Annotated in this window: 49 protein-coding genes and 3 pseudogenes (1 of these 52 running past the window's edge); 31 read left to right on the forward strand and 21 right to left on the reverse strand. The window is 36.6% G+C overall.

Features of this window, described 5'->3' with window-relative positions; genetic code table 11:
• Positions 1–121 precede the first annotated feature (121 nt).
• The 3 genes from FIM44_RS02685 to FIM44_RS02700 all read right to left on the reverse strand — a co-directional run bounded on the left by FIM44_RS02685 (position 122) and on the right by FIM44_RS02700 (position 2570).
• Positions 122–1258, reverse strand: a complete 1137-nt coding sequence (locus FIM44_RS02685; protein WP_000461980.1) for a potassium channel family protein — start codon at positions 1256–1258, stop codon at positions 122–124.
• A 181-nt stretch (positions 1259–1439) separates the two neighbouring features.
• A complete protein-coding gene (rpmB, locus tag FIM44_RS02695) occupies positions 1440–1628 on the reverse strand; it encodes a 50S ribosomal protein L28 (protein ID WP_001118998.1) in 189 nt (62 codons plus the stop codon).
• 99 nt (positions 1629–1727) lie between these two features.
• On the reverse strand, positions 1728–2570 hold the full coding sequence (locus FIM44_RS02700) for an HpaA family protein (protein ID WP_140578996.1): 843 nt from the start codon (positions 2568–2570) through the stop codon (positions 1728–1730).
• Between the two features lie 130 nt (positions 2571–2700).
• Between FIM44_RS02700 and mraY the strand changes: the two genes are divergently transcribed.
• The gene (mraY, locus tag FIM44_RS02705; protein ID WP_140579055.1) at positions 2701–3762 is read left to right on the forward strand and encodes a phospho-N-acetylmuramoyl-pentapeptide-transferase; all 1062 of its coding nucleotides are present in this window, start codon (positions 2701–2703) and stop codon (positions 3760–3762) included.
• Position 3763: 1 nt separating this feature from the next.
• On the forward strand, positions 3764–5032 hold the full coding sequence (murD, locus tag FIM44_RS02710) for a UDP-N-acetylmuramoyl-L-alanine--D-glutamate ligase (RefSeq protein ID WP_140578997.1): 1269 nt from the start codon (positions 3764–3766) through the stop codon (positions 5030–5032).
• On the opposite strand, the gene FIM44_RS02715 is transcribed toward murD, so the two are convergent.
• Both FIM44_RS02715 and ybgC read right to left on the reverse strand, forming a co-directional pair.
• Positions 5029–5289 (reverse strand): HP0495 family protein, encoded by a 261-nt coding sequence (locus FIM44_RS02715; protein WP_140578998.1) that lies wholly within the window; start codon positions 5287–5289, stop codon positions 5029–5031. The two genes, murD and FIM44_RS02715, sit on opposite strands and share 4 nt — an antisense overlap.
• Positions 5279–5680, reverse strand: coding sequence for an acyl-CoA thioesterase YbgC (gene ybgC, locus FIM44_RS02720; RefSeq protein WP_001203783.1), 402 nt, complete (start codon positions 5678–5680; stop codon positions 5279–5281). The genes FIM44_RS02715 and ybgC overlap by 11 nt, the downstream gene beginning before the upstream one ends.
• A 230-nt stretch (positions 5681–5910) precedes the next feature.
• Between ybgC and FIM44_RS02725 the strand changes: the two genes are divergently transcribed.
• From FIM44_RS02725 to FIM44_RS08585, 14 genes and pseudogenes are all read left to right on the forward strand, one after another.
• Positions 5911–7239: a sodium-dependent transporter gene (locus FIM44_RS02725; RefSeq protein ID WP_140578999.1), complete on the forward strand. Its 1329-nt coding sequence runs from the start codon at positions 5911–5913 to the stop codon at positions 7237–7239.
• Positions 7240–7249: 10 nt separating this feature from the next.
• Positions 7250–8578: a sodium-dependent transporter gene (locus tag FIM44_RS02730; RefSeq protein ID WP_140579000.1), complete on the forward strand. Its 1329-nt coding sequence runs from the start codon at positions 7250–7252 to the stop codon at positions 8576–8578.
• Positions 8579–8592: 14 nt separating this feature from the next.
• Positions 8593–9660: a phospholipase A gene (locus tag FIM44_RS02735; RefSeq protein ID WP_140579001.1), complete on the forward strand. Its 1068-nt coding sequence runs from the start codon at positions 8593–8595 to the stop codon at positions 9658–9660.
• 56 nt (positions 9661–9716) lie between these two features.
• A complete protein-coding gene (gene dnaN / locus FIM44_RS02740; protein WP_000704245.1) occupies positions 9717–10841 on the forward strand; it encodes a DNA polymerase III subunit beta in 1125 nt (374 codons plus the stop codon).
• Between the two features lie 12 nt (positions 10842–10853).
• Positions 10854–13175 (forward strand): DNA topoisomerase (ATP-hydrolyzing) subunit B, encoded by a 2322-nt coding sequence (gyrB, locus tag FIM44_RS02745; protein ID WP_140579002.1) that lies wholly within the window; start codon positions 10854–10856, stop codon positions 13173–13175.
• 45 nt (positions 13176–13220) lie between these two features.
• Positions 13221–14213 carry a DNA methyltransferase family protein gene (locus tag FIM44_RS02750; RefSeq protein ID WP_140579056.1) on the forward strand — a complete coding sequence of 331 codons (993 nt, stop codon included), beginning with the start codon at positions 13221–13223 and terminating at the stop codon, positions 14211–14213.
• A pseudogene (locus tag FIM44_RS08800) lies at positions 14200–14950 on the forward strand (R.Pab1 family restriction endonuclease). The gene FIM44_RS02750 and the pseudogene FIM44_RS08800 overlap by 14 nt, the downstream one beginning before the upstream one ends.
• A 209-nt stretch (positions 14951–15159) precedes the next feature.
• A complete protein-coding gene (gene csd3 / locus FIM44_RS02760) occupies positions 15160–16380 on the forward strand; it encodes a peptidoglycan DD-metalloendopeptidase Csd3 (protein ID WP_140579003.1) in 1221 nt (406 codons plus the stop codon).
• A complete protein-coding gene (locus FIM44_RS02765; protein ID WP_140579004.1) occupies positions 16380–17018 on the forward strand; it encodes an NUDIX hydrolase in 639 nt (212 codons plus the stop codon). Before csd3 ends, FIM44_RS02765 begins: the two co-directional genes overlap by 1 nt.
• A gap of 10 nt (positions 17019–17028) precedes the next feature.
• On the forward strand, positions 17029–18381 hold the full coding sequence (gene pgbA / locus FIM44_RS02770) for a plasminogen-binding protein PgbA (protein ID WP_140579005.1): 1353 nt from the start codon (positions 17029–17031) through the stop codon (positions 18379–18381).
• A 4-nt stretch (positions 18382–18385) separates the two neighbouring features.
• Positions 18386–19765, forward strand: coding sequence for a glycolate oxidase subunit GlcD (gene glcD, locus FIM44_RS02775; RefSeq protein ID WP_140579006.1), 1380 nt, complete (start codon positions 18386–18388; stop codon positions 19763–19765).
• A 22-nt stretch (positions 19766–19787) separates the two neighbouring features.
• Positions 19788–20552 (forward strand): 4-hydroxy-tetrahydrodipicolinate reductase, encoded by a 765-nt coding sequence (dapB, locus tag FIM44_RS02780; protein WP_140579007.1) that lies wholly within the window; start codon positions 19788–19790, stop codon positions 20550–20552.
• Between the two features lie 429 nt (positions 20553–20981).
• Positions 20982–21098, forward strand: coding sequence for an urease-enhancing factor (locus tag FIM44_RS02785; RefSeq protein ID WP_096425006.1), 117 nt, complete (start codon positions 20982–20984; stop codon positions 21096–21098).
• Positions 21099–21196: 98 nt separating this feature from the next.
• Positions 21197–21389: pseudogene (locus FIM44_RS08585) on the forward strand (hypothetical protein).
• Between the two features lie 13 nt (positions 21390–21402).
• Here the strand turns inward: FIM44_RS08585 and glnA are convergent.
• A complete protein-coding gene (glnA, locus tag FIM44_RS02795) occupies positions 21403–22848 on the reverse strand; it encodes a type I glutamate--ammonia ligase (protein WP_140579008.1) in 1446 nt (481 codons plus the stop codon).
• A gap of 136 nt (positions 22849–22984) precedes the next feature.
• Here glnA and FIM44_RS02800 point away from each other — a divergent pair, with 136 nt between their 5' ends.
• From FIM44_RS02800 to csd6, 6 genes are all read left to right on the forward strand, one after another.
• Entirely contained in the window at positions 22985–25075 is a 2091-nt protein-coding gene (locus FIM44_RS02800; protein ID WP_140579009.1) for a DUF262 and DUF1524 domain-containing protein, read from the forward strand.
• A gap of 62 nt (positions 25076–25137) precedes the next feature.
• Positions 25138–25587, forward strand: coding sequence for a 50S ribosomal protein L9 (gene rplI, locus FIM44_RS02805; RefSeq protein ID WP_180399048.1), 450 nt, complete (start codon positions 25138–25140; stop codon positions 25585–25587).
• Positions 25588–25590: 3 nt separating this feature from the next.
• On the forward strand, positions 25591–26133 hold the full coding sequence (gene hslV, locus FIM44_RS02810) for an ATP-dependent protease subunit HslV (protein WP_140579011.1): 543 nt from the start codon (positions 25591–25593) through the stop codon (positions 26131–26133).
• Complete coding sequence (gene hslU / locus FIM44_RS02815) at positions 26133–27464, forward strand: ATP-dependent protease ATPase subunit HslU (protein WP_140579012.1); 1332 nt, start codon at positions 26133–26135, stop codon at positions 27462–27464. The genes hslV and hslU overlap by 1 nt, the downstream gene beginning before the upstream one ends.
• A complete protein-coding gene (gene era / locus FIM44_RS02820; protein ID WP_194148683.1) occupies positions 27464–28369 on the forward strand; it encodes a GTPase Era in 906 nt (301 codons plus the stop codon). Before hslU ends, era begins: the two co-directional genes overlap by 1 nt.
• Complete coding sequence (gene csd6, locus FIM44_RS02825; RefSeq protein WP_140579014.1) at positions 28366–29358, forward strand: cell shape-determining L,D-carboxypeptidase Csd6; 993 nt, start codon at positions 28366–28368, stop codon at positions 29356–29358. Before era ends, csd6 begins: the two co-directional genes overlap by 4 nt.
• A 73-nt stretch (positions 29359–29431) precedes the next feature.
• Here the strand turns inward: csd6 and FIM44_RS02830 are convergent, their stop codons facing one another.
• The gene (locus FIM44_RS02830) at positions 29432–30286 is read right to left on the reverse strand and encodes an SEL1-like repeat protein (RefSeq protein ID WP_140579015.1); all 855 of its coding nucleotides are present in this window, start codon (positions 30284–30286) and stop codon (positions 29432–29434) included.
• 171 nt (positions 30287–30457) lie between these two features.
• Between FIM44_RS02830 and FIM44_RS02835 the strand changes: the two genes are divergently transcribed.
• Genes FIM44_RS02835 through cag4 form a run of 5 tightly spaced genes read left to right on the forward strand, consistent with a single transcriptional unit; the run spans position 30458 to position 33564 of the window.
• Positions 30458–30805 carry a cag pathogenicity island protein Cag1 gene (locus FIM44_RS02835; RefSeq protein ID WP_000785788.1) on the forward strand — a complete coding sequence of 116 codons (348 nt, stop codon included), beginning with the start codon at positions 30458–30460 and terminating at the stop codon, positions 30803–30805.
• Positions 30806–30820: 15 nt separating this feature from the next.
• On the forward strand, positions 30821–30979 hold the full coding sequence (locus tag FIM44_RS08805) for a cag pathogenicity island protein (RefSeq protein WP_120892954.1): 159 nt from the start codon (positions 30821–30823) through the stop codon (positions 30977–30979).
• Positions 30948–31607 (forward strand): topoisomerase DNA-binding C4 zinc finger domain-containing protein, encoded by a 660-nt coding sequence (locus FIM44_RS02845; protein WP_120928220.1) that lies wholly within the window; start codon positions 30948–30950, stop codon positions 31605–31607. Before FIM44_RS08805 ends, FIM44_RS02845 begins: the two co-directional genes overlap by 32 nt.
• On the forward strand, positions 31600–33045 hold the full coding sequence (gene cag3, locus FIM44_RS02850) for a type IV secretion system outer membrane cap subunit Cag3 (protein WP_140579016.1): 1446 nt from the start codon (positions 31600–31602) through the stop codon (positions 33043–33045). Before FIM44_RS02845 ends, cag3 begins: the two co-directional genes overlap by 8 nt.
• Positions 33046–33054: 9 nt before the next feature.
• Positions 33055–33564 carry a VirB1 family T4SS lytic transglycosylase Cag4 gene (gene cag4 / locus FIM44_RS02855; protein WP_140579017.1) on the forward strand — a complete coding sequence of 170 codons (510 nt, stop codon included), beginning with the start codon at positions 33055–33057 and terminating at the stop codon, positions 33562–33564.
• Between the two features lie 478 nt (positions 33565–34042).
• Here cag4 and cag5 read toward each other — a convergent pair whose 3' ends face one another.
• The 7 genes from cag5 to cagV all read right to left on the reverse strand — a co-directional run bounded on the left by cag5 (position 34043) and on the right by cagV (position 47428).
• Positions 34043–36289 (reverse strand): VirD4 family type IV secretion system ATPase Cag5, encoded by a 2247-nt coding sequence (cag5, locus tag FIM44_RS02860; protein ID WP_140579018.1) that lies wholly within the window; start codon positions 36287–36289, stop codon positions 34043–34045.
• An 8-nt stretch (positions 36290–36297) separates the two neighbouring features.
• Positions 36298–37290 carry a cag pathogenicity island type IV secretion system ATPase VirB11 gene (gene virB11, locus FIM44_RS02865; RefSeq protein WP_000133871.1) on the reverse strand — a complete coding sequence of 331 codons (993 nt, stop codon included), beginning with the start codon at positions 37288–37290 and terminating at the stop codon, positions 36298–36300.
• Between the two features lie 4 nt (positions 37291–37294).
• A complete protein-coding gene (cagZ, locus tag FIM44_RS02870) occupies positions 37295–37894 on the reverse strand; it encodes a cag pathogenicity island translocation protein CagZ (protein WP_050852234.1) in 600 nt (199 codons plus the stop codon).
• Positions 37895–38031: 137 nt separating this feature from the next.
• A complete protein-coding gene (gene cagY / locus FIM44_RS02875; RefSeq protein WP_140579019.1) occupies positions 38032–43425 on the reverse strand; it encodes a type IV secretion system apparatus protein CagY in 5394 nt (1797 codons plus the stop codon).
• 14 nt (positions 43426–43439) lie between these two features.
• Positions 43440–45005, reverse strand: coding sequence for a type IV secretion system apparatus protein CagX (gene cagX / locus FIM44_RS02880; protein ID WP_140579020.1), 1566 nt, complete (start codon positions 45003–45005; stop codon positions 43440–43442).
• A gap of 52 nt (positions 45006–45057) precedes the next feature.
• On the reverse strand, positions 45058–46665 hold the full coding sequence (gene cagW, locus FIM44_RS02885) for a cag pathogenicity island VirB6 family T4SS protein CagW (RefSeq protein WP_140579021.1): 1608 nt from the start codon (positions 46663–46665) through the stop codon (positions 45058–45060).
• A gap of 4 nt (positions 46666–46669) precedes the next feature.
• A complete protein-coding gene (gene cagV / locus FIM44_RS02890) occupies positions 46670–47428 on the reverse strand; it encodes a cag pathogenicity island type IV secretion system protein CagV (RefSeq protein ID WP_024112540.1) in 759 nt (252 codons plus the stop codon).
• A 380-nt stretch (positions 47429–47808) separates the two neighbouring features.
• On the opposite strand from cagV, the gene cagU reads away from it, so the two are divergent.
• Positions 47809–48459 (forward strand): cag pathogenicity island translocation protein CagU, encoded by a 651-nt coding sequence (gene cagU, locus FIM44_RS02895; RefSeq protein WP_120984603.1) that lies wholly within the window; start codon positions 47809–47811, stop codon positions 48457–48459.
• 12 nt (positions 48460–48471) lie between these two features.
• Entirely contained in the window at positions 48472–49314 is an 843-nt protein-coding gene (cagT, locus tag FIM44_RS02900) for a type IV secretion system apparatus protein CagT (RefSeq protein WP_000776454.1), read from the forward strand.
• Positions 49315–49522: 208 nt separating this feature from the next.
• Here the strand turns inward: cagT and cagS are convergent, their stop codons facing one another.
• From cagS to cagP, 4 genes and pseudogenes are all read right to left on the reverse strand, one after another.
• The gene (gene cagS, locus FIM44_RS02905) at positions 49523–50122 is read right to left on the reverse strand and encodes a cag pathogenicity island protein CagS (protein WP_140579022.1); all 600 of its coding nucleotides are present in this window, start codon (positions 50120–50122) and stop codon (positions 49523–49525) included.
• 946 nt (positions 50123–51068) lie between these two features.
• Positions 51069–51449, reverse strand: coding sequence for a cag pathogenicity island protein (locus tag FIM44_RS02915; RefSeq protein ID WP_140579023.1), 381 nt, complete (start codon positions 51447–51449; stop codon positions 51069–51071).
• Positions 51386–51572 (reverse strand): annotated as a pseudogene (locus tag FIM44_RS08590) (hypothetical protein). Before FIM44_RS08590 ends, FIM44_RS02915 begins: the two are co-directional and overlap by 64 nt.
• A gap of 599 nt (positions 51573–52171) precedes the next feature.
• Complete coding sequence (gene cagP / locus FIM44_RS02925; protein WP_033598392.1) at positions 52172–52516, reverse strand: cag pathogenicity island protein CagP; 345 nt, start codon at positions 52514–52516, stop codon at positions 52172–52174.
• A 426-nt stretch (positions 52517–52942) separates the two neighbouring features.
• Between cagP and cagM the strand changes: the two genes are divergently transcribed.
• Entirely contained in the window at positions 52943–54073 is a 1131-nt protein-coding gene (gene cagM / locus FIM44_RS02930) for a type IV secretion system apparatus protein CagM (protein ID WP_140579024.1), read from the forward strand.
• Positions 54074–54087: 14 nt separating this feature from the next.
• Positions 54088–55008 (forward strand): cag pathogenicity island type IV secretion system protein CagN, encoded by a 921-nt coding sequence (cagN, locus tag FIM44_RS02935; protein WP_140579025.1) that lies wholly within the window; start codon positions 54088–54090, stop codon positions 55006–55008.
• A gap of 82 nt (positions 55009–55090) precedes the next feature.
• Here the strand turns inward: cagN and cagL are convergent, their stop codons facing one another.
• The 3 genes in view from cagL to FIM44_RS02950 are tightly spaced (at most 10 nt apart) and all read right to left on the reverse strand, a layout consistent with a single transcriptional unit that may run on beyond the window.
• Positions 55091–55804 carry a cag pathogenicity island VirB5 family T4SS-associated adhesin CagL gene (gene cagL, locus FIM44_RS02940; RefSeq protein ID WP_140579026.1) on the reverse strand — a complete coding sequence of 238 codons (714 nt, stop codon included), beginning with the start codon at positions 55802–55804 and terminating at the stop codon, positions 55091–55093.
• Complete coding sequence (cagI, locus tag FIM44_RS02945) at positions 55801–56946, reverse strand: cag pathogenicity island type IV secretion system translocation protein CagI (protein ID WP_140579027.1); 1146 nt, start codon at positions 56944–56946, stop codon at positions 55801–55803. Before cagI ends, cagL begins: the two co-directional genes overlap by 4 nt.
• A gap of 10 nt (positions 56947–56956) precedes the next feature.
• A protein-coding gene (locus FIM44_RS02950; protein ID WP_238699887.1) for a sodium:calcium antiporter crosses the window boundary here: on the reverse strand, positions 56957–57671 show its 3' portion. 230 nt of this gene lie beyond the right edge of the window; the window shows 715 of its 945 coding nt (coding positions 231–945); the start codon falls outside the window, past its right edge — the gene reads right to left on this strand; the stop codon is at positions 56957–56959.

Consider the following 57671-nt stretch of genomic DNA (forward strand, 5'->3'; position numbering starts at 1 on the left):
AAGAATACGAGGGCTTTTTTAGCGATTTCAATACGAGCATGAAAAGCAACGAGCAAGAAGTAACGAACATCTTAAACGCCAATTAGCAAAAACATTTTTTATTCACAAAAGGCTGTATCAATCACAAGGAAATGTAATCCACTTCTTTGGGTCTTTGATGGTTAGCGATGAGTTGCTTACAGGTCGCAACGCCTTCTGAAGTGCCAACCATTAATAGCTTGGATTCGCTTGCAATGATTGTTTCTCCATCAGGCATGGGGATGTATTTGCCATCTTTTTGAGTGATACCAATCACAAACGCTTTAGCGATCTCTCTAAAATGGGCTTCTTTTAATTTCCTTAACACAAGCCAGCTGGTTTTAGGGACAATCACTTCCTCTAAGTCTAAAAGCGTGTCTTTTTTATTGATAAAGCGCTCTAAGATATTTTCCATATCCGGACGCACTGCCATGGCGCTCACTCTCTGCGCCATGAGCTTTGTAGGGGAAACCACCATATCAGCCCCTAATTTTTTTAATTTTTCTAAGCCTTCATCGCTATGCGCGCTCGCAATGATGTAATAAGGTTTGCGCTTTAATTCCTTTTCAAACAAGCGCACGCTCACCATTAACGCCACATTCACCGGTAAAATCTTAGACAAAGCTACAACACCCCTAGCGCTGCTTAAGTGGGTTTTTAGCATGGCTAAATTGGTGTGCGGATCGCCTATGATATAGTAGGGGTATTTGTGCTTAATGGCTTCTTCTTCAAAACTAGGGTCATTATCCACGACCACAAAAGGGATTTGAGCGGAGCGGAACTGCTTGCTCAACTCAATGGTGTATTCGTTGTGGTAACAAATCACATAATGATCCTTAAGGCGTGCGATTTTATAAATCATACCTTTCTCCTTAATCAATCTGGTAAGCGTGCCTTTATTGACCACGCTAACTAAAATAGCCACGCTAAAGGCAATAATTCCTGCCCCAAAAAACATTAAAATGGAAGTTAAAAAAATACTTATAGGCCCAAACTGGCTTTCATTTAAAGCGCCAAACCCTGTAGCTGTCATGGTGTAAGTCGTTTGAAAGAAAGCTTGCATAAGGCTATAATTTTCTAGGGCGAAGTATCCCAGAGTGCCTAAAAGCACAAGCAGTTGGATTAAAATAAGCGGGAGTCTAAAAACCTTAAATTGCTCATAGATTTCAGAATTTAAATTGACTTCTGGCTGAATTTCATCGTCTTTTTTGATTTTAAAAAATTTCAACTTTTCAAACAAAACCAATTCCTAGATCAAAATAAATTCTTTTGAAAGCGTTCACCTCTAAATTTAATCAAAACGCTAAACCTAAGCTGTGTTTTAATCTTAAAAAGAAGTTTAGTTTTAAGGGGAGTTTTAAAAAGGTTATCAAAAACATCAAAACCACCCCTACAATCAAAATGGACAGAAATTCTAAAAACTAAGCCCCTTTACGCATGGTTCTTAAAGTGGAAGCAGCCACTTTAATGCGTTTAGTCGTGCCGTCGTCTAATTGGATCTTAATAGATCGCAAGTTAGGGAGTAAGCGGCGTTTATTTTTGTTGTTCGCATGACTGACATGATTGCCTATCATAGGCCCTTTAAAAGTTAAAGCGCATCTTTTTGCCATTGTGTATCCTTAATTATTGAAATAAACTTTGTATTATACTTAAAATAGCCTTTAAAAAGACTGATTTTAAGGCTAATTTTTAAATGGTTCGTTTGAGAACTACTTTTTTTGAGGCACAGAACTTTTAAACCCTTTCATTCTGTCAATAGCGTCTCTGTATTTGGCAATATTTTCTTCTGTAAGTTCTGTTACAGCTTTTTTCATGACAACGGCATACATTCTGTTTAAGATCTTATGTATCGCGTCTTCTTTATTCTTTTCTAAATCTTCATGGATAATGCTGTTTGAAGAATTAAACCCTCCAGAATTACTCTGTTTGTAAGTATAGGTTATTGCCTGAAAAGTTCCCACTTCCACAGCAAAATCATGGACTACACGATTGCTTTCTGGCTCATAAAAACTAAACCACACAGAGCCTGAGCTTTGATCCACTAGCGTGCCTAAATTAGGATTATTGGGATCTTTTAAATTCATTTTCAAATCTTCTAAAACGCCCACCCACCCTTTCACATCTAAAACAGCAAAAAGCTTTCTTTTATCCTGTAAAGTTAAAGCGCTTTCATCTTTAAAAAAGAGCGTTTGATAGCCTCTTTTCTCAAAAATAGTTTGGATTTGATTAATTAAAGCGTCTTGAAACTTATCAATATAAGGCTTTAGATTATCGCTCACTTGAATGCGCGGCGCTAAAATACCGATTAAACGATAATTTTGTGGGGCTTGGGCGACATGCAAAGAGTAGTTAAAATTGAATGGCGTTACTTTTTGAGTGGTTTGGATTTTTTCATTAACTTGAATGGGTTTTTTTTGTTGGTTTTGGGGTTTTACTTCAGCAACTGGTTTAATCGCGCAACCAACCAACACGCTTGAAAGCCCCAAAGCGATTAGCGTTTTAAAACAAAGTCTTTGAGAAAAAAATAAACGCTTAAAAAAGAAACAATTCATGAAGCACTCCCAAAAATTAAGTTATAGCGTGATTATACTTTAACTCATGCTGATTTTAAGCGAGTCAATTTGCGCTACAATTATGCTTTTTTTAATCTATAAGCATGGCATGGCGATTTTAGGGGATTTTATGCTCTATTCTTTACTATATGGCTATTTCAATATCAATCTTTTCCAGTATTTGACTTTTAGAGCAGGGTTAGGGTTTTTCATAGCCTTTTTCCTCACGCTTTTTTTAATGCCTAAATTCATTCTATGGGCCAAGGCTAAAAAGGCTAACCAGCCCATTTCTAGCTTCGTGCCAAGCCACCAGAATAAAAAGGATACCCCTACGATGGGGGGGATTATTTTTGTTTTTGCAACCATTGTTGCGAGCGTGTTGTGCGCGTCTTTGAGTAATCTTTATGTGTTGTTAGGGCTAATAGTGTTAGTGGGCTTTAGTTTTGTGGGTTTTAGAGACGATTACACTAAAATCAACCAACAAAATAACGCTGGAATGAGCGCGAAAATGAAATTTGGCATGCTGTTTGTCCTTTCGCTTGTGGTGTCTGTTTTGTTGAGTTTTAAGGGGTTAGACACTTTTTTATACGCGCCTTTTTTGAAAAACCCTTTGTTTGAAATGCCAACGGTGTTAGCGGTTGGTTTTTGGGTGTTGGTTTTTTTATCCACAAGCAATGCGGTGAATTTAACCGACGGGTTAGACGGCTTAGCGAGCGTGCCTAGCATTTTCACCCTTTTAAGCCTTTCTATCTTTGTGTATGTGGCAGGGAATGCGGAATTTTCTAAATACTTGCTCTATCCTAAAGTCATAGATGTGGGGGAATTGTTTGTTGTCTCGCTGGCGTTAGTGGGATCGCTCTTTGGCTTTTTGTGGTATAACTGCAACCCGGCAAGCGTGTTTATGGGCGATAGCGGGAGCTTGGCTTTGGGGGGGTTTATCGCTTATAACGCTATTGTTTCGCATAATGAAATCTTACTCGTTTTAATGGGATCGATTTTTGTGGTAGAAACTTTGTCTGTGATCTTGCAAGTAGGGAGCTATAAAACCCGTAAAAAACGCCTTTTTTTAATGGCGCCTATCCATCATCATTTTGAGCAAAAGGGTTGGGCAGAAAACAAGGTGATCGTGCGTTTTTGGATCATTTCTATGCTGAGTAATTTAGTCGCTCTTTTAAGCTTGAAGGTGCGTTAAAATGAAAATCTCTTTATTGGGGCATGGTAAAACCACTTTAGCCTTAGCGCGTTTTTTTAAAAAAAACCATAACGAAGTCAAATTTTTTGATGATAAATTCCCTTCATTTTTTAAGGATAGAGAGGGTTTTCTTTGCTATCCTAGTAAGGATTTTAACCCTAATGATTCCCAATTAGAGGTAGTCAGTCCTGGCATTAGTTTCACGCACCCTTTAGTCATAAAAGCCAAGCATTTAGTGAGCGAATACGATTATATTGACAGCTTGTTTGATTTGGTTTTCACGCCTACTATAATCAGTATTAGCGGCACTAACGGGAAAACCACCACGACAGAAATGCTCACCATGCTTTTAGAAGATTTTAAGGCTGTGAGTGGGGGGAATATCGGCACACCCTTGATTGAATTGTTTGAAAAACAATCGCCCTTGTGGGTGCTAGAAACAAGCTCCTTTTCTTTGCATTACACCAATAAGGCTTACCCTTTAATCTACTTGCTCATCAATGTAGAAGCCGATCATTTGACTTGGCATTGCAATTTTGAAAATTATTTGAACGCTAAACTCAAGGTTCTAACATTGATGCCTAAAACTTCGCTCGCTATCCTCCCTTTAAAATTCAAAGAACACCCCATTATTCAAAACTCGCAAGCGCAAAAAATCTTTTTTGACAAAAGCGAAGAGGTTTTAGAGTGTTTAAAAATCCCTTCTAACGCCCTTTTTTTTAAGGGAGCGTTTTTATTAGACGCGGCTTTAGCCCTTTTGGTTTATGAACAATTTTTAAAAATAAAGAATTTAAAATGGCAAGATTATAGAGAAAACGCCCTTAAAAGATTAAACGCTTTTAAAATCGGCTCGCATAAAATGGAAGAATTTAGGGATAAAGAAGGGCGTTTGTGGGTAGATGACAGCAAAGCCACAAATATTGATGCCACCTTGCAAGCCCTAAAAACCTTTAAAAACCAAAAAATCCATTTGATTTTAGGGGGCGATATTAAAGGGGTCAATTTAACCCCCCTTTTTGAAGAATTTAAAAATTATGAAATAAGCCTTTATGCGATAGGATCAAGCGCTTTTATTATCCAAGCCTTAGCGTTAGAATTTAATGTTTCTTGTCAAGTTTGTTTGGAGTTAGAAAAAGCGGTTCAAGAAATTAAAAGCGTTTTATTACAAAATGAAGTTGCCTTGCTTTCACCCAGTGCGGCCAGTTTGGATCAATTTTCTTCGTATAAAGAAAGGGGTGAAAAATTTAAAGCGTTTGTTTTAAAGGATTAAAGCGCATGCGCCACAACATCTAATTGTGAAATTTTTTGAAAAATCTCGTTCCGTTCTGCTTCATTTAAAACTTCCATAGAAACATTAAAGCTGTAAAATTTGGCGTTTTTAGAAGTGTTTTTAAATTCCAATTTAAAGGGGCGTTGGTAGGTTTCTAAAAGCTCTTTTAACACGCTTGTATCGTTGGTGGTCATAATCACCCTATAATCCCAAAGGCAAGGGTAAATGATAGTGGGTTTTTTTAAATCAGACGGCATTGAACAGATCCTTAAACAATTTAGGAATGGCAATAGGGCTGTATGTAGAGCGATTGACAAAGCCAAACTTGATTTCTGAAGCAAAGACTTTAAAAGGCTTCATAGGCTCTAAAGAAGCGTTTTGGATGCAATAAATTTCTTGAAAAAGCACCACAAAAACCTTTCTTAATTCTTTAATTTGCGTTCTTATTTCTAAGACCTGCCCAAGGCTTGCGGGGGTGAAAAAATCCGCTTTGATAGAGCGGATAACAAACACGCCTTCTTCATTTTCTGGCAAGACCTTTTGTTTAAAAAAAAACTCGCTCCTAGCCCTTTCGCAATATTTCAAATAATTCGCATGATAGACCACGCCTTCAGAGTCGGTATCTTCGTAATATACCCTACAGCGCATTAATTCCCCTTACTTAAATAATGAAATTTTCTTAAGATTATACAATATGTAACTTAACTATAGTATAATCTAGGGGCGTTGCTTTATGTTTTTTAGGTATTTTTAAAGTGGGTTTTTTCTTAAATCTTAAGATCTTTAAAGATTTTAAAAAACTGATACAGCAATAGTTGGACGATTAAAGACATAGCTCTTTAATTTTAATCATTGACAAGGAGTTTGATAGTTAAGATATGGGTAATCATTTTTCTAAATTAGGATTTGTTTTAGCCGCATTAGGGAGCGCGATAGGTTTAGGGCATATCTGGCGTTTTCCCTATATGACTGGGGTGAGTGGTGGGGGTGCTTTTGTCTTATTGTTTTTATTTTTATCTTTAAGCGTTGGCGCGGCGATGTTTATCGCTGAAATGCTATTAGGACAAAGCACGCAAAAAAATGTAACAGAAGCTTTTAAAGAGCTTGACATTAACCCTAAAAAACGCTGGAAATACGCAGGGCTTTTGCTTATTTCTGGACCTTTAATACTGACTTTTTACGGCACGATTTTAGGTTGGGTGCTTTATTATTTAGTGAGTATTAGTTTCAATTTGCCTAACAGTATCCAAGAATCTGAACAAATCTTTAATGATACCTTACAATCCATTAGGTTACAATCCATAGGGCTTTTTAGCGTTTTATTGATAACCGGATGGATTGTTTCTAGGGGGATTAAAGAAGGCATTGAAAAACTCAATTTGGTTTTAATGCCCTTACTCTTTGCTACTTTTTTTGGTTTGCTTTTTTATGCGATGAGCATGGATTCTTTTTCTAAAGCTTTTCATTTCATGTTTGATTTCAAACCAAAAGATTTGACTTCTCAAGTGTTCACTTATTCCTTGGGGCAGGTTTTCTTTTCCTTAAGCATAGGTTTAGGGATCAATATCACTTACGCTGCGGTTACTGATAAAACGCAGAATTTGCTTAAAAGCACTATTTGGGTGGTTTTATCAGGAATTCTAATTTCTCTTGTGGCAGGGCTTATGATTTTCACTTTTGTGTTTGAATATGGGGCGAATGTCTCACAAGGCACAGGGTTAATCTTCACTTCTTTACCGGTGGTTTTTGGCCAAATGGGAGCGATAGGCATTCTTGTTTCAGTTCTTTTCTTGCTCGCGCTCGCTTTTGCTGGCATCACTTCTACGGTGGCTTTATTAGAGCCAAGCGTGATGTATCTTACCGAAAGGTATCAATATTCTCGTTTTAAGGTTACTTGGGGTCTTGTAGCGCTAATTTTTATCGTAGGCGTGGTGTTGATTTTTTCGCTTCATAACGATTATAAAGACTCACTCACTTTCTTTGAAAAAAGTCTTTTTGATTGGTTGGATTTCGCCTCAAGCACCATTATCATGCCTTTAGGCGGGATGGCAACCTTTATTTTTATGGGTTGGGTTTTGAAAAAAGAAAAATTGCGTCTTTTGAGCACACACTTTTTAGGCCCTAAATTGTTTGCAACTTGGTATTTCTTGCTCAAATATATCACCCCTTTAATTGTGTTTTCTATTTGGTTGAGCAAGATTTATTAAAACATTTAGCATGGGAAAATTTTCTAAATTAGGCTTTATTTTAGCCACTTTAGGTAGCTCTATCGGTTTAGGGCATATTTGGCGCTTCCCTTATATGGTGGGCCATAATGGGGGGAGCGCGTTTGTGCTTTTATATTTAGTGCTAACCTTGAGTTTAGGCATTGCTATGCTTTTAGTGGAAATGCTGATTGGGAATTTGGGTAAAAAAGATGTTGTTTCTAATTATCAAATCTTAGATCCTAAAAGAAAAAAATATTACCCTTTCACTTCTTTTTTTATTTTAGGAGGCCCTCTCATTTTATCCTTTTATGCGGTAGTGTTAGGCTGGGTGCTTTACTATCTTTTTGTGGTAACTTTTGATTTGCCTAAAGATTTAGAGCAGGCTAAGATGCAATTTAGCATGCTCCAAAATGGCAGTTTAATCTGGCCTGTTATTGGCTTTAGCGCATGCTTATTGCCGACAATATGGTTTGTTTCTAGGGGGATTGAAGAGGGGATTGAAAAATTAAATGTGGTACTGATGCCGTTGTTGTTTGTGATTTTCATAGGGCTTTTAATCTATGCGATGACTTTAGAAAGCATGCCTAAAGCTTTGCGCTTTTTATTTAATTTTGAGATTCAAAAGATTGATTTTAAGGTTGTTATGGACGCTTTAGGACAGATGTTCTTTTCTTTGAGTTTGGGGGTAGGCACGATCATTACTTATTCAGCTTTCACGCCCAAAAAAGAAAATCTGTTCAAAAGCTCTTTATTTATTGTCTTGCCCGGTATTTTAATCTCTTTGATTGCCGGGGTGATGATTTTTACCTTTGTGTTTGAATACCATGCAGATGTTTCTCAAGGGCCAGGGCTTGTTTTTATTTCCTTACCTTTGACTTTCGCTAAAATGGGAATAAGCGGGCAGATCGTTTCGCTTTTTTTCTTTATGGCACTTGTTTTTGCCGGGATCACTTCTACGGTTTCTTTGATAGAGCCTTTAGCGCTTTATTTAATCAATCGTTTTAATTTTTCGCGCACTCAAGCGTCGCTATGGATAGGGATTGTTGTGTATGTTTTAGGCGTTTTAGTCATCCTTTCTATGAATGAACGATACGCTAAGTTTTTGAGTTTTGCTCATAAGAGCGTGTTTGGGTGGCTGGATTTCATCACTTCTTCATTTTTAATGCCTTTGGGAGGCTTGTTTTCAGTCTTGTTTGTAGGATGGATTTTAAATAAAAAGTGCTCTTTTTTAGCCACGAAGCATTTCTTTAACGCAAACGCTTTTAAAGCGTGGCATTTTAGCGTTCGTTTTATCGCGCCTGTAGTGATTTTAGCGATTTTCATCTTGCAATTTAAGTGAAATAAGGATGCTTGATGAAAAGTATTTTGCTCTTTATGATTTTTATAGTTTGTCAGTTAGAAGGCAAAAAATTTTCACAAGATAATTTTAAGGTGGATTATAACTACTATTTGCGCAAACAGGATTTGCACATCATTAAAACGCAAAACGATTTGTCCAATGCCTGGTATTTCCCTCCACAAAAAGCCCCCAAAGAACATTCTTGGGCGGATTTTGCTAAAAAATATTTAAACATGATGGATTATCTAGGCACTTATTTTCTGCCTTTTTATCATAGTTTCACCCCCATTTTTCAATGGTACCACCCCAATATCAACCCATATCAACGCAATGAGTTTAAGTTCCAAATTAGTTTTAGAGTGCCTGTATTTAGGCATATTCTTTGGACTAAAGGCACGCTTTATCTGGCTTATACCCAAACTAACTGGTTTCAAATTTACAATAACCCCCAATCCGCTCCCATGCGAATGATCAATTTCATGCCTGAACTCATTTATGTTTATCCTATCAATTTTGAACCTTTTGGGGGTAAAATAGGGAATTTTTCTGAGATTTGGATAGGTTGGCAACACATTTCTAATGGCGTAGGGGGTGCGCAATGCTACCAGCCTTTTAATAAAGAAGGCAATCCTGAAAACCAGTTTCCCGGACAACCTGTAATCGTTAAAGATTATAACGGGCAAAAAGATGTGCGCTGGGGGGGGTGTCGTTCGGTGAGCGCGGGGCAACGCCCTGTGTTTCGTTTGGTGTGGGAAAAGGGAGGCTTGAAAATCATGGTCGCTTATTGGCCCTATGTCCCTTATGATCAATCCAACCCTAATTTGATTGATTATATGGGGTATGGTAACGCTAAAATTGATTACAGGAGAGGGCACCACCATTTTGAATTGCAGCTTTATGATATTTTCACGCAATACTGGCGTTACGATCGCTGGCATGGAGCTTTCCGCTTAGGCTATACCTACCGCATTAACCCTTTTGTAGGGATTTATGCGCAGTGGTTTAACGGCTATGGCGATGGCTTGTATGAATACGATGTTTTTTCCAATCGTATAGGGGTAGGAATACGCTTAAACCCTTAAAAAAGCGTTCTTTTATGCTATAATTAAGACCAAAAATTCAAGGGGATTATTCAGCTATGAAAATCAGTGTTAGTAAAAACGATTTAGAAAATACTTTGCGCTACTTGCAAGCTTTTTTGGATAAAAAGGACGCTTCTTCTATCGCTTCACACATCCATTTAGAAGTCATTAAAGAAAAGCTTTTTTTAAAAGCCAGCGATTCAGATATTGGGCTAAAAAGCTATATTTTTACGCAATCTAGCGATAAAGAGGGCGTTGGCACGATCAATGGGAAAAAGTTTTTGGATATTATCTCATGTTTAAAAGACTCTAACATTATTTTAGAGACTAAAGATGACAGCTTGGTGATCAAACAAAATAAAAGCTCTTTCAAACTCCCCATGTTTGACGCTGATGAGTTCCCTGAATTCCCTGTTATTGAGCCAAAAGTGAGTTTAGAAGTCAATGCCCCCTTTTTAACAGATGCGTTTAAAAAGATCGCTCCTGTGATTGAGCAAACCAGCCACAAAAGGGAATTAGCCGGTATTTTAATGCAATTCAATCAAAAACATCAAACCCTTTCAGTGGTAGGCACGGATACCAAACGGCTTTCTTACACGCAGTTAGAAAAAGTCTCTATCCATTCCACTGAAGAAGACATTTCTTGCATTTTACCTAAAAGGGCTTTATTAGAAATCCTTAAGCTTTTTTATGAAAATTTCAGTTTTAAAAGCGATGGCATGTTAGCGGTGGTTGAAAACGAAACGCACACTTTTTTCACCAAGCTCATTGATGGGAATTACCCTGATTATCAAAAAATCCTCCCTAAAGAATACATTTCTTCTTTCACTTTAGGTAAAGAAGAATTTAAAGAGAGCATTAAATTGTGCAGTTCTTTAAGCTCCACGATTAAACTCACTTTAGAAAAAAACAACGCTTTGTTTGAATCTTTAGATTCTGAGCATAGCGAAACGGCTAAAACCTCTGTTGAGATTGAAAAAGGTTTGGATATTGAAAAAGCCTTTCATTTGGGCGTGAACGCGAAATTTTTCCTTGAAGCCTTAAACGCTTTAGGGACAACGCAATTTGTTTTAAAATGCAATGAGCCTTCTTCGCCTTTTTTGATCCAAGAGCCTCTTGATGAAAAGCAAAGCCACTTGAACGCTAAAATTTCCACTTTGATGATGCCAATCACATTATAAAGGCTGATTTGAATGCAAAATTACCAGAGCCATAGTATCAAGGTTTTAAAAGGCTTAGAGGGGGTTAGGAAACGCCCTGGAATGTATATTGGCGATACCAATGTGGGTGGGTTGCACCACATGGTGTATGAAGTCGTGGATAACGCTGTAGATGAGAGCATGGCAGGTTTTTGCGATACGATTAATATCACTTTGACTGATGAGGGTTCATGCATTGTAGAAGATAACGGGCGAGGCATTCCTGTAGATATTCACCCCACGGAAAAAATCCCCGCTTGCACCGTGGTTTTAACGATTTTGCATGCGGGGGGCAAGTTTGATAATGATACTTATAAAGTTTCAGGCGGTTTGCATGGCGTGGGCGTTTCGGTTGTGAACGCTTTGAGCAAACGCTTGATTATGACCATTAAAAAAGAGGGTCAAATCTATCGCCAGGAGTTTGAAAAGGGTATCCCCATTAGCGAGCTTGAAATCATTGGCAAAACCAAAAGCGCTAAAGAAAGCGGCACGACTATTGAATTTTTCCCTGATGAAAGCGTGATGGAAGTCGTTGAATTTCAAGCGGGTATTTTGCAAAAACGCTTCAAAGAAATGGCGTATCTTAACGACGGCTTAAAAATTTCTTTCAAAGAAGAAAAAACCCAGTTGCAAGAGACTTATTTCTATGAAGACGGCTTGAAACAATTCGTTAAAGACAGCGCTAAAAAAGAACTGCTCACCCCCATTATTTCGTTTAAAAGCATGGATGAAGAAACGCGCACTTCTATAGAAGTCGCTCTAGCGTATGCTGATGATTACAATGAAAACACTTTAAGCTTTGTGAATAACATTAAAACTTCTGAGGGCGGCACGCATGAAGCGGGCTTTAAAATGGGCTTGTCTAAAGCGATTTTACAATATATTGATGAAAACATTAAGACAAGAGAATCCCGCCCCATTTCTGAGGACATTAAAGAGGGCTTGATTGCGGTTGTGAGCTTGAAAATGAGCGAGCCTTTATTTGAAGGGCAGACTAAATCCAAACTCGGTAGTTCGTATGCGCGCGCGTTGGTTTCAAAATTAGTCTATGATAAAATCCACCAATTTTTAGAAGAAAACCCTAACGAAGCCAAAATCATTGCCAATAAAGCCCTTTTAGCCGCAAAAGCCAGGGAAGCCAGCAAGAAAGCCAGAGAGCTTACAAGGAAAAAAGACAATTTGAGTGTCGGCACTTTGCCTGGAAAATTAGCCGATTGCCAGAGTAAAGACCCGCTTGAGAGTGAAATCTTTTTAGTGGAGGGCGATAGCGCGGGCGGGAGCGCTAAACAAGGGCGCGATAGGGTTTTTCAAGCGATTTTACCTCTAAAAGGTAAGATTTTAAATGTGGAAAAAAGCCATTTGTCAAAGATTCTAAAATCAGAAGAAATTAAAAACATGATCACGGCTTTTGGGTGCGGCATTCAAGAGAGTTTTGATATAGAAAGATTGCGCTATCATAAAATCATTATTATGACCGATGCTGATGTGGATGGGAGTCATATCCAAACCTTGCTGATGACTTTTTTCTATCGTTATTTACGCCCGCTGATTGAACAAGGGCATGTTTTTATCGCTCAAGCCCCTCTTTACAAATATAAGAAAGGCAAGACAGAAATTTATCTTAAAGACGGCGTCGCTTTGGATCATTTTTTAATTGAGCATGGCATCAATTCGGTGGATATTGAAGGGATTGGCAAGAACGATTTGATGAATTTGTTAAAAGTGGCACGCCATTACCGCTATACGCTTTTGGAATTAGAAAAACGCTACAACTTGCTAGAAGTTTTACGCTTTTTGATTGAGACTAAGGACGCCTTAAGCCTTGATATGAAAGTTTTAGAAAAAAGCATTTTAGAAAAATTAGAGGGCTTGAATTATCAGATCTTACGCTCTTTTGCTACTGAAGAAAGCTTGCATTTGCACGCACAAACCCCTAAGGGCTTGGTGGAATTTAACCTAGATGACAACCTCTTTGAAGAGGTGTTGTTTGAAGAAGCGAATTACACTTACCAAAAGCTTATGGAGTATAATTTAGATTTCTTAGAAAATAAGGATATTTTGGCGTTCTTAGAAGAAGTGGAAAATCACGCTAAAAAGGGAGCGAATATCCAGCGCTATAAGGGGCTAGGCGAGATGAACCCTAATGATTTATGGGAAACGACCATGCATAAAGAAAACCGCAGCTTAATCAAACTCAAAATTGAAGATTTGGAAAAAACCGATGCAGTCTTTTCGCTTTGCATGGGCGATGAAGTAGAGCCTAGAAGAGCCTTTATCCAAGCGCATGCTAAAGATGTGAAACAGCTAGATGTGTAAGGGATTTTGATTAGAACCCCTAAACATTTAACCAAGCAAGAGAGCGTGAACTTAGGGGCTTACTACACGCCCCCTTATTTAGTGGATTGCGCTTACAAGCTTTTAAAAAAGCATGTTGGTATTGAAAACTACACGCTTTTAGACACCGCATGTGGCAATAAAGAATTTTTAAAACTCCACCACCCTAAAAAAATAGGAGCGGATATTGACCCTGAGTGTGGTGCTTTAATGATAAACGCTCTAGCCAATCCTAAAAGAGAAAATTATGGCGTTAGCCAAGATGAGCCTTTAATCATCGTGGGCAATCCCCCCTATAATGATAGAACTTCCTTTATCAAACAAGATATTAAAAATAAAGATTTCACTTTTGAGATAGACAACGATTTGAAATCTAGGGATTTAGGGATAAGTTTTTTAAGATCTTTTGCAATTTTAAAGCCGGCGTTTATTTGCGTGTTACACCCTTTATCTTATCTCATCAAAGAAGCTAATTTTAAGCAATTAAAGCTACTTAAGGATAATTACAGGCTTTTAGACGCTCTTGTTGTTTCTTCCAAACATTTCACTAAAAATAACGAGTTTCCTATCGTGATAGCTTTATATGAGCGAGGGCGAATGGACTATGCAGATATTAGGCGTTTTGTTTTTCCAACTGATTGCAATACGACGCTATGCTTAAACGATTTTGACTATATAGCCAACTATGTGGATAAATACCCTAACGCTAAAAAGGTTGGTGCATGCGTGGGCTATTTTTTCCCTATGCGAGACATTAACGCTCTCAAACGCAACAAAACTTTTTTAAACGCGCCAAGCGAAAATGCAGTGCGAATCAGTCAAGATAAATTGATTTATTACCAATATATCCATTATTTTAAGGAAATCGCTCCCAAAATCCCTTATTATTTTGGTAATTTGGATATTATCATTGATCGTTTTGCTTTTTTAGAAATTAAAGACGCTTTTTTAAAAGATAAAAGAGCGCGTTTAGAATATTTTAAAAAATTGTTTCAAGGACACCCTTGTGAGTTTGATTAAAATTAACCATGATGAAAAAGTGATTGAGGTTTCTATTCCTTTAACTTCAATTTCAGGCAAAGTGCGTGTGAAAATCAGACATGCCTTTAGCGATTATGGTATTTCAACGGCGACTAGAAAAATCCCTTTTAGTTTAAAGCATTATGTAGAGTGGCAAATCGGTTATGATGTCCCCATTAAAGATAAAGAAAAATTGGAGCTCACTACCCTAAAAGATGAAAAATATCATTTTTTAGGGGCTAATAATAAAGTAAAGACTCTTTATGAATTGAGCGAAATGATTGATTACGCTAAGCAATTAAATTTAATCAGTTTAGAAAATTTAGAAAATACTTTAAAATATTTAGAAAAACAAAAACAATTTATAGAAGATAATTTTATGATTACAAGAGAAAGATTTAGATCGCATCAATTTGGGGGCATGGATTTTGAACTTTCACGCATTTCTTATCCCTTACTCATTCATTCTTTCAATGATAATCAATTGAGTGAAATCGTTATTAGAGAGCAACAATATGGCTCTAAAACCCATGCTGTATTTTTGCTTTTCTATTTTGGAATTAAAAACCGCTACCCCCTTATTAAATAGAACGGCTGCTCTCAAAGAACATGCCCTTTTGATTATCCATAAAACCAACGCTCTCATGTTTTTAGAAATGTTTAAAATTTTTGGACTTTTAAGCCAAGCGCACCATAACGATGTGTTAAAGATTTTAGAAAAAATACTTCAAAATTAACAATGACACGGATTGATTAAAAAGGGAATATCCAACGCTATAAGGTCTAGGCGGGATAAAACCATTTATGAGAAACCACCATGCATCAATAAAACGCGCTTCATAAAGCTATAAAAACAAGGCTAGGCTTTAAACTTGTATCGTTTTTCTTTAATGGCTTATGTTATACTAATAAAATACAGATTTGATTGAAGGCATTAAACAACTGCATGGTATTTTTTCATAAGAAAATTATTTTAAATTTTATCTATTTTTTAATGGTTGCTTTTTTATCCCATTTATCCCATGGGGTTCTTTTAAAAGCCGATGAAATGGCTAAAAAGCAAACTTTATTGGTGGGTGAAAGGCTTGTGTGGGATAAGCTCACGCTGTTAGGGTTTTTAGAAAAAAATCATATCCCCCAAAAACTCTACTACAACCTAAGCTCTCAAGATAAAGAATTGAGCGCTGAAATCCAAAGCAATGTTACCTATTACACCTTAAGAGATGCTAACAACACGCTCATTCAAGCCCTTATCCCTATAAGCCAGGATTTACAAATCCATATTTACAAAAAAGGGGAGGACTATTTTTTAGACTTTATCCCCATTATCTTCACTCGTAAAGAAAAAACCCTCCTTCTTTCTTTACAAACTTCGCCCTATCAAGATATTGTCAAAGCCACCAATGACCCCCTTTTAGCCAACCAATTGATGAACGCGTATAAAAAAAGCGTGCCTTTTAAACGCCTAGCAAAAAACGATAAAATCGCTATCGTTTATACAAGAGATTATCGTGTGGGGCAAGCGTTTGGCCAACCAACCATTAAAATAGCCATGATTAGCTCTCGTTCGCACCAATACTATCTTTTTTCCCATTCAAACGGGCGCTATTACGATTCAAAGGCGCAAGAAGTGGCAGGGTTTTTACTAGAAACCCCGGTGAAATACACCCGCATTTCTTCGCCTTTTTCGTATGGGAGATTCCATCCTGTCTTAAAAGTCAGACGGCCTCATTACGGCGTGGATTATGCGGCTAAACATGGCAGTTTGATTCATTCGGCTTCAGATGGTCGTGTGGGTTTTATAGGGGTTAAGGTGGGGTATGGGAATGTGGTTGAAATCCATTTGAATGAATTGCGTTTGGTGTATGCCCACATGAGCATGTTTGCCAAGGGATTAAAAAAAGGATCATTCGTTAGAAAAGGGCAAATCATAGGAAGAGTGGGAAGCACGGGTTTAAGCACCGGGCCGCATTTGCATTTTGGCGTGTATAAAAACTCCCGCCCCATTAATCCTTTAGGCTATATCCGCACCGCTAAAAGCAAGTTGCATGGCAAACAAAGAGAGGTTTTTTTAGAAAAAGCTCAGCATTCTAAGCAAAAATTAGAAGAACTTTTTAAAACCCATTCTTTTGAAAAAAATTCATTTTATCTTTTAGAGGGTTTTTAATGTCTTATTTTAAGAATGCTTTCAATCAAAAATCTTTAATAGATGATTCCAGTGTGTATTTAGAGCCTTGTTCTAGCTCTAATTTCATAGAATTAAAACGCATGCATTATAATGAAGAGAATACTAAGAAAACATGGGATATTATTAAGTCTTTAGACAGCGTGGCGGTTTTACTCTATGAAAAAGAATCCGATTGCTTTGTGATCGTGAAACAATTCCGCCCAGCCATTTATGCGCGCCATTTTCATTTTAAGCACGATCAAGATCAAACTATTGACGGATACACTTATGAATTGTGTGCGGGGCTTGTGGATAAAGCTAATAAGAGTTTAGAAGAAATCGCTTGCGAAGAAGCGCTAGAAGAATGCGGTTATCAAATTAGCCCTAAAAACTTAGAAACCATAGGCCAATTTTATAGTGCGACCGGGTTGAGCGGGAGTTTGCAAACGCTCTATTACGCTGAAGTGCGCGAGAATTTGAGGGTTTCAAAGGGTGGGGGGATTGATACCGAAAAGATTGAAGTGCTGTTTTTAGAGCGATCAAAAGCTTTTGATTTTATAATGGATTTTCAATACGCTAAAACCACCGGATTGTCTTTAGCCATTTTATGGCATTTAAAAAAGTTTAAAAATGTTTAAAAGGAATTTTATGTTAAGGCTTTTGATAGGACTTCTTCTAATGAGTTTTATAAGCTTGCAATCAGCCTCTTGGCAAGAACCCTTAAGAGTGAGTATAGAATTTGTGGATTTGCCTAAAAAAATCATTCGTTTTCCTGCTCATGATTTGCAAGTGGGGGAGTTTGGTTTTGTCGTTACTAAACTTTCAGATTATGAAATCGTTAATTCTGAAGTGGTCATTATTGCCGTTGAAAATGGTGTCGCAACGGCTAAATTCAGAGCGTTTGAGTCTATGAAACAAAGCCATTTACCCACTCCAAGAATGGTCGCTAGAAAGGGTGATTTAGTCTATTTTAGGCAATTCAACAACCAAGCGTTTTTAATCGCTCCTAATGATGAACTCTATGAGCAAATTAGAGCGACTAACACCGATATTAATTTTATTAGTTCTGATTTGTTGGTGACTTTTTTGAACGGGTTTGACCCAAAAATCGCTAATTTAAGAAAAGCGTGCAATGTTTATAGCGTGGGGGTGATTTATATTGTAACCACGAACACGCTCAATATTTTAAGCTGTGAGAGTTTTGAAATTTTAGAAAAAAGAGAGCTGGATACAAGCGGTGTTACTAAAACTTCTACGCCGTTTTTTTCTAGGGTTGAGGGCATTGATGCAGGCACGCTGGGGAAACTTTTTTCAGGCAGTCAGTCTAAAAATTACTTCGCTTACTATGACGCTTTAGTGAAAAAAGAAAAACGCAAAGAAGTGAGGATTAAAAAGAAAGAAGAAAAGGTTGATGCCAGAGAAATTAAACGAGAAATCAAGCAAGAAGCCATTAAAGAGCCTAAAAAAGCCAATCAAGGCACAGAAAACGCTCCTACTTTAGAAGAGAAAAACTACCAAAAAGCAGAGCGCAAACTTGATGATAAAGAAGAAAGGCGTTATTTAAGAGATGAAAGGAAAAAAGCCAAAGCCACCAAAAAGGCTATGGAATTTGAAGAAAGAGAAAAAGAGCATGATGAAAGAGATGATAGGGAGACTGAAGAAAGAAGAAAAGCTTTAGAAATGGATAAAGGCAATGAAAAAGTCAATGCCAAAGAAAACGAGCAAGAAATCAATCAAGAATCCGCTAATGAGCCAAGTAGTGAAAACAACGCCACTCCAAAAGACACAGAAAATACTTCTGTCTTAAAAGAGAGTGCCGCTAAAAAAGAAGCGTCAAAACCAAGCTCTAAAGAAGAAAAACGCCGCTTGAAAGAAGAAAGGAAAAAAGCCAAAGCCGAACAAAGGGCAAAAGAATTTGAACAAAGAGCGAGAGAGCATCAAGAAAGAGATGAAAAAGAGCTTGAAGAAAGAAGAAAAGCTTTAGAAATGAATAAGAAGTAGGCCCATGTTAGAGAAGCAACACATCCAATATTTTAAAAACTTGGTAGGGGGAGAGGATTTTTTCACCGATTTAGCGCATTTGAACGCTTATTGCTATGACGCTACTAAAGAAAGGCATTTGCCTAGCGGCGTGATTTTCCCTAAAAACGAGCGAGAAATCAGCCAGATTTTAAAATACTGCAACGAGCACCGCCTTATCGTTGTGCCTAGGGGGGCTGGGAGCGGTTTTACAGGGGGGGCGTTGAGCGTGAGCGGGGGGCTAGTTTTAAGCGTAGAAAAGCATTTGGATAAGATTTTAGAGATTGACACTAAAAATTTAATCGCTAGAGTAGAGCCGGGCGTGATTAACAAGCATTTCCAAAACGAAGTGGAAAAATTGGATTTATTCTACCCCCCAGATCCAGCGAGCGAGAATCAAAGCACTTTAGGTGGGAATGTCGCTGAAAATGCCGGCGGCATGCGTGCGGCTAAATACGGCATCACGAAAGATTATGTCATGGCTTTAAGGGTGGTTTTAGCGGATGGCAAAATCATAAGAGCAGGCAAAAAAACGATCAAAGATGTCGCCGGTTTTAATGTTGCAGGGCTGATGATCGCTAGTGAGGGGTGTTTGGGCGTGATTTCTGAAATCACTTTAAAGCTTTTAGCCAAACCGCCCCTAAAACAAAGCGCAATGGGGATTTTTAACCATATTGAAGACGCCATGAACGCTGTTTATAAGACAATGAGCAGCGGGGTTACGCCTGTAGCGATGGAATTTTTGGATAATTTGAGTATCAAAGCGGTTGAAGAACGATTTTCTAAAGGCTTACCCAAAGACGCTGGAGCGATACTCATCACTCAAGTGGATGGCGTGGTTAAAGAGCAGATTGCATGGCAACTCAATGAGATAGAAAAGCATTTTAAAGCCAATGGTTGCGTGGGTTTTAAGATCGCTCAAAACGAACAAGAAGAGCAGGATTTGTGGTTTTCAAGGCGTAACGCTTCTCAAAGTATTAGCGTTTATGGTAAAAAGAAATTGAATGAAGATGTGACCGTTCCTAGGGCGAGTTTGCCGAGTTTGTTGCAAGAAGTCGCCAAAATAAGCCAAAAATACGGCTTTAAAATCCCTTGTTTTGGGCATACGGGCGATGGCAATGTGCATGTGAATATCATGCTAGAAGATCCTAAAAGGGATTTAGAAAAAGGGCATCAGGCTATGGAAGAGATTTTTCAGGCCGCCATTAGTTTGGAGGGGACTTTAAGCGGGGAGCATGGCATAGGCTTGTCTAAAGCCAAATTCATGCCTTTAGCGTTCAATCAGAGTGAAATGGAGCTTTTTAGGAATATTAAAAAAGCCCTTGATCCTAATAATATTTTAAACCCTTTTAAAATGGGGTTGTAAGATTTAAAAGCAAGGAAAGCACATGAAAATCGGTGTTTATGGAGCGAGCGGTCGTATAGGGAAACTGCTTTTAGAAGAATTAAAAGGGGGGTATAAGGGATTAGCGCTATCTAGCGTGTTTGTCAGGCAAAAATGCGAAACAGATTTCAGCTCTTTTTCGCGCACCCCTTTAGTAACCAACGATTTAAAAGCGTTTGTGAGGGCTTGCGAATGCGTGATTGATTTTTCTTTACCTAAAGGCGTGGATAATTTGCTAGAAGCTCTTTTAGAATGCCCTAAAATTTTAGTTTCTGGAACGACCGGTTTAGAAAAAGAAACGCTAGAAAAAATGCAACATTTAGCCTTAAAAGCACCGCTTTTGCATGCGCACAACATGTCTTTAGGGATTATGATGCTCAACCAATTAGCCTTTTTAGCTTCTTTGAAATTAAAAGATGCGGATATTGAAATTGTAGAAACGCACCACAATCTCAAAAAAGATGCCCCGAGCGGCACTGCGTTGAGTTTGTATGAAACTTGCGCTAAGGCTAGGGGGTATGATGAAAAAAACGCTCTTACCACTCACAGAGAAGGTTTGCGCTCTAAAGAAAGCATTGGCATAGCCGCTTTAAGGGGGGGCGATGTTGCCGGGAAGCACACGATAGGGTTTTATTTAGAGGGCGAATACATAGAGCTTAGCCATACAGCGACTAACCGATCTATTTTTGCTAAAGGGGCTTTAGAAGTGGCTCTATGGCTTAAAGATAAAGCCGCTAAAAAATATGAAATCAACGAGATGTTTGGCTGAATGTTTTAATTCTTTTTGTATAGATAATTCACGCTTCTATAATGAAATACCACCACTTGTTAGCCTTACTAAAAGGCTTTTTACTATAGGGGATATTGCTGACGATTAAGCTGTATTGGAAGAGTTTATTTTGTAAGGATTAATCTTGCCTTGTGTGATTAGTTAACACAAGGCAAGTGTGGTAAACCCTACTACAATTTCAATTCAAGGAGCCTAACTAAAATAAAATGAACAATTTCAGTTAGGGCTTTATTATAGCAAAAATTATCAAGAATTACAAAGGGTAGCGTTTCTGTTTTTGGATTTAGAGCGTTATTTTGATTGTTTTGAGTTTAATTTACTTTTTGTTTAATAATAAATCTTAACTACCATAAACGCATGATTAAAGGATTTGAGTTATTAAAAAATTCTAAAATAAAAGGATATAAAATGAAAACCATTAGAAATAGCGTGTTCATTGGAGCGTCTTTGCTCGGCGGTTGTGCTAGCGTTGGGACTCGCTTTGATGCTTTGCGTGTTGCTTGCGTTAAAGACGCTTGTTTATAGAGAAAGAAGCGCACTACACGCCCAAAGACTTTGATAGCCCTTATTTTAGCAATCAAACTAATATTGGGTTTAGGTAGGTTTAGTTGGAGGTTTTAGGGGTGTTATTTCAAATGCTCTCTATCCCCTTAAAAAATGGGTTTTACATAAAATAAAGTTAAAACCCCCTTTTCAAAGATTAAAGAGCGTTAAGTAAGACTTATTTAAAAAGCAAAGAAAATCAATTTTTTCAACCACTCTTTTAAAAATAAGGTATTTTTGCCTTATTCTAAACTTTTAAAGTGGGATTATTGATTTGCTCATTGTTTTAGCATGAATAAGTGGTGATAAATTCAAAAGGATGGGGTTTGCTCTCCCATGGGAACACTTCAGCGTTGAATTTAAGAGACTGATAGGCTTGAATAAATTCTTCGCTAAAGACCTGACTTTCTTTTAAATACTGCTTATCGGCTAGCATTTCTTCTAACGATCTTCTTAAAGTGTGGGGCATTTGTTTGATACCTTTTTCCCTAATTTCATCTAAAGTCAATTTGAAAAGGTTAATATCCATCGCCTCGCCGGGATCAATCTTATTTTTAATGCCATCCATGCCTGCCATTAAAATCGCTGCAAAAGCCAAGTAGGGGTTTGATGAGCTGTCAGGAAACCTGAATTCAAACCTCGCGCTGTTTTTAGAAATCCCATAAGGGATACGCACGCTCGCGCTCCTGTTATTAGCCGAATAAGTCAAAATAGATGGGGCTTCATAGCCCGGAATCAGGCGTTTGTAAGAATTAGTGGAAGCGTTAGTGAAAGCGGCCAACCCTCTAGCGTGGCGCAACACGCCTCCTAAAAAATGCAACGCAAACTCGCTCAAGCCCTTGTAAGTTTCGCCGCTAAAAAGGTTTTCGTTGTTTTTCCAAACACTCACATGGGTGTGCATCCCGCTCCCGTTATCCCCATATAAAGGTTTTGGCATAAAAGTGGCGGTTTTGCCGTTTAAATGAGCGACCATTTTAACCACGTATTTGAGTTTTTGGACATTGTCAGCGGCTTCCACTAAATCCCCAAATTTCACGCCCACTTCGCCTTGTGCTTGCGCGACTTCATGATGGACGACAAAAGTTTCTAACCCCACTTGGTTTAAGACTTTCACAATTTCAGTGCGAATATCCATCATCGTATCCGTTGGCGGCACAGGCATATAGCCCCCTTGCCTGCCCGGTCTATGGCCAAAATTCACGCCATTTTCAAAGCTCTTATCTCTATTCCATTCGCCCTCTTCGCTATCCACTTCGTAGTATTGGGAATTGGAAGCGTCTTTAATTTTAATGGAGTCAAAGATGAAAAATTCATTCTCTGCGCCAAAATAAGCCACATCGCCCAAACCTGAATCTCTTAAATGTTGTAAGGCTTTTTTAGCGATACTTCTAGGGCATTTCTCATAAGGCTGGTTTTTATACACATCATACACATCGCAAAACACGACCACGCTCACATCCGCGCTAAAAGGGTCAATGAAATAACGCACCAAATCGGGGGTTAAAATCATATCGGAGTGTTCAATGCCTTGCCAGCCTTTGAAAGAACTCGCATCAAAAGGGATCCCCTCTTTAAACATGACATGCGTTAAAGCCCCAAAAGAATAAGCGATGTGATTCCAAGTGCCTTTAATATCGCTGAATCTAAAATCCACAAATTCCACTTCATTTTCTTTGCAAAATTCAAAAAATTCTTTGATCTTGCTTTCACTATTTTGAGTTCTTACTACCATTAACCACCTTTAATTGTTATGAATTGAGTTTGATTGATAGGGGTGATTATAGCATTTATGGGGTAAAAAAAGTAAAATCTGTATCAAGTTTTATTAAGACGCATGCGGTAAAATCCGCTAAATCAAGGAGTGTTTTATGGACGCAAAAGCAACCACACTATTAAATTTTATTAAAGACAATAAAAAGAATCAATTGGTCATTCCCATTTATCAGAGGTTGTATAGTTGGGAAAAGGAACAATGCAAGCAGTTATGGGATGATATTATAAAAATTGGTGGAAATGATAAGATGGACGGGCATTTTATCGGTTCTATTTTGTATGTGCTAGATGGTAATACGCACTCTAACAATCCATTACTCATCATTGACGGCCAACAAAGGCTCACCACTATCACGCTTTTGCTTATCGCTTTAAGGAATCACTTAAGCGATGAAGTTAAAATTTTGGGAAAATTTTCGCGTAAAGAAATAGAGAGCTATCTTATTAACAACAATAAGGACGGCGATAAGAAATTCAGACTCATCCTCTCAGAGTCTGATAAAGACACCTTGCTGTCTTTGATTGATAAAAACAAAAGAAAACCGAGCGAGCCTTCATTAAAAATAGTGGAAAATCTTAAATTATTTGAAGAATGGATTCGTAAAAACACCGACAAACTAGAAACCATTTTTAAAGGATTAGAAAAACTCATGATAGTTTGGATTGCTTTAAAGAAAGAAAAAGATGATCCTCAACTTATTTTTGAGAGCATGAACTCAAAAGGTATCGAACTCACGCAAACAGATTTGATCAGAAACTATATCGTAATGGAAACAGAGATTGAAAAGCAAGAAGGCTTTTATAATCAATATTGGAGGGCTATGGAGGAGGATTTTAAACAAAATGAAAAATTATTTGATCGGTTTGTTAAGCATTACCTCACGATTAAAATAGGAAAGATTCCCAATGAGAAAAGAGTTTATAAAGCTTTCAAGGATTATCAGCAAAAAGAGGGGATAGAAATAGAGGATTTATTAAAAGATTTGCAAAAATATTGCGGGTATTTTTGCCAAATCGTGTTCAAAAAAGAAGCTGATAAAGAAGCTGATAAAGATTTAAAAAAGGCTTTAAGTTTTTTGGTGGATTTAGAGATGGATGTGATCTATCCGCTACTACTAGAGCTTTATAGCGATTATAGAGATGGGGTTTTATCCGATCAGGATTTTACCTCTATTATCTATTTAACAGAGAGCTATCTTTACAGAAGGGCGGTGTGCGGGCTTGGCACAAATAGTCTCAATAAAGTCTTTCCCTTTGTTACAAAAAAGATCAATAAAGATCAATATCTTGAAAGTATAAAAGTGCATTTTGGCTATCTGACAGAAAAACAAAGATTTCCAAACAATGACGAGTTTAAAGAGCATTTTATTACGATAGATTTTTATCATTTTCAAAAAAGGGAATACTTTCTTGAAAGGTTAGAAAATTTTGAAAGAAAAGAGCGAGTTTATGCCCATGAATACACTACTGAACACATCATGTCTCAAACACTCGAGGAAGAATGGGAAAGGGATTTGGGTGAAAATTTTCAAGCAATACACGATAAATACCTCCACACAATAGGGAATCTCACTCTAACCGGTTATAACAAGGAGTATAACAACAAGCCTTTCAAAGAAAAAAGAGATATGGAGAAGGGCTTCAAACAAAGCCCGTTGAGACTCAATCAGGGTTTGAGGGATTTAGAAGTTTTTGGCGAAGAACAGATTAAAAAAAGAGCTAATGATTTAGCGGATTGGGCTTTAAAGATTTGGACTTACCCCAAGCTAGATGCAGAAACATTAGAGAAATATAAACAGAAAGGCAAAAGAGAAAAAAAGGCTTATGATTTAAGCTCTTATAAGTTTGGTTCTCATTCAAGGGAATTGTTTGATATTTTAAGCAAAGAGATTAAAGCTCTTGATGAAAGGATAACCGAAAAATTTAATCAAGAGTATATCTCTTATATGTTTGACAAAAATTTTGTGGATATTGTTGTGCAAAACAAGGATTTAAAATTGTATTTAAATATGCCATTTAATGAACTGCAAGACGAAAAAAATCTGGCAAGGGATATGACTAATAAAGGTCATTTGGGGAATGGGGACATAGAAATCAAACTAGAAACAAAAGAAAATATCCCTTATTGTTTGGGGTTGATCAAACAAGTTTTAGAAAAACAGATGGGTAGTAGGAACAGGCAATAAAAACCCAACTTATTAAAATAAAGAGTATAATTACAAATTACCTAAAACTTAAAGGGGATATAATGAAGGTTCTATTACTAGAAGATGTGAAAAATTTAGGCAAAGCGGGTGAAGTGTGTGAGGTTAAAGATGGCTATGGGAATAACTTTCTAATCGCTAACAAAAAAGCCAAACTCGCCACTAACGAAGTGATCAACAAATACAAAGCCGAAGTTAAAAAGAAAGCGGAAAAAGAAGCCCTAGAAAAGGCACAAAAATTGCAAATGGTAGAAACCTTACAGACCATCACGCTGACTATCCATAAAAAAGTCGGTGCGAACGGCTCTTTATTTGGAGCGATCACTAAGGAAGAAATCACAGAGCGTTTGAAAGAACAGCATGCGAATTTAGATTTAGATAAAAAAGACATTGAACTCAAACACCCGATTAAAAGCACAGGGATCTATGAGATTGAAGTCAAGCTTGGATTTGGGGTTGTGGGCGTGTTTAAAATTGATGTGGTGACTGAGTAGAAAATGTTTGAAGCGACGACGATTCTAGGCTATAGAGGGGAGATGGGGGGCAAGAAGTTTGCGCTCATTGGAGGCGATGGGCAGGTAACTTTGGGTAGTTGTGTAGTCAAGACCAATGCGACAAAAATCAGAAGCTTGTATCACAACCAGGTTTTAAGCGGGTTTGCCGGGAGCACTGCGGACGCTTTTAGTTTGTTTGATATGTTTGAACGCATTTTAGAGAGCAAAAAAGGGGATTTGTTTAAAAGCGTGGTGGATTTCAGCAAAGAATGGCGCAAAGACAAGTATTTACGCCGACTAGAAGCGATGATGATCGTTTTAAACTTCGATCACATTTTTATTTTGAGCGGCACGGGCGATGTTTTAGAAGCCGAAGACAATAAGATCGCTGCTATTGGGAGTGGGGGGAATTTTGCTTTAAGCGCGGCTAGGGCTTTAGATAATTTCGCTCATTTAGAGCCTAGAAAACTTGTAGAAGAGTCCTTAAAAATCGCAGGGGATCTTTGCATTTACACCAACACGAATATTAAAATTTTGGAGCTTTAATGTCTAAATTGAATATGACCCCAAGAGAAATTGTCGCTTATTTGGATGAATACATCATTGGGCAAAAGGAAGCTAAAAAGTCTATCGCTATCGCTTTTAGGAATCGTTACAGGCGTTTGCAACTGGAAAAATCCTTACAAGAAGAAATCACGCCTAAAAACATTTTAATGATTGGTTCTACTGGCGTGGGTAAAACGGAAATCGCAAGACGAATAGCAAAAATCATGGAACTCCCCTTTGTGAAAGTGGAAGCGAGCAAATACACAGAAGTGGGTTTTGTGGGGCGCGATGTGGAGTCTATGGTGAGGGATTTAGTCAATAACAGCGTGCTTTTAGTGGAAAATGAGCATAAAGAAAAATTAAAAGACAAGATTGAAGAAGCGGTTATAGAAAAAATCGCTAAAAAACTCCTACCCCCCTTGCCTAATGGTGTGAGCGAAGAAAAAAAACAAGAATACGCTAACAGCCTTTTAAAAATGCAACAAAGAATCGCGCAAGGCGAGTTGGATAGCCGAGAAATTGAAATTGAAGTGCGTAAAAAAAGCATAGAGATTGATTCTAATGTGCCGCCTGAAATTTTAAGGGTTCAAGAAAACTTGATTAAGGTTTTCCATAAAGAACAGGATAAAGTCAAAAAAACTTTAAGCGTTAAAGAGGCTAAAGAAGCCCTAAAAGCAGAAATCAGCGACACGCTTTTAGACAGCGAAGCCATTAAAATGGAGGGTTTGAAGCGCGCGGAAAGTTCAGGGGTGATTTTTATTGATGAAATTGATAAGATCGCTGTAAGCTCTAAAGAAGGAGGCCGTCAAGATCCCAGTAAAGAGGGGGTTCAAAGGGATTTGTTGCCGATTGTAGAGGGGAGTGTGGTGAATACGAAGTATGGCTCTATTAAAACAGAGCATATTTTATTCATTGCAGCCGGGGCTTTTCATCTTTCTAAACCAAGCGATTTGATCCCTGAATTGCAGGGGCGTTTCCCTTTAAGGGTAGAGTTAGAGAATTTAACCGAAGAAATCATGTATATGATTTTAACCCAAACTAAAACCTCTATCATCAAGCAATACCAAGCCCTTTTAAAAGTGGAAGGCGTAGAAATTGCGTTTGAAGACGATGCGATCAAAGAGTTAGCCAAACTTTCTTATAACGCCAATCAAAAAAGCGAAGACATAGGCGCTAGAAGGTTGCACACCACCATTGAAAAAGTGCTAGAAGACATTAGTTTTGAAGCGGAGGATTATTCGGGGCAAAAGATTACTATCACTAAAGAATTGGTTCAATCAAAGCTAGAGGATTTAGTGGCTGATGAAAATTTAGTGAAGTATATTTTATAATGAAAACTAAGGCGGGCTTTGTAGCTCTTATAGGCAAACCAAACGCTGGAAAAAGCACTCTTTTAAACACTCTTTTAAACGCTCATTTGGCTCTCGTTTCGCATAAGGCTAATGCGACCAGAAAATTGATGAAATGCATCGTGCCTTTTAAAGATAAAGAAGGGTATGAGAGCCAAATCATTTTTTTAGACACACCAGGGCTCCATCATCAAGAAAAATTACTCAACCAGTGCATGCTCTCACAGGCTTTAAAAGCAATGGGCGATGCCGAATTATGCGTTTTTTTGGCTTCTGTGCATGATGATTTAAAAGGCTATGAAGAGTTTTTGAGTTTGTGCCAAAAACCCCATATCTTGGCTTTGAGTAAGATTGACACAGCCACGCATAAACAAGTTTTACAAAAATTACAAGAGTATCAAAAATACGCTTCGCAATTTTTAGCCCTAGTGCCTTTGAGCGCGAAAAAATCTCAAAATTTAAACACGCTTTTAGAATGTATCAGCAAGCATTTAAGCCCTAGCGCATGGCTTTTTGAAAAGGATTTGATGAGCGATGAAAAAATGCACGATATTTATAAGGAAATCATTAGGGAGACTTTGTTTGATTTTTTGAGCGATGAAATCCCTTATGAAAGCGATGTGATGATTGATAAATTTATAGAAGAAGAACGCATGGACAAGGTGTATGCGCGTATTATCGTAGAAAAAGAAAGCCAAAAAAAAATCGTGATAGGCAAAAACGGGGTGAATATCAAACGCATCGGGACTAGCGCGCGATTGAAAATGCAAGAAGTGGGCGAAAAAAAGGTTTTTTTAAACTTGCAAGTGATTGCTCAAAAATCATGGAGCAAGGAAGAAAAGAGCTTGCAAAAACTGGGTTATATCCATCAAAGGAATAGGGATTGAAAAAAATATTACCGGCTCTGTTAATGGGGTTTGTGGGATTGAATGCTGATGAGCGTTTGTTAGAAATCATGCACCTTTATCAAAAGCAAGGCTTGGAAGTGGTGGGTCAAAAGCTGGACTCTTATTTAGCGGATAAATCTTTTTGGGCAGAAGAGCTTCAAAATAAGGACACGGATTTTGGCTATTATCAAAACAAGCAGTTTTTATTTGTGGCGGATAAATCCAAGCCTAGTTTAGAGTTTTATGAAATAGACAACAACATGCTTAAAAAAATCAACAGCTCTAAAGCCCTTGTAGGCTCTAAAAAGGGCGATAAAACTTTAGAGGGCGATTTGGCCACGCCTATTGGAGTGTATCGCATCACGCAGAAATTAGAACGCTTGGATCAATATTATGGCGTTTTGGCTTTTGTAACGAATTACCCTAATTTGTATGATACCTTGAAAAAACGCACCGGGCATGGCATTTGGGTGCATGGAATGCCTTTAAATGGCGATCGGAATGAATTGAACACTAAGGGCTGTATTGCGATTGAAAACCCTATTCTAAGCTCTTATGACAAAGTGTTGAAAGGCGAAAAAGCGTTCCTTATCACTTATGAAGACAAGTTTTCTCCTAGCACTAAAGAGGAATTGAGCATGATTTTAAGCTCCCTTTTCCAATGGAAAGAAGCCTGGGCTAGGGGCGATTTTGAACGCTACATGCGTTTTTATAACCCCGATTTCACTCGCTATGACGGCATGAAATTCAACGCTTTTAAAGAGTATAAAAAAAGGGTGTTTGCAAAAAATGAAAAAAAGAATATCGCTTTTTCTTCTATTAGTGTGATCCCTTACCCCAACTCCCAGAACAAGCGCTTGTTTTATGTGGCGTTTGACCAAGATTACAAAGCCTACCAGCAAAACAAGCTCTCTTATAGCTCTCATTCTCAAAAAGAACTCTACATAGAGATTGAAAACGATCAAGTGTCTATTGTAATGGAAAAATAGGGCTTTGTTTTAATGAGAGCGATTGAAGCGGATTTTTCTAATCCTAAAAGCTTGATACAAGTTTGATTACAAACTACAGAGCTTCCATGGCTTTTTCATAGCCAAATTCTGCGGATTTTTGCAAGAATTTTTTAGCCCTACTTTTTTGTTTTCTAGTGCCAAGCCCTTCTTTATAAGCGATCCCAATTCTATAAAGGATTTCCCCCATTTGTTGTTTGAGTAAAATAATATTGCTTGAAATTTCAGCAATGTCTTCCCAAAGAAGTGTCTTATCTTTGATTTGAGTGGATTTCTTAACAAGTATTCCAAACTTCTTTCCAAATTTTATAGGATTCGCGCTCAAACCTGAAAGATCAATGAATCGCGATCCAATAAGCATGCTAGTGAATTCCGCAAGGTTTGGTAATCTAAAATTGTTAGCAAAATTTGTGCTTTTATTAGAAAATATGCGAACCACATGCCTGTAAGTCTTAAGTGCTTGTTTCAAATCCTTTTTCATCCCTAAGCCTTCTGCTTGCATGCGTCCTAAAATAAGAGCGCCCCCTAACAACCCGCTCCCATACCCTTTGATAGCGTTTTCTGCATAGAATTGCACTTTTTTGTAATCCACTTTCACGCCCTTTCCCTCCAAATACATTTTGGCTAAATAAACGCTGCCAAGCCCAATGCTGTATTCTTGCGCCTTTTTAAAATCTTTAAAGGCTTGCTCGTATTGGCCTTGATTAAAATGGTCTAAACCATTTTCAAAATAATATGTCTTATGATTTCGCGCAATTTCATCCCACTGATTTCGCGCCCTTTCATCCCAATCATCACTTATGCTAATATATTCATCAGCCATACAAAGCGAAAACGGCAACAATAAACCCAATAAAAGCAATAAAGGCTTTAAAAAAGAGAGGGTGGTGCGATAAAAATCTTTAAACATGTCAAGTCCTTTTACAATTTGAGCCATTCTTTAGCCTGTTTTATCATCTTTTTTTAAATTACAAACAACAGCATAATGGCAACATAGAGATGGTTTTATATTTTTTGCTATAATGGCATGAATTTGTTTCATAGTAACAAATTGAGAATATACCTTAATGGAGGTAACACTATGGCTGACACAATCAATACAACTGAAACAACCCATGAAACAAAGAAACCAAACGCTTTTGTAAATTTTTTCAAAAACAGTTTGACTGACAAGCGTTATGATGCATTAGGTCTCATTGGAGCAGGGGTTTTATGTTGTGTCTTGAGCGGTGCTATGGGGATTGTTGGGATAATCTTTGTCGCAATAGGAATCTTTTTGTCTTTTTCTAATATCAACTTAGTGAAATTAGTTGAAAAATTGTCCAAAAAACAACCTAAAGCGGCAACAACTGTCAATAACGAAACCCAAAAATCTCAAGCAACAAGCGTTACCAACGGACCAACTGAAGCTAAAGAGAATAAAGATTGAGGTAAAACAGCGATTTTGACTGAAGAAAGAATGAGAGAAAATTTCAAAAATTTAGGTGTTCTAGTGGTTTATTACTCACTGCATGACCCACACAAGCGACCTATAAATTCTTTTTTTAGATTTAAGAGTAGTTATTTGCAATATGAGTCTAGCTACGAGTTACAATGTGAGTAATAATTTTTCTAAGTTTAATATTAAGAGAGTCAGAGAATATTTGATTTGTCTTGTTTGTAACACACCTAAAATGATACAAAGAGAATTGAATGGTGTCTCATTTTATGGTTGCTCTAATTATGTAAATAAAGGCGACTGTAAGGGCGTTTTACGAGAAATAAATGGCTCAATGAAAATGGTCTGCTTGCATTGTGAAAACACGCCCATAATGGAAAAAGTAGAAAGTGGTAGGGGAGGAGCTTACGCTTGTAAGAATTGCAATAGGAAGTTTTACTTTATCGATCTTGCAAAACAAAACGAACGAAAAAAAGATTTAGAAAAAGAAAAAAAAGAATTGCTTAATAAGATTGAAAAGCAAAAAATCAAACGCCTTGAGCGTTTCATTTTGGCTGGTGTAAAAGCTAATATTAAAGAAAATTCTTTTTTCTTAGGATGTAAAAATTATCCTAAGTGCAAATGGACTGCTAGTATGGATTCACAAGATCCTAAATGTCCCAAATGCAATAGATTAATGAAAAGAAGAAAGAATTTCAAAAACAATGAATTTTTTACAGCTATATCACTTATCTTAAATGCAATGGAATTTTGTCTCTATATCAATCTGAAAAAAAAGGAAACTAATGTTTAGAAAACTAGCAATCTCTGTATCGCTCATAGGCTTACTAACCTCTAACACTCTTTATGCTAAAGAAATAAGTGAAGCCGATAAGGTCATTAAGGCCACTAAAGAAACTAAAGAGACCAAGAAAGAAGCTAAACGACTCAAAAAAGAAGCTAAACAACGCCAACAGATCCCTGATAATAAGAAGCCTCAATATGTCTCTGTTGATGACACAAAAACTCAAGCGCTCTTTGATATATATGACACTTTGAATGTGAATGACAAAAGCTTTGGGGATTGGTTTGGTAATAGCGCTTTGAAAGACAAAACCTATCTCTACGCTATGGATCTATTGGATTACAACAACTATCTATCCATAGAAAACCCCATTATCAAAACAAGAGCAATGGGAACCTATGCGGATCTCATCATCATCACAGGCTCACTAGAACAAGTCAATGGGTATTACAACATTCTAAAAGCACTCAACAAACGAAACGCTAAGTTTGTCTTAAAAATCAATGAAAACCTGCCTTACGCCCAAGCGACTTTTTTGAGAGTGCCAAAAAGAAGCGATCCCAATGCCCATACGCTTGATAAGGGAGCGTCAATTGATGAGAATAAGCTTTTTGAACAACAAAAACGCGCGTATTTCAACTACGCCAACGATGTGATCTGCAGACCCAATGATGAAGTGTGTTCGCCTCTAAGAGATGAAATGGTAGCTATGCCCACTAGCGATAGCGCTACTCAAAAACCTAATATCATTGCTCCTTATAGCTTGTATAGACTAAAAGAGACAAATAACGCCAATGAGGCTCAACCATCACCTTATGCCACTCAAACCGCTCCTGAAAACAGCAAAGAGAAGCTCATAGAAGAGCTAATCGCTAACTCCCAACTCATAGCCAATGAAGAAGAGAGGGAAAAGAAACTCTTAGCAGAAAAAGAAAAACAAGAGGCTGAATTGGCTAAATACAAGCTCAAAGACTTAGAAAATCAAAAGAAACTAAAAGCTTTAGAAGCAGAGTTGAAAAAGAAAAATGCTAAGAAACCTAGAGTAGTGGAAGTGCCTATTTCTCCTAGAACAAGTAATCCTGATGAAACAATGAGAGTTGTCAAGGAAAAAGAAAACTATAACGGATTGTTAGTGGATAAAGAAACCACGATCAAACGAAGCTATCAAGGGACTTTGATTAGTGAAAATTCTTACAGCAAAAAAACACCTCTCAACCCTAATGACTTGAGAAGCTTAGAAGAAGAAATTAAGAGCTACTATATTAAGTCTAATGGCTTGTGTTACGCTAATGGCATTAGTCTCTATGTCAAAATCAAAAATGATCCCTACAAAGAGGGAATGCTGTGTGGTTATGAGAGTGTTCAAAATCTGCTCTCACCACTAAAAGACAAGCTCAAATACGACAAGCAGAAGTTACAAAAAGCGTTACTGAAAGATTCAAAGTAAGTTAAAGTTTTGTTTGAGAAATGGATTGGTCTCTTTTTACTTCTTAATTCCTTAGCCTATCCATGCCAAAAGGTAGCCATTAGTTTCAAGCAGTATGAAAATCTTATCCAAATCCATCAAAAAGGCTGCGATAATGAAGTGGTGTGCAGAACGCTCATTTCTATCGCTTTATTAGAAAGCTCTCTAGGGTTGAACAACAAGCGTGAAATTTCCCTAAAAGACACTTCTTATTCCATGTTTCATATCACCTTAAACACCGCTAAAAAATTCTATCCTACCTATTCTAAAACGCTCCTCAAGTTCAAATTGCTCAATGATGTGGGTTTTGCGATCCAATTAGCCAAACAAATTTTGAAAGAAAATTTTGACTACTACAAACAAAAATATCCTAACAAAAGCGTGTATCAATTAGTAGAAATGGCAATAGGCGCTTACAATGGGGGAATGAAGCACAACCCTAATGGCGCTTATGTGAAGAAGTTTCGTTGCATTTATTCGCAAGTGCATTACAACGAATAAAGCATGCTAGAACTAACTTATTTTGAATCTTTATAATTCTTATAAGCAATCTTGGTGATATACTCCTACTATCTTACAAATTTATAATAATATTATTTGCATCATTATCTTTTAATCTTTTTAAAATATATTTTGATTCTTTTTGTTAAGATATTTTGTCTTTTTATTTTTTGGAATAGGCTTTTGCTTTCCTTATAAAGACATATAGCGTAAGAATTCTTCCAATTCATGCCATTTTCTCTGGGCATGGGTGCTGTAAAAATGGATTGATGAATTTTAATCTAGCGCATGCAGCAATCCAATAAGAGCGATGGCTGGCAAATCAAAGAACACACAAGCTTTTGATGAGTGAAAATTCCACTAAAGATATAGGAAAACTCAAACGCTTCATGCAAGACAAAGATTATTTTTTAGCAAAGAAGCGTTTGATCTGATTTTGAAGGATTTCCAGAACGAAACTAATGATTAGAAACTAAAATCACAGTTCGCTTGAACCCACAGGCACTAAAGATTTATCATAGCTCAATTCGCCTCTGGTTTTAGCGGCTTGCAAATCATCATAAAATGTTGCTTGATTAGGCACTTTCCCCAATTTGTATTTCTTGCTCAAGCTTGGACTCACCTTAATGAGCTCATCGGTGAAGAAGGGATCATCATAGTAAAGCGCCTTGTGGCATTTGATGGGTTTGAGCGTATTTTCTAAAATGATAAGCTCATCGCCCATAGTCATCAATTCATCAGGGGTCATCAAAAACCGCTCCTTGTTGCTGATAGAAGTGTTGGTCTTACCGGTATTATCATCAATGCTTCGGCTCACATCTTGTCTAGTGTATTTCCCTAACACCTTAGAAAGTTTTTCAAAATGTTCATAGTAGTTATCGTTGTTAATCCCATAATACATATTCAAAGAAAGGTTGTCTAAAATAGTCTTAGCGCCATTCCTACCATAACCAAGTGGGGGGTCATTCTCTAGTTGCGCCTTACTTTGAAACACAAAAGCAGGGCGCATGTTGTATTCTGCCATGATCCCTACCGCTTTAACAAAGGTCTCTAAATAGCCACAGAGCGTAAATTCATCCATGAGCATTAAACAACTTCTTTTGCATTGTGGATCATGGATTGGTAGAATAAGGTTGCTATAAATCATCACATTGAAAAACAGCTCTAATATCGGCCCAACAATAGTGCTTTCTTTAGGATTAGCGATCACGCCAATACTCACTTCATCAATCCTTAAACGCCTGAAATCAAAATCATTAGCGCTCGTGAAATTTCTGATCATGGCGTTATTGTAGGGGGCAAACGCTGAAGTATAGACCCCTTGAACAGAGCTGTAAGTTTCTTTAGCGCCGCCCATTGTCTTGAAATTATTCCACATGTTTCTAGTGGCAGGACTAAGCACTCTTATATTATCACCACTCTTATCTTCTTCACCTCCAAAAAATTCCATCAGAGACACGACTTTTTCCATGTTTGTGTCTTCATCAATCAAGTTGATACCGCTTGCCATAGAACCTATGAAAAACATCGTGGGGGTTTCAGGCATGATGATTTTTTTTCTTTTGACAAACTCAAGCCCCTTTTTAGTCCACATGAGATCCCTATAAATATTGCAATTGATGACAAAGAGATTTCGCGCTTGATTGCTAAAAAAAGGATCTTTTTCATTAGGTCTTTCAGGGAACACGAGCTTTGCCAATCCAAAGATTTGAGTGGAAAAATCCCCCCCACTAGCCACCATCCCATGACCTTTTAAGCGTGTGTCAATTTGAGAGAGTATGTCTTCAGTTAAAACCACATCATTACCAAAATCCACATAAGCGAAAGGATTGAATCGGTGTGTTTTTAAGGAGAAAGGTTCATAGATGAACACTTTTTGGTTGAAGCGTTTTTCCCTGATTTTTCCGCAAGTTTCCATAGTGTCAGCCTTAGGGTCAAACACAACGATATTTTGAGGGTAATTGATCATATTAGGCATGATGAAACCCACCCCCTTACCGCTCCTAGTAGGGGCAATGAGTCCAATAAACGCCTGTCCTGCGTAAGCGATAAAATCCCCCAAACCTCGCCTGCCTACAATCACCTCTCGTTTGTCAAAGGCGCGTTTTTTATTGTTTTGCGTGATGAGCTTGGCTTTGATCATTTTCTCTTCAGTTTCCCAACTCGCGCTACCAAAGAGATCATCAACTTTTTTATTCGCTCCTATATCTCTAGTCCGAGTTAAGTATTTTAAGAACCACACAAAAAAGGTAATGAAGATATAAGAGCATAAAATAGAACTATATACGACTAAGGATATATTGAACCCATAAATCTTGAGTGAACTAAAACAAAGCGCCTTAAAATAGTATGCAGGAAAATCTTGTATCGCATAGATCCATATATCAAAAAGATCATCATCACTCTCAGGCAATTTATTATCATCATAAAAATTACCTAAGAGGATCAAGAAAAATAATCCTGATGTGATAAAAGAATAGGATAGCAATAGTGTAGCTTGTAACCAAAAGCCAAAGGTTTTAACTCTTTCTTTCAGCCCCTCTATAATGATTTCTTTAAAGTTTTTTTTCTTTTGAGGTTGGTTAGCTTTATCTTTAAAAGCCTTTTTTTGAGCTTTTATGAATTTGTAGAGAAAAAATAACGCTATTAACCCTATGAAACTAAAAATAACAACTAACTTATAATCCTCTATGAAATATAAGGTGTTATACAACAAGTCTTCCATTGTGCCTACTACCTATGTTTGATATAAAATTCATCACACTGTTTGTGGTGGTTGATATGGACAATCATATCAATTAAATCTTTAAAGCCCTCAATGAGGCTTTCAAACTTAATATTCCTTGCTGCGTTATTAGACGAACTCATGTTGGCTAAACGGATAAACGCTTCTTCACTACTCCCTGCATGTAGAGTGGTTAGCGTGCCTTTATGACCGCTACAAAGCACATTATAAAAATCATATGCCTCACTACTTCTGAGTTCTCCTAAAATGATTCTATCAGGTCGCATTCTCAAACATGACTTTAAGCAATCAGCAGAGGTGATATTCCCACCAAAAAAAAGCTGTGTGTAGTTCTTGTGGTGTTTGAATACAATCTCTTCGGTGTCTTCAATGGATATAATCCTTTCTTCTTTGGGGATAAACTCCATGATGCTTTTGATATAAGTCGTTTTACCGCTTCCTGTGCCACCACAAACAATCACATTCTTACCAATAGCAATACCATCTTTAATTGCGCTGATCGCTTGTTCTTTGTTATCTAGTAGATTATAAAAACCCTGCTCTTCAAAGAAGCTATGAGGATAGGTTGTTTTGCTAGGTATCCTTATGGATATGGAAATGGTTTCATCATTAACTGTAACAGGGGAAAGGACAATTTGCACCCTTTCACCATTCGCTAAATTGCTGCTCAAAATAGGATTTTCATAGTTGTCTATTGTTTTTTTCTTAAAACTCGCACAACACCGAGCAAAATGCATTAAACGAGACAGGCTAAAGGCTTTCTTGTCTCTCACATCAAATGGTTGCCATTCGCCATTATTTTTTAAAACCCATACAACCTTGTTCCCATTGTAACAAATCTCAGTGATATTTTCCATTTTTAAGAAATCACCAAAAAGTTCTTCAGTAGCATGCCTTAGAGGATTTAATGCCGCTTCTTTTAAAGCTCTTTCCACTTCTAGAAATTTTTTATCTTCTGCACTCAATCTGTCTTCAGTCATATTCTTATTCCACATTTAATTTTAATTGGGTTATCAATTTAGCTCTTTCTAAAGAAGTGAGATAAGTCTTATTTTTGCTCAAAATAATATATTTAGTCCCTATATCTTGGACAATCTCATTGAGCTTCCTTCCAAAATCATCTATCCCTAGAATCTGAAACGCCACGCCCATCATATTGCCATCTATGAATGGCGGTAAATACTCTCTTGGCAGATAAGAAGCCACTAGGTCTGAAATTCTTGCCACTTCATCACACATAAAATTATTGAAGTTGTCAGAAATTTCTGCAACAAACTCCCCAAGCGTTAGTTCATTTTTGATCGTGCTTTCTGCAAAAGTCTTTTCTTGTTTGCAACGATTGTAACTGGCTAACACAAGGTTGTTCAAATAGTTGTAATAAGCGTCAAAACTAATAAAATTCTTTTGCATATTGATTCTTAACTCTTGAACTCTTCTCAAAAAATCTTGCGGATCGTTGCTGTCTTTTAAAGAAATGGCGTAATTTTGAATAAACTTATCCCTTACTTCATTTGCGTTTCCCATAAGAGATCTGTTGCTATCTAAAATCTTTTGTCTTTCTGCTTCATTGAAACCGAGTTCCATTGCTGTTTCCTTTCATTGTTTTTGCTTGGTTTTTTCCGCCACTATATCCTATTGGAAGAGCCTGCTGTTGGTTTTGTCTTTTATTTTGTAAAGAACCGAGTTTAATAACATAAATATATTTTATCCTTTCTCTTGAATTAATTGCCACCTTTGGGGCTTGTGGTGATTTCTTCATGCTCTCTAGACAAAGTTTTAGTGCTTTGTTTGATAATTTCATCTACCACAGATTTGTTGGTGATTTTAACATCATACACGCCACTAAAATCAATATCGTCCATTGTGAGAATCTTAATACTATCGCCCTCATTTTTGTAAAAACTTGGGGGGATATTCATCAGTTGCCCTAGAATTTGATTAGACATCTGAGCTGAACTTTGCATACTACCATTGATAGCTTGACCCAAAGCGTAATTAAATTCAGGTGTTCTTTCACTTCTACCTTTGCCAAGGCCTATGAGTTTATCTAGAGCTATGATAGGCGCAGTTTGCAAGAAGCTATTAACCACGCTTGCTATCACAGCAAAGCCTATGCGCTTCATGAAGTGATTGTTCACATAGCCATCTACCCCTGCTTCACCCAGCATGCCTGCTGCTTGAGCGTTTGCTAGAGGTATTATCACACCATCAGGCGTAATGGCTTTAGTAAAGACTATCATTAAGCGTGTCATAATGGGTGTGCCACCTTTCACGCTTTGATAATTCCCATACACCTTAGTGCCTTTGTCTAGTAAGATCATAGTGCCGTTCATGTTCCATACATCTTTGGCTACAACCCCACTCACTATACCTGTGAGAGTGGCATCTACTTTAGAAGTCAGAGTGATTTCAATAGGGGTGTATTGCGCTAAAACAAATGTGGGATCACTCTTGCCTATAAAGGCCTGTTTGACAGGGCTTGTTTCATCTTGTGTTTCTGCTTTCTTTTTGTCATCAACGGGATTACCATTTTCATCTACAAATTCCCCACTCTTTTCTTTTTTGTTTTTAAGAGCGATTTCACTGATATTCTTGGCGGTTTCTGCGACATCTTTGTCTATCTTATTGCTTTCTGTTTTAGCTTCTGCTGTGGATTTTTTACTTTTTTCTTTATCGTCATCTTTTTTATTGCTACCTAAAGCCTTAGCTAATTTAGCTTCTAAATTCTTATCCTTAATGGTTTTTTCTGTTTCGTATTGCTTGGTAATGTCAGGCTCTATGGAAGCATAAATAGGATTATCGCTAGCTATTTTGTCCGCATCAACATTAGTGGCGTTAATAGTGGCAATATCGCCGCCATTTTTGAAATCCATTGGCAACAATGGATAACCTTTAGCCGCCATGTTATCAAAGGTTTTGCGGTTTCTTAGATCGCTATAAATCAGATCCACTTCATCAGCTTGTCGTTTAATTCCTAGAATTAGCGCCCTTTCACTATCGCTCAATCCCTCTAAACATTGCTCTATGGCTTCTTGATCAGTAGGGTCATCTAAGTTATCCAAGCACTCGCTTGCTTGATGCAATCTTTCTGTTTTACTCAATTGATTTTGTTTGCTTTGTGTCCTTTTATTTTGGATTTCTTGGATTAAATCGCTATAAAGGTTTTGACATTTCCTTTTTTCTTCATCGGTCCTAGCCGTTTTCAAACAATCCAAGACAGCCTTTTCTCTAGCTTCTTGCAAGTATTTGAGCTTCTCTTCATCGCTCAAACCATCCAAACACTTCATAATAGCCGCTCTGTCGTTAGGATCGGCGTTTTTCAAGCAATCTTTGATCGCTTTATCTTTTTGTTGGAGTTCTTTCGCTAAAAATTTTCTCGCTTCAGGGGTGAGCAATTTCTCGCATTCTTGTTTCTCTTTTTCATTCCTAGCTTTTGAAACGCAGTCCAAATAAGCCTTAACGCTCTTCTTAACTTCTTGCTCTAAAAGTTTTCTCGCTTCAGGGGTGAGTAACTTCTCGCAAGCTCTCCTTTCTTCTTCATTTCTAGCTTGAGAGAGGCAGTCTTTATAAGCTTTAAGACTCTCTTTAGCTAAAACATTTTTCTGTAAGTCTTTAGGGATATTTTTAAGACATGCTTTTCTTTCTTCTTCATTTCTAGCTTTTTCCAAACAACTTAGCACTTGCTTCGCTAAAAATTTTCTCGCTTCAGGGGTGAGCAATTTCTCGCATTCTTGTTTCTCTTTTTCATTCCTAGCTTTTGAAACGCAGTCCAAATAAGCCTTAACGCTCTTCTTAACTTCTTGCTCTAAAAGTTTTCTCGCTTCAGGGGTGAGTAACTTCTCGCAAGCTCTCCTTTCTTCTTCATTTCTAGCTTGAGAGAGGCAGTCTTTATAAGCTTTAAGACTCTCTTTAGCTTCTTCTAAAAGCTTTTTCGCTTCAGGCGTGAGTAATTTCTCGCATTCTTTTTTCTCTTTTTCATTCCTAGCTTTTGAAACGCAGTCCAAATAAGCCTTAACGCTCTCTTTGGCTAAAACCTTTTTCTGCAAGTCTTTAGGAAGATCTTTGACACACCTTTTTTTCTCAGCTTCGGTTTTAGCGTTTTTCAAACAATCTAGCGCTTGTTGCTCTAAAAATTTCTTCGCTTCAGGCGTGAGCAATTTCTCGCATTCTTTTTTCTCTTTTTCATTCCTAGCTTTTGAAACGCAGTCTTTATAAGCCTTGATGCTCTCTTTAGCTTCTTCTAAAAGCTTTTTCGCTTCAGGCGTGAGTAATTTCTCGCATTCTTTTTTCTCAGCTTCAGTTTTGGCTTGAGATACGCAATCCAAATAAGCCTTAACGCTTTTTTTAGCTTCTTCTAAAAGTTTTTTCGCTTCAGGGGTGAGCAATTTCTCGCATTCTTTTTTCTCAGCTTCAGTTTTGGCTTGAGACACGCAGTCTTTATAAGCTTTCAGACTCTCTTTAGCTAAAACCTTTTTCTGTAAGTCTTTAGGGAGATCTTTGATACACTTTTTTCGTTCTTCATCAGTTTTAGCGTTTTTCAAACAATCTAGTGCTTGTTGCTCTAAAAGTTTTTTCGCTTCAGGCGTGAGTAATTTCTCGCATTCTTTTTTCTCAGCTTCAGTTTTGGCTTGAGATACGCAATCCAAATAAGCCTTAACGCTTTTTTTAGCTTCTTCTAAAAGTTTTTTCGCTTCAGGGGTGAGCAATTTCTCGCATTCTTTTTTCTCTTTTTCATTCCTAGCTTTTGAAACGCAATCCAAATAAGCCTTAACGCTCTCTTTGGCTTCTTCTTCTAAAAGTTTCCTCGCTTCAGGGGTGAGTAATTTCTCGCATTCTTTTTTCTCAGCTTCAGTTTTGGCTTGAGACACGCAATCCTTGTAAGCCTTGACGCTCTCTTTAGCTTCTTCTAAAAGTTTCCTCGCTTCAGGGGTGAGTAATTTCTCGCATTCTTTTTTTTCAGCTTCAGTTCTGGCTTGAGATACGCAATCCAAATAAGCCTTAACGCTTTCTTTGGCTAAAACCTTTTTCTGCAAGTCTTTAGGGAGATCTTTGACACACCTTTTTTTCTCAGCTTCGGTTTTAGCGTTTTTCAAACAATCTAGCGCTTGTTGCTCTAAAAGCTTTTTCGCTTCAGGCGTGAGCAATTTTTCGCATTCTTTTTTCTCAGCTTCAGTTCTGGCTTGAGACACGCAATCCAAGTAAGCCTTAACGCTTTTTTTAGCTTCTTCTAACTTTTTTTTCGCTTCAGGGGTGAGTAATTTCTCGCATTCTTTTTTCTCTTTTTCATTCCTGGCTTTTGATACGCAATCCAAGTAAGCTTTAACGCTCTCTTTGGCTTCTTCTTCTAAAAGTTTTTTCGCTTCAGGAGTGAGTAATTTCTCGCATTCTTTTTTTTCAGCTTCAGTTCTGGCTTGAGATGCGCAGTCTTTATAAGCTTTCAGGCTCTCTTTAGCTAAAATATCGCTTTGTAAGTCTTTAGGGAGATCTTTCAAACACTTTTTTCGTTCTTCATCGGTTTTAGCGTTTTTCAAACAATCTAGCGCTTGTTGCTCTAAAAATTTCTTCGCTTCAGGCGTGAGCAATTTCTCGCATTCTTTTTTCTCTTTTTCATTCCTAGCTTTTGAAACGCAGTCTTTATAAGCCTTGACGCTCATATCAGCTAGTAGTTCTTTTTGCAAGTCTTGGGGAATATTTTTCAAGCACTCGTTTCGTTCTTCATCGGTTTTAGCGTTTTTCAAACAATCTAGCGCTTGTTGTTTCAATCTTTCTATAGCTTCTTTAGACAAGCCTTTCAAGCATTCATTTTTCTCAGCCTCTGTTTTGGCGTTTTTGATACAATCCTTATACTCTTGAAGCTCTTTTTGAATCCCTAATTCCTTACGGAATTTCTCTCTAATCTCAGGGTCATTTATGAGTTTTAGGCACTCGTTTCGTTCTTCATCGGTTTTGGCGTTTTTCAAACAATCTAGCGCCACTTGAACTTTTTGTTGGTTCAGTAAGCTTTTTTTCAGGTTTTCATCTTTGATTAAATCTAAACACTTGATCCTTTCTTCTTCAGTTTTGGCATTTTTGATGCAGTCATTATAAGCCTCTAGAGTCTTTTTCATTTGATCTTGAAGTTTTTTGTCTTTGATAAGCTTCAAACATTCTTCATAGTTGCCGCCATTACTAATACATTCATAAAAGGCTTTCAATGGGTTTTTGTCCTCAATTTCTGCAATATTCAAATAGTTGTATAAGGTTCTATTGGGATCGTCATTGAGGAAAAGATTCTTATCGATCATATTGCCTTTTTCATTCCGTTCTTTCAGCAATCGGTTATACTCTTGCCTTATTTGGATTTCATCATTAACATAAAGATTCCTGTCTTTGCTAAAACGAGAGCTTTTATCTTCCAAAGGTATGAAGTAGTGAAAAATGCTTCTGGAAAATAAAATAATCACGATAAGAACAGCGACTACAATGCCACCAATAATGTATTTCTTTTTGCTTCCTTTGATAATCTCTTGATCGTTAGAGTCGTTAGTTATTTCTTCTGACTTATATTCATCAAAATTGGTTTTAGTTTCTGTGGGGTTGTCAAGATGGTGATCTGAACTTTCTTTGGATTCTTTTGAAGAATCTTCAAAGTGATTGGCTTCTGTTGCTTCTTCATTGGATAAATCTTGGGGTGAATCTTGTTGGGCTTTTTTAGAAGTTTCATCATCAATTAAGCCCGTTTGAGTTTCTTCTTGATACTCATTATTTTCTTGATCGTCTTCTTCGTTCAGTTTTTGGGCTTCTTCATCTAAACTCTTTTGCTGAGTGAAAGGTCTTTTATCGTCAACTAATTTTCTGGCTTTTTTGAATAACTTGTCTGCTAGACTGCCATTGCCAGATTCTGAAGTTTCATCACCACCAGAATCCATTTGAGTTTGGGTTTCTTCTGACTTGTATTCATCAAAATTGGTTTTAGTTTCTGTGGGGTTGTCAAGATGATGATCTGAGCTTTCTTTGGATTCTTTTGAAGAATCTTCAAAGTGATTGGCTTTTGTTGTTTCTTCATTGGATAAATCTTGGGGTGAATGTTGTTGGGTTTTTTCAGAAGTTTCAAATTTATCGTTTTCTTCATTCATGTCTTAACGCCTTTTTATTTATCTCTGACAAGAGGGAGCTTTTTAATCACACGCTCCAATTCACCATAGTTTTTGATATTGTAATTTTTTGTCAATGGATTTTTCCCATAGCCTTTATTTATTACTGTTACAAGGGCTTTGTCTTTAATGAGCTTAAACTTTTCTGCAATTTCATTAACTCTATACCATCTCAATCCTGAATTGGTCATGTTAGGATCAATAGCAGCATCAGTCATGCTCAATTTCCCATCAGGCTGAACCACAAAAATAGCAGGTTGGAGAGTGATGTTTTTGAAACCAAAATAAGTGAATGTGCCATCATCAAAAATTTCAGAGGGCATAATATGTTTAGAGCGTTTTTCAGGTGCTTGGTAGTAATTGTAGTTTCTAGGCACAGGGTTTCTTTTTAACGCATTATGCACATATTGGGTCTCTAGCGCCTTTGCTTGATCTAGTATAATTTTTTGTTTTTCTTCTCTTATTTTTTCTTTGTTGATAATCTGTTCATTGCTCGCCATCATTACTCTATTGATGTAGGCTGTGGTGTTGAGATTTTCTTGCTTGATCAATTCTCTCTGCCTCTTTGCTTCTTCTCTCTTTTTTAATTCCTCTTCAATAACGCTAGAAACTTCGTGTCTTTGTGGGTATTCTAGTTTGACGGTTAGATACGCTGAAGCAAAATTGTCTTTTTGAGCTATCCTCAAAATGAATTGATACAAGGCTTTATTGGTCCGCACAACAAGATTAGTCCTCCAAGCGCTATCGCTAGGAGATAATTCTATGGAGTTATCCTCGGGGCTTTTTTGAGATTTATCTGTCTTAATACTGATTTTATCCTTGGCTCTTTGCCTAACTGCCTCTTCAGCTTGTTTCTTGTTGAGTTCTTCAATTTGTTTGAGCGCGTTAGCTTGAGCCTGCTCTTGCATGTCCTCTAGTCGTTCCATTTGGTCTAATTCATTTTCTCGTTGTTGCTTGATAAATTCGCTAAGATTTTTGTTATTGCTCAAATTTTGTGGGTTACTCATAGCGTTAGTGAGATTTTCTAAATTGGCTCTATTTTTTGCGCGTTCTTCCTTTCTTTTTTCTCTTTTATCTTTTTGCGCTTTTTGCGCCTGTTCTTTAGCTTCTTTTTCTTTTTCTAGAGCTTTTTTTTGTTCTTCTAATTCTTTAGGGTCAGGTGCATCTACGATAAGTTTTTTTGTTTTTAAAAATTCTTGGTAATCTCTTGTCATTAGGGCAAAATTCACTGCTTCTTTTTCAAACATGAGATTACTTTTTACCGATTTAGGTTGAATGAATATATGATTAGAATTAGGCACAATACTCCAACCTTTATTGAAACCTGTTGTGATGTAAGAAATAGTTTCATCTTTTTCAAGTTGGATCACAGTAACATTGTCTAATGAAGTCCAAATCGTAATAGGTTTTTCATCTCCCAAATAAGCAATCTTTTTATTCACCACTTTCACCCTACCACGATTAAAATTTTTAATGTCAGGTGCTGCTTCTATTACGCTAGATAAAAATAAATAACCAAGACAGAAACAGCCAACAATTTTTTTAAAAAATGCCTGCTCCATCAACAATTCCTCTTAAAAAATATTTGTAATTGTAACACAAGAATAAAGTGGCTTATCCTTTAAACATAGATCCACCAACTCTTCCCACCATTAAGGCATCTCTTTCTCTATCCATTCTGCTGCCATCCATAGAAACAGAGCTGAAAATAGTATTAACGATCGCATTGACACTCTCAATAATCGTCTCTATGAAACCTTTTAAAATAAATAGGGTGATCAAACTCGCAATAGTTGAATCGATACCCAGTCCCCCTTGATTGATGTTCTGTATAGCAACAGAGGGCGTTATGGTCAAATTGAATGCCAATAATGCCAAAACACCAAAGAGCAAAATAGGAATAGCTAGAACCAAGATAAACAAATTATTAATAAACCATATCAATATGTTTTTCATAGAATCTTTGAACCAATCTAGCACGATCAAACATACCGCAATAGGGAACACAATACCGCTAAAAGCCCCTGCTATCAAAGGTTTCACAACAACAGTGCTTATTCTCATAATGATAGTTACTTGCATAAAAATAGCGAATAAAGAAATACCTGCCACTTGCAAGCCTTGTAACAAACTAGGAGCGTTGTTACCAACATTAGAAAAAACAGCTCTTACCGCAGGTAAAATTGAATTAACAGTGTAATTCAGCACTAAATCTAAAGCCCAAAAAAGAACTTGATTCAGCCCAAAAGCGCCTGCTAAACCAAAATAAATAGAATAAGAGATTTTATAAAGATAACCAAAACCTGCATAGGCGATAAAAGAGACCATCGCCATTTTGAATAATGTCCCCCCAACAAACCGCATGTATTCAAAACCTATGTTAAGCTGAACGCCATTTGAAATATCCCTCAATTTCATAAAAGAAATAAAAACAAAAATCCCAAAAACAATATAAATTAGGTAAGAAACAAAATCAAGATATGACCCTTGCCCTATGATAATATCAGGCAGATTGACTACACCATATGCAGGAAGAACAGCAGCGTCCGCTCCTTTAACAACAGATTCTAATGCGGCAAAAGCAAGCATGGCTGTAGTGTTGTTTTGCAGTTTATTTGCAGTAAATTCTTTGCCAATCAGCCAAATTAAACCATCAGCTGTAATATTCGTAGAAGCTTGAGCGGTTATTGAGCCAATTATTTGCAAAAGAATATTGCCTTTCACATTGTCCTCAACACCGCCTTTGGTGAAATTCTGAATCTTGTTGCTCAAATTGTCTAGCACGCTATCCATGGATACATCTATGTTTTTATTTATCAATGCGTTCCAACCAAAATTACAGCCACTTGATGGCGTTAGAGCAAAACCTTGTATAGCTGTAGCAACACTTGCCCACGCCGATCCCCATAAAGGACCTAAAGTATTCAAATATTTCACCAGATTGCTAGCGGCTAAACTTGTGGCTAATGGCGTGCTAAGCGCTTCAATCACACCCTGCCCTGAACTCTTTCCACTCCCTGATGCGCCAATAGATGTATAGCCTGTCAAAATATCTGCAAAACTTTTGTTGGTTAAAACATAACTCGGTATCAGCATGCAATAAACTGTTTGGTAAATTTTGAGATTTGAGACAATGGGCAAATCAATAGCTTTTAACCAATTAGGAACAATGAGAAAAAAACTTATGATCGTTACTAAAAAAGTCCTTTTAATATTAAACATGCTCTTATTGCTTTAACGCCTTATTTTTTGATTCCACTTCTTTAATCTTTCTCAAAATTTCGCTTACCGTCTGTTCGTTTTGTAAATCTGTGATTTGAATGTCAAACACTTTGAATCCAAAAGGATTGATGATAAGATTTTCTTGAGAAGAGTTACCTCTAGCAAAATCATAATAAATAGTTACTTGTTTTTTAGTAATATATTCGTAATTTTCCATTGTATCAGGCGTGATTTTGATGGTAATAAAAAATGTTAATCTCGTTAAGGGACTATTTTTGACTTTTTCTCTTTGTATGTTAGAGCTAATGATAGCTTCTGCTCGGACTTTATCTACGAATTGTCTGATATTTTCATTGAACATTCTCATTGCTTGGGTTTGGAAACTCACATCGCAATACTGCATTAGTTGATCCTTGCGATCCCTCAAAGAATTTTTGCTATAACCAAACAGCAATGAAACAAATTTTGAAGTTGCACTATCCACAACAGCTTCAGAATTGACAATTTGCCTAGCATCGGAGCGTTTGACAATTTTAAATTCTCCTGTGTATCGATCAATGCCATAAACAAATATATCCGTTTTCTTCAAAGGCATCATCATTACAATACTCGTTACAGTGGCGATATTGAGCACCATAGAGAGATAAAAAGCCCTTTTGAAAGTCCTATTGGCTTTATTGAGTTTTGCCAATCTATCAAGGGCTATCACACCCCCAACTAAATTTTCATCAATCAAGACTTCCTCGTTTTTTTTCCCTAACATGCGACAGCTTTATGGTTTAGTTATTGGTTTGTTGGTTGTAGAACTTGAGAAATTTTTTCATTAATAACCCCTTAAAATAATCTCAATTATAGCAAAATTTCTATAAAAATATATATTTGAAAAAACCTTTAACAAAAACCTTTTTGGATAAGGCGTTGAACAAAGATTCCTTATAATAAATGTAAGTAGCGGATTGCTCCAAACAAAAAGCAAGATGAAACACGATGCAATTCAAAAAGTAAGAGCAATGAGTAAGCAGTCGTAACCTAGTAATGAAATTTTAGAAGCGCCTAATTCAAAGAGATAAGACAATCACAACTCAGAGAGAGAATGGTATAATAACAAAACAATTTCTCAATTTAATTCTTGAAAGGAGTTTCATGAACGATACAACAGAGCGTCATGGATCTAATTCGCTAAACGCCCCACCACCTAGCAACTCACAGAGCAATGATCTTTTAAATTTACTAGACTCGTTATATCCCAAAGGGAGTTTAGGGGAGCAAAGATTTCACGAAGCTCTAAAGAATCAAGAAGAGTTGAAAAATATCCTAATAGAAATAGAAAAGCTACCGCAAGAAAAAAGGTATGAACTTCTGATGCAGATAGGACAAGCCAAACAGAGAATAATGGAAGCATACGCTCATTCATTCTTAGGATATATAGGGGGACTAGAGCATCTGTTAGGGTTATGTATGGGTGGGATATTTGTTTTGTTTGCAATCTATTTTGTATTTTTAAGAACTAGCAAAAATGTGGATTTGGTGGAAAGTCTAAAAACAAAACTAAAACTTCAGTATTTTTACTATGCCTTTGGTGTGGGTGCGGTTTTGTTTTTTGGATTAGAAACAATTAGATCTATTTATGAACTGTATATATTAGGAATTGGTAGCACTAACGACAAGGTACTCTTTGTTTTGAAAAACATTTGTTTTATAGGTATGGGCTATTTGATTTATAAAGTTATTAAGGTTATTGGTATAAAAAATTTTATCAATGGTCTTTTCACTTCAAAGAAACAAGAGCAATAAGGAGAAACAACAATGAAACTGAGAGCGAGTGTTTTAATCGGTGCGGCAATTCTGTGCTTAACTTTAAGCGCATGCAGTAATTATGCGAAAAAAGTGGTGAAACAAAAGAACCATGTTTATACGCCTGTGTATAATGAACTGATAGAGAAGTATAGTGAGATACCCTTAAATGACAAACTCAAAGACACACCATTCATGGTGCAAGTGAAGTTGCCAAATTACAAGGACTATTTGTTGGATAATAAACAAGTTGTACTAACTTTCAAACTTGTTCATCATTCTAAAAAGATTACGCTCATAGGCGATGCCAATAAGATACTTCAATACAAGAATTACTTCCAAGCTAATGGAGCGAGATCCGACATTGATTTTTACTTGCAGCCTACTTTGAATCAAAAGGGTGTGGTGATGATAGCGAGTAATTACAATGATAATCCTAACAACAAAGAACAACCACAGACCTTTGATGTGTTGCAAGGAAGTCAGCCAATGCTAGGAGCTAACACAAAAAATTTGCATGGCTATGATGTGAGTGGAGCAAACAACAAGCAAGTGATCAATGAAGTGGCAAGAGAAAAAGCTCAGCTAGAAAAAATCAATCAGTATTACAAGACTCTCTTACAAGACAAGGAACAAGAATATACCACTAGGAAAAATAACCAACGAGAAATTTTAGAAACATTGAGTAATCGTGCAGGTTATCAAATGAGGCAGAATGTGATTAGTTCTGAGATTTTTAAGAATGGCAACTTGAACATGCAAGCCAAAGAGGAAGAAGTTAGGGAGAAGCTACAAGAAGAAAGGGAGAATGAATACTTGCGCAATCAAATCAGAAGTTTGCTCAGTGGTAAGTGATTGGAAGAAAGGGGAAAGGGAGAGAGTAGATTTTTCTAAAGGTAGAGAGCAACGCCAATAGGCGTTAGCCTTACTTGATAGGTAAGGCGATCAAGTAGGTAATCTTTTTAAAGCACTCATCGTTTTTTAATTCTGTCTCTGCCTGAGACAAATACTTTTCAAACTGAATTTTGTTAGTTACACCGAGATTTTTTGTTCATTTTTTACATCAAGCATTTTGCATTCCTTTTTCTTTCATGTATTTTTCAAGATCAAATTTCATCAGCAAATCCCTAACATAGTCGTTATATTGTTCAATGGTTTTTAGATTAGCATAGAAATTCACTTCTTCATCTGTCATCACAAACAATTTCAATAGTGGGAGCTTAGTGCCATACAATTCTATTTGCGAGTCCATTTCTCTAATACTCATCTTGAACATGATGGGCTTACTGAAGAAAGGCAGAAATATTCCAAGAATTGATCGATCAAATTTAGAGAATAAGAAATTAGGATTCTCTGCAATCGCATGCAACAGCTCCATAGTCTCACCCTCAAGCAATCGATAAACCTTTTTAAACTTATTAACACCAATGCTTTTGATAACAGCGCGATAATCTTTCATGTAATTTCTTAGAACCTTATCTAACGCTCCCTTGTTTGTATGCATCTGTTTGAAAAAATCATGCATGGTTTTTATTTGATCTGTGATTTTCTTTTTTTCATCAGTGTTTAAAAGTTCGTTCTCCTGCAAACTCTCAATAAGTTTTTCTTTCTTATCTTTTGAGTCAGCAATCATTGAGAAAAGTTTTCGCATGTTATTACTCATATCGCTCTTGGTCCCTTCAATGGATTTTGTTTCTCTTTAGATTGTTTAAATCGTAAAGTTTTATATTAAAATTATACAATATCTGTTGTGTGAAAATTTCAGAGCGGTCATCATTCAAAGAGCAAGAAACTATTTTTTAACCATAAAATATTGTTTCAACCACTCTTATATCTATTTTTCAAAACCTACAAAAAACGCTTTCACAAATAGCTCTAAAAACCGATTTAAAAAAGTTTTAATGCTGTAAAAAAGCAAGACAAGTCGTAAAAATGCGTTACAACTAAAATAAAGTGTCAAGATAACTCAATTTTCAAAAAGGAGTCTTAAGTTACCATTATTACGATGTTAAACAAGTTTTTAATTAAGATTCTCAAGACCAAATTCAGAGAGATTATTCAATATTTTTCAATGGATGTTGAGCTTTTCAAAATAGCAAAAATCAATCATAAATCAAACATCAATAAAATCATAATGTTCAGCTAGTGAGTTATTACCCATTTTAAGGGATTTAGCAACCTTGATGAGAGCATCAAAACACACTATAGAGTGAAACTCTTAAAGAATAAATAGCATAGAGAGTTTTTGATCCTTTTAAAAAGGTTGTTTAAGTAAAATTAAAATCATAAAAAGAGTATGCGTTTTTAGCGTGTTTTTAGGTGGAAAATCATTGGTTCTTCAAGATTTTTGTAGTGAAAAGACAGATTTTAGTGGGTATTGCGGTGGTTTAGTTATTGATATTGCAATCGTTTTTATCTGATGGATACAAGCGCTTCTCTTTTAATTCTTTGATTCCACTGATTGAAAATTCTTTGTCTTGTTGTTCTAAAGTCTCTTTTGAAGCGAGTAGAAAATTAAGGGCGGTAAAAACCTTGTTGATTAAATAAATCTCTCTGTGAAAGATGAAAAAATTTCACCTTTAGATAGTTAATACATAGTTAATACACCATTAGAGTCTTACTTGAGAGACACTCATTTTATTAGTGGTTTTGTTTGATTTGCTGCTACCAAAACCATTACCAACCAAAGCAGATCCCATGTTTTTGATACTATCAAATCCATTCTTCAGCACTTCCATCATAAAATCCTTGATGTTATCTATGGGTAAGTTGAATTTCTTCTCTAATATTTCATTAAGTCCCATCATTAACATTAGAAAGAACAAAAAATTTAATATCATAGAAAACAAATCACTAGATAAACCTGTAAAAAGATTTGTTCCGCCACCCAACAAAGAAGCTAAAATTTTTCCCATAACCAATCCTTTTATTTTTGGTTGCACAAGTTCTTGCTTGCTCGGAGTTCTAATGCGTGTTTTAGCAGAGAGCATTCCACAGCAATATACCTAAGCCACTAAGAAAATCCTTTAATCCTAAAATTATCCATGAAATCAAGAGCTATAATAATCACCAACCACAAACAAATCAAATATTTTTTGCCACCAAACATTCATATTCTTTTTGTTTTTATTGCTTATTATAGCAAATTTTTCTTAATATTAAATTGGAAAACCACCACCATACCAAAAACAAAATTGCCAACACACTGAACGCAGAGTTGTTTTTAAAAAACGCTCCTTTAAATTTAAAATCGTGGAGTTTGGGATTAAGATTTCTATGGATTTTTAAAAATAAAGAAAGTTTAGAAAATTTTACGATACCCTAAAAAATTTGTATTTTATGGACAAATTTGAAAAATTTTTAAACAAGACTCTAAATGACCCATTAGGCTTGCAACAAGATTGCCAAAAAGCTTTTGTATGGTTATGCACAAAAATAGGCTTGGTTATAGACAAAAGGAGTGTTGTAATTTATACGGAATTTAAAACCTTTATTGGATTTCATAGAAGCATCTTAACACTTTTTAATTTAAATTGATCTATTGTTAGGAGTTGTGGGGTCTCTCCAATGTTTAGCAGAATACACTAAAAATTAAATGGATTAGATAGAACGATACTAAAAATAGCCTAATGGGCTAGGCACTTACATGTAGTGCCTTAAAGGACGGAGTTTTTCGCTAGTAAGATAAAGTTATCATTAGAGCTTGAGATACTTACAAGAACCAATTTTGCCATTGAGTCATAAGTATGATTAGCTTCATTGTGAAATTTGCGTGGCTTAAGAGATAGTATTTGCTTATTACGCTGAGAGAAACGAGCAACAAAAGATAAGTAGTGTAATAAAAAAAGCTAGGTTTTATTATAAGAGCGAATAAGAATAATATTGGATAAACTAAAATCACTCCTGCCCCATAAGAAAAAAGCGCTATTAAAAAACCTATAACGATAGAGCTGATATTGAACAGCCTATAATAAAGGCTGTACTTATCTAAATGTTTGTTGAAAGAATGTTTGAATTGTAAGAAATTTTGTTTTAATTGGCTAATTGGTTGTTTCATTTTGGTTTTGAAAGAACTAGTTCAAGGCGGTGAACCTATAAAGGAGCAAAGGAGCATAGGAAATAATAAGTATTTTACAAAACCACCCTAATCTAACTCCAAATTTCAAAGAATACCCCACTTGCTGATACTAACATGTGGTATAGCACAAACCAACGATTTGTTTGTTTATGCCAAACAAAAAACATCTGTTAAAGAATAAAGGAGTTTTCCATCTAAAAAACACAATTTCATTGTATAAAAATAATCTTAAGAAAAACTTAAAAAATACCAACAAGCCGCATACAAGCAAGAAAAACATAACACTATAAGACCTGGATTTTATTTACCTTTTGGATATGGAAAAATCTTGATTCATAGTTTTGTAAAAATTGTGGTAAAATGTATTGATATTCTTTGAAATTTTAAGGTTACAAAAACTATAAGATGCTTGCAAAAATTGTTTTTAGCTCATTGGTTGCGTTTGGAGTTTTGTCGGCTAATGTGGAGCAGTTTGGTTCATTTTTCAACGAGATAAAAAAAGAACAAGAAGAAGTGGCTGCAAAAGAAGACGCTCTTAAGGCTCGCAAGAAGCTCTTAAACAATACGCATGATTTCTTAGAAGACTTGATTTTTAGAAAACAAAAAATCAAAGAGCTTATGGATCATAGAGCTAAAGTTCTTTCAGACTTAGAAAACAAATACAAAAAAGAAAAAGAGGCTTTAGAGAAAGAGACAAGAGGTAAAATCCTTACTGCTAAGTCAAAGGCTTATGGGGATCTAGAGCAAGCCTTAAAAGATAACCCTCTCTATAAGAAACTTCTCCCTAACCCTTATGCCTATGTTTTAAACCAAGAAACATTCACCAAAGAAGATAAGGAGCGTTTGAGTTATTACTACCCTCAAGTGAAAACGAGCAGTATTTTTAAAAAAACCACCGCTACCACTAAAGATAAGGCTCAGGCTTTGCTTCAAATGGGTGTGTTTTCTTTAGATGAAGAACAAAACAAAAAAGCGAGCCGATTAGCTTTATCTTACAAGCAAGCGATTGAAGAATATTCCAATAACGTTTCTAATTTATTGAGCCGAAAAGAATTGGATAATATAGATTATTACTTACAGCTTGAAAGAAACAAGTTTGACTCCAAAGCAAAAGATATTGCCCAAAAAGCTACCAACACGCTTATTTTTAACTCGGAACGCTTGGCGTTTAGCATGGCGATTGATAAGATCAATGAGAAATACTTAAGGGGCTATGAGGCTTTTTCTAACTTGTTGAAAAATGTCAAAGATGATGTGGAATTGAATACTCTGACTAAAAACTTTACCAATCAAAAATTGAGTTTCGCTCAAAAACAAAAATTGTGTTTGTTGGTTTTAGACAGCTTCAATTTTGATACCCAATCCAAAAAATCTATATTAAAAAAGACTAATGAATACAATATTTTCGTAGATAGCGATCCTATGATGAGCGACAAAACAACTATGCAAAAAGAACACTACAAGATATTTAATTTCTTCAAAACAGTGCTTTCTGCATACCGAAACAATGTTGCCAAGAATAATCCCTTTGAATAGGAAAGGAGACACTCTTGAAAAGTATCTTCAAAAAACTAGGTTCTGTCGCTCTTTATTTTTTAGTTATTTATGGGGGCTTAAACGCTATCAATACAGCATTATTACCGAGTGAATACAAAAAATTAGTGGCTTTAGGCTTTAAAAAAATCAAAACATTCCATCAAAGACATGACGACAAAGAAATTACAGAAGAGGAAAAAAAATTCGCCACTAACGCTTTGAGAGAAAAATTACGAAACGATAGGGCGAGAGCGGAGCAAATTCAAAAGAATATTGAAGCGTTTGAAAAAAAGAACAACTCTTCTATTCAAAAAAAAGCGGCTAAACACAAAGGACTACAAGAATTAAACGAAACTAACGCTAACCCTTTGAATGACAACCCTAATAGCAATTCTTCCACTGAAACCAAATCCAATAAAGATGATAACTTTGATGAGATGATCAATAAGGTGAATGAAGCTTTTGTGAAACCTGCTGCTCCGCTTGTGCCTAATGAGTGGAGAACACCTGAAATTGAAATCATTATCAATGAGTGTATTATTTCAAGCAACGATTACGATGGGTTAAGAAAGTGTTTGATCAAAGGCATCAAGGATCAAAAAATTCTTGCCCCCTTATTAGAAAAAATTCAAGAAATAGAGACAGAAAACAACAAGTTTTCTAGACAACACTTGAGTGGTTTAAAACTCGCTCTTAATAACAGCAACAATAGAGCCTTTCTTATAGCTTCGTGCGCTATTTGTGAGAAGAGAAAAAAAGAAATGGAGCAAGAAAACAACCACCAAGATACTACAAATGCAAGTGAGTTTGGAGCTACTGACACAAAAGAAAATGAAGCCAAAGATGCAGCATTCTCAAACAACCGCTCTAAATCTGAACTGCCTAGTAGCGTCATCAATCAAATAGAACAAAGCATTGCTCATGGAAAAAAATAGCGATCAAAATTATTAGCTCAAAAAAACAACTAGAGAAACAAATCCCAAAGGTTAGAAATCATAGCTTGTTGTCTCAGAAAAATTATTTAACAATAATCTTACTTGATTGCCTTTCTTGTAGGTATTGTCGCTTGCTTTGTTCTAGGGATATTTCTAATGCGTCCAACTTCTCTAAATAATTTAAAAAGATCTTGTTGTGAGCTAACATGAGCTTTCTGATTCCTTTAATGAAATTTTTATTCTTTAGGCTTTCTACAAGCGTCTGTGAAGCAGTGATTAAGGAAGCTGTACCTCCAATATTGCTCTGATACGCCTTTAGAGAAGTTTCTAAACGCTCTCTTATATTTTGTTTTTCTTGCTCGATTTTCAGCTTCCCCTCACAATAAAGAACTAAAACTTTATCGGATATTCCGCATTGCTGATCAGCAGTCTTTTGGTCTAAGGGATTGATTTTCATATAGGTTAATAAAAGTTCAGGGCTAGACATATAAGTCTTGAAAATCACATCTTCTGAGATGAAAAATAACTCATTGGTTTCAAAATTGGCTTTCAATAACGCTAAATCTCCCCTCAAAGCAATGGCCGCTTTTTTGATGTTTAGAGCATCTTCTTTACCTATTTTATCATTAGCGCTAGGGCTAGTGGTTGAAAAAATCTCATCTAAGTTTTTGAGCACTTGTTGGTTGGTCTCTTTGTAGGTGCTATCAAGTTGCTTTAAACCGCTTGTTATATCTTCTGCCATCAAAACAGACAATAGCAAAAAAGAAGATATGGTATTTTTCACGAGTGTTTTCATTTGACAATAACTTTAGAGCTAGCAATGTTTCTTGCTGTCGTTTCTCTCTCTAATTTCAGTTGTTCTTCCCAAAGGTCGGCTTTTTTTTCAAGATTCTCTATATAGCTTAAATGATTTTCTGCGTTTAAGATAGCAACTTCTATGAGTGCATTCAAATCTACTGATCCTTTTAAGGTTTTGATTTCTTCATTGATCCCATTCAAATAAGCGATATTTTGAAAATCTGCATCATTTAGTTTATTTTGAATAAGGGCTACAATCTTTCTGTAATTCTGAATAACCTGTTCCATAAGGCATGCTGAAATTTTTAGCCCATCAAGATAGGGGCATTTTGTGGGTGCTAGAGTAAATGTTTCAATGATTCCAAATGGTGCACCCATGCTTGAAAAAAAACTAAGAGCAGGCTCGTAGATGGTGCTTTGAAACAAAGCCTGGCCTGTTAGGGAATTGTAGTCAATAAGGGTCGCTTTTTGCATAGCCACTTTCAACCATGTTTCAAAACCTTTTAAGGTTTCTTCAAACGCCTTGATACCAATCGTATTGTAAGCGATGTATTTAGCGTTGTCAGAAGAACTTCCTAGAGCTTGAGAAAGCATTTCCATTTGTGTTTTTAGGGTAACGCTCGGTTCAAGGCTGTTTTTTAACGCTTCTAAGAGAGCGTTTTGCTGGTTCATTTTGAGTTTGATCATTTCGTTATTTTTTTGGAGCGCAATTTGCATGTTTTGGATTTCTGTTTGGGTATTAATTTTTTGTTTTTCCACGATCATGTTGACATTCCCTCCCAATGCGCTAAGCGCGCTTGAATACCCTTCCATGATGCCAAGCAAGATGTCTGAACCTGCAAAAAACCCCCCTGTCATGCTATTGACACCATTAATAACGCCATTAGCCCCTTTTAACATAGCGCTTATAGTTGCAAGCTGAGTTCTCAATTGTCCCTCTATTTGCGCTTGAATGGCTTTTTCTTTGGCACTAGATTGAGCCTCTATGGCTTTTAATTCGGCTTGAGCGGTTTTTTGTTTGGCTTGTGCATCCGCTTGAATGGCTTTTAAGGCAGATTCAAGCGTTATTACTGCCCCTGCACCATTCAGAAACAAACCACAAAAAGTTAAGAAAGAAAATATGCTTAAAAAACATTTCACATCTCTTTCCTCACTTCACGATTATTTTAGTTTGCACCCTTTCTGTTAAGTAGCTATCTTTTTGCCCCTTAAGTTTGTCTTTGATGTAATCAAGATAAGTCAAATGCGATTTTAAAAAAGATTTATTCGCTACTATATTGTAATTATATAGCGAGCTTATGTTAGAAATCGCTTGAGTGTCATAGGTGCTAGTAGCTAATCCTGATTGATTAAGTATCATTTGAGAAGCGTTTTGCAACAAATTGGTACTGTTTTTCACAAATTCTATATAGTATTCTCTCAAAATTTCTGCTACTTTTTCAGCATAGCAATAAACGACAAGAACTTTGTCCCCAATAGGGCATGCAGGAGTGGTCATAGGATTAACGCCTGAAGTTAGGGCATTAGCGGCTAACGCTTGGTATTTGGCATAAACAGTGGGCATAGAGACACTCATAGGAGTCATAGAAATTTGCATGCAACTAAAAAACACTTTTGATGAGCCAATAAGCGCACCTAAAGCGGTACAGCTATCAAGGGAATCGGCTGTATCATTCATTGAGCTGTTGCTTGCTTGAGAACGCAGTTGTTCTTGTAGAGCTAGGGCGTATTTTGGTGCTGCACTTGTAATATTGCCTAAGATACTGCTCATCATTTCAACCGTTGTTGGCACACTAGGAACAGCGATTTGATTCGTCGCATAAGCTTCAATAGCGCTAGGATTTTTAGGGGTCGTGTTACTCGCT

Origin of the sequence: Helicobacter pylori (genome assembly GCF_006440215.1) — a bacterium.
In the GTDB taxonomy this organism is placed as follows: Bacteria; Campylobacterota; Campylobacteria; order Campylobacterales; family Helicobacteraceae; genus Helicobacter; species Helicobacter pylori_CS.

Excerpts from the sequence above, each read along its gene's own strand:
- rpmB (WP_001118998.1), bottom strand. The coding sequence starts at position 1,628 with ATGGCAAAAAGATGCGCTTTAACTTTTAAAGGGCCTATGATAGGCAAT.
- FIM44_RS02700 (WP_140578996.1), bottom strand. The coding sequence starts at position 2,570 with ATGAATTGTTTCTTTTTTAAGCGTTTATTTTTTTCTCAAAGACTTTGT.
- mraY (WP_140579055.1), top strand. The coding sequence starts at position 2,701 with ATGCTCTATTCTTTACTATATGGCTATTTCAATATCAATCTTTTCCAG.
- murD (WP_140578997.1), top strand. The coding sequence starts at position 3,764 with ATGAAAATCTCTTTATTGGGGCATGGTAAAACCACTTTAGCCTTAGCG.
- FIM44_RS02715 (WP_140578998.1), bottom strand. The coding sequence starts at position 5,289 with ATGCCGTCTGATTTAAAAAAACCCACTATCATTTACCCTTGCCTTTGG.
- ybgC (WP_001203783.1), bottom strand. The coding sequence starts at position 5,680 with ATGCGCTGTAGGGTATATTACGAAGATACCGACTCTGAAGGCGTGGTC.
- FIM44_RS02725 (WP_140578999.1), top strand. The coding sequence starts at position 5,911 with ATGGGTAATCATTTTTCTAAATTAGGATTTGTTTTAGCCGCATTAGGG.
- FIM44_RS02730 (WP_140579000.1), top strand. The coding sequence starts at position 7,250 with ATGGGAAAATTTTCTAAATTAGGCTTTATTTTAGCCACTTTAGGTAGC.
- FIM44_RS02735 (WP_140579001.1), top strand. The coding sequence starts at position 8,593 with ATGAAAAGTATTTTGCTCTTTATGATTTTTATAGTTTGTCAGTTAGAA.
- dnaN (WP_000704245.1), top strand. The coding sequence starts at position 9,717 with ATGAAAATCAGTGTTAGTAAAAACGATTTAGAAAATACTTTGCGCTAC.
- gyrB (WP_140579002.1), top strand. The coding sequence starts at position 10,854 with ATGCAAAATTACCAGAGCCATAGTATCAAGGTTTTAAAAGGCTTAGAG.
- csd3 (WP_140579003.1), top strand. The coding sequence starts at position 15,160 with ATGGTATTTTTTCATAAGAAAATTATTTTAAATTTTATCTATTTTTTA.
- FIM44_RS02765 (WP_140579004.1), top strand. The coding sequence starts at position 16,380 with ATGTCTTATTTTAAGAATGCTTTCAATCAAAAATCTTTAATAGATGAT.
- pgbA (WP_140579005.1), top strand. The coding sequence starts at position 17,029 with ATGTTAAGGCTTTTGATAGGACTTCTTCTAATGAGTTTTATAAGCTTG.
- glcD (WP_140579006.1), top strand. The coding sequence starts at position 18,386 with ATGTTAGAGAAGCAACACATCCAATATTTTAAAAACTTGGTAGGGGGA.
- dapB (WP_140579007.1), top strand. The coding sequence starts at position 19,788 with ATGAAAATCGGTGTTTATGGAGCGAGCGGTCGTATAGGGAAACTGCTT.
- FIM44_RS02785 (WP_096425006.1), top strand. The coding sequence starts at position 20,982 with ATGAAAACCATTAGAAATAGCGTGTTCATTGGAGCGTCTTTGCTCGGC.
- glnA (WP_140579008.1), bottom strand. The coding sequence starts at position 22,848 with ATGGTAGTAAGAACTCAAAATAGTGAAAGCAAGATCAAAGAATTTTTT.
- FIM44_RS02800 (WP_140579009.1), top strand. The coding sequence starts at position 22,985 with ATGGACGCAAAAGCAACCACACTATTAAATTTTATTAAAGACAATAAA.
- rplI (WP_180399048.1), top strand. The coding sequence starts at position 25,138 with ATGAAGGTTCTATTACTAGAAGATGTGAAAAATTTAGGCAAAGCGGGT.
- hslV (WP_140579011.1), top strand. The coding sequence starts at position 25,591 with ATGTTTGAAGCGACGACGATTCTAGGCTATAGAGGGGAGATGGGGGGC.
- hslU (WP_140579012.1), top strand. The coding sequence starts at position 26,133 with ATGTCTAAATTGAATATGACCCCAAGAGAAATTGTCGCTTATTTGGAT.
- era (WP_194148683.1), top strand. The coding sequence starts at position 27,464 with ATGAAAACTAAGGCGGGCTTTGTAGCTCTTATAGGCAAACCAAACGCT.
- FIM44_RS02830 (WP_140579015.1), bottom strand. The coding sequence starts at position 30,286 with ATGTTTAAAGATTTTTATCGCACCACCCTCTCTTTTTTAAAGCCTTTA.
- FIM44_RS02835 (WP_000785788.1), top strand. The coding sequence starts at position 30,458 with ATGGCTGACACAATCAATACAACTGAAACAACCCATGAAACAAAGAAA.
- FIM44_RS02845 (WP_120928220.1), top strand. The coding sequence starts at position 30,948 with ATGAGTCTAGCTACGAGTTACAATGTGAGTAATAATTTTTCTAAGTTT.
- cag3 (WP_140579016.1), top strand. The coding sequence starts at position 31,600 with ATGTTTAGAAAACTAGCAATCTCTGTATCGCTCATAGGCTTACTAACC.
- cag5 (WP_140579018.1), bottom strand. The coding sequence starts at position 36,289 with ATGGAAGACTTGTTGTATAACACCTTATATTTCATAGAGGATTATAAG.
- virB11 (WP_000133871.1), bottom strand. The coding sequence starts at position 37,290 with ATGACTGAAGACAGATTGAGTGCAGAAGATAAAAAATTTCTAGAAGTG.
- cagZ (WP_050852234.1), bottom strand. The coding sequence starts at position 37,894 with ATGGAACTCGGTTTCAATGAAGCAGAAAGACAAAAGATTTTAGATAGC.
- cagY (WP_140579019.1), bottom strand. The coding sequence starts at position 43,425 with ATGAATGAAGAAAACGATAAATTTGAAACTTCTGAAAAAACCCAACAA.
- cagX (WP_140579020.1), bottom strand. The coding sequence starts at position 45,005 with ATGGAGCAGGCATTTTTTAAAAAAATTGTTGGCTGTTTCTGTCTTGGT.
- cagW (WP_140579021.1), bottom strand. The coding sequence starts at position 46,665 with ATGTTTAATATTAAAAGGACTTTTTTAGTAACGATCATAAGTTTTTTT.
- cagV (WP_024112540.1), bottom strand. The coding sequence starts at position 47,428 with ATGTTAGGGAAAAAAAACGAGGAAGTCTTGATTGATGAAAATTTAGTT.
- cagU (WP_120984603.1), top strand. The coding sequence starts at position 47,809 with ATGAACGATACAACAGAGCGTCATGGATCTAATTCGCTAAACGCCCCA.
- cagT (WP_000776454.1), top strand. The coding sequence starts at position 48,472 with ATGAAACTGAGAGCGAGTGTTTTAATCGGTGCGGCAATTCTGTGCTTA.
- cagS (WP_140579022.1), bottom strand. The coding sequence starts at position 50,122 with ATGAGTAATAACATGCGAAAACTTTTCTCAATGATTGCTGACTCAAAA.
- FIM44_RS02915 (WP_140579023.1), bottom strand. The coding sequence starts at position 51,449 with ATGCTCTCTGCTAAAACACGCATTAGAACTCCGAGCAAGCAAGAACTT.
- cagP (WP_033598392.1), bottom strand. The coding sequence starts at position 52,516 with ATGAAACAACCAATTAGCCAATTAAAACAAAATTTCTTACAATTCAAA.
- cagM (WP_140579024.1), top strand. The coding sequence starts at position 52,943 with ATGCTTGCAAAAATTGTTTTTAGCTCATTGGTTGCGTTTGGAGTTTTG.
- cagL (WP_140579026.1), bottom strand. The coding sequence starts at position 55,804 with ATGAAAACACTCGTGAAAAATACCATATCTTCTTTTTTGCTATTGTCT.